A 41935-nucleotide genomic window follows, 5' to 3' on the forward strand; every position below is an offset into this window, starting at 1 on the left:
GGCCAGCAGGAACACGGGCGCGTCGAGGGCGGCCAGCGCCGCGCGCGTCGCCTCCGGGTCGAAGGCGCCCTCGGCTCCGTGGACGGCGGCGGCCGTGTCGTTCCGGCGGCCCTCCTGGGCGGCATGGTGCGCCTGTGCCGCCGCGTCCCACCGGCCGTAGAGGAAGGGGGTGACGGCCTGCCAGGCGGCGTCGGTGGCCTCGCCGGCCACGATCGCCTCCAGCGCCGCGAAAGCCGGTCCGAACCAGGGCTCGTCCGCGCGCAGCCGCGCCGTCTCCATGCGGGCCCGGCCGGTGATCTCGACGGCGACGGCCCTGGTGCTAGGCGTGATCAGGGCCAGCCTGCTGACGCGTTCGGGATGCCGGGCGGCGTACAGGACCGCGAGGTTGGCGCCGGCGCAGTGGGCGAGCAGGTCGAGCCGGTCGAGCCCCAGGTGCTCGCGCAGCGCCTCGACGTCGGCCACGAGCCGGTCGCAGCGGTAGGAGGCGCTGTCCTGCGGAGTCGCCGACCGGCCGGTGCCCCGGGGGTCCGGCAGGACCAGCCGCCGGTGCGCCCCCAGGCCGCCGAGGTCGCCGAGGTAGTCGGCGTCCTGCATCGGACCGCCCGGCAGGCAGACCACCGGGCTGCCCGCGCCGAGCGCGCGGTAGGCGAGGACGGTGCCGTCGGGCGCGGAGTAGACGTTCATGGTGAGGATCGTGTCAGCTCAGTCGCGCAGGAACGAGCCGAACTCCTCCAGGTCGATCAGCCCGTCGCCGTCCTGGTCCAGCCTGGCCACCCCGGCCTGGGCGCGCTCCAGCGTGATCGGCTGGCCGAGGGCCTCCATCAGCCGGACCAGTTCCTCGGCCGAGATGCGGCCGTCCTTGTCGGCGTCGATGAGGTCGAAGGTGATGGCGTGGTCGCTCATGATCGCCCTTCCGTGGGGGTCCGTGTCGGTCAGACCATAGTGGGGTTCTGTCACAGCGTGATGATGAATGCCCCGAGCACCGGAGATATATCACGACAAGCGCCGGGGGCATGCGGGCGCGTCCGCGGGGTAGCGGGCTGCGATGCGACTGACCTATACGTCGGATCTGTGGTGGAAGAACGCGGTCATCTACTGCCTGGACGTGGAGACGTTCAAGGACGGCAACGGCGACGGAGTCGGCGACTTCCGCGGCCTGACGCAGGAGATCGACTACCTGGCCGGGCTCGGCGTGACGTGCCTGTGGCTGATGCCGTTCTTCCCGACCCCGGGCAAGGACGACGGCTACGACGTCACCGACTTCTACAGCGTGGACCCGCGGCTGGGGACGCTCGGTGACTTCGTGGAGTTCATGCGCACCGCGCACGACCGCGGGCTGCGCGTCATCGCCGACCTCGTCGTCAACCACACCTCCGACCAGCACCCGTGGTTCCAGGAGGCGCGCTCCAGCAAGGAGTCGCCGCTGCGCGACTGGTACGTCTGGTCGGACGTGCCGGAGCCGGACGACAGGAGCCAGATCGTCTTCCCCGACAAGGAGGACAGCGTCTGGGAGCTCGACGAGAAGACGGGCCAGTACTACCTGCACAGCTTCTACCGTCACCAGCCGGACCTGAACGTGGCCAACCCGGCCGTGCGCGACGAGATCGCCCGGGTGCTCGGCTTCTGGATGGAGCTGGGGCTGTCGGGGTTCCGGGTGGACGCGGTGCCGTACCTCATCGAGAACGTCGATCCGAAGCTGGCCGACCCGCATGACTTCCTGGCCGACCTGCGGGCGTTCATGACGCGGCGCAAGGGCGACTCGGTGCTGCTCGGTGAGGTCAACGTGCCGTACGAGGAGCTGGTGACCTACTTCGGCGAGGGGCTCGGCGACCAGGTCACCATGTGCTTCGACTTCATCGGCATGCAGCGCGCCTGGTTGTCGCTGGCCCGGGGCGAGGCCGAGCCGCTCGCCTCGGCGCTCAGGGAACGGCCGCGGCCGCCCAAGGACTGCCAGTGGGCCACGTTCCTGCGCAACCACGACGAGCTGACCCTGGACAAGCTCACCGAGGAGGAGCGCCAGGAGGTCTTCCAGGCGTTCGGCCCGGAGAAGGACATGCAGGTGTTCGGCCGGGGACTGCGCCGGCGGCTGCCGCCGATGCTGGGCGGCGACCTGCGGCGGATCAAGATGGCCTACAGCCTGCTGTTCTCGCTGCCGGGCACGCCGGTCCTGTTCTACGGCGAGGAGATCGGCCTGGGCGAGGACCTGGAGGCCGAGGGCCGGATGGCCGTCCGGGTGCCGATGCAGTGGTCACCCGACGGCGGGTTCGGCCGGGGCGAGCCCGAACGGGCCATGCCGGACGGCCCGTTCGGCCCGCGACGGGTGAACGTGGCCGACCAGAAGCGCGACAACGCCTCGCTGCTGCGCTGGATCCAGTTGCTGATCGAACGCTACCGGGAGTGCCCCGAGCTGGCGTGGGGCTCCTGCACGGTGCTGGACGCCGGGCACCCGGCCGTGCTGGCGCACCGCTGCGACGTCGACGGCGCCACCGTGGTGATCGTGCACAACCTGTCGGACACCGCCCAGGAGGCCGGTCTGACGCTGGACGGCCTCGACGGCTGCCTGCTGACCGACCTGCTGGCGGACGGGACGACGGAGGTGCCGGACGGCGGGAGGGTGTCGCTGCCGCTGGGGCCGCACGGCTGCCGCTGGCTGCGCGCCTCCGCGCCGGAGGTGCCGCCGGAGGACGCCTCGGCCAAGTGGGAGCACTCCCGCTGACGCGTCAGCCGTCCAGCTCCTCGAACAGAGTGAGCTGCAGCCCGGCCGGTCCCTCCAGGCGGGAGTTGAGCGAGTTCCACGGGGTGCGCGTCGGCTCGGCCACCACCGTCGCCCCGGCCCCGGCCAGCCGGGCCGTCGTCTCCGTGGAGTCGTCCACCTCGAACGCCACCCGGATGTGGCCGGCCACCCTGCGGCCCACCTCCACGTCGTCGATGAAGGCGGCGTGGGGCGGGTCGGTGATCTCCAGGGTGGCCCTGCCCGCCTCCAGGATCGTCACCCGGCCGCCCTCGGAGGCGAACGCGGCCCGCTGGGGCAGGCCCAGCGTGTCGCGGTAGAAGGCCAGCGCCTGCTCGTAGTCCTCGGCCGTCACGACCAGCCGTAGTTCGCGTACCGTCATGCCGGTCACAGCACCCGCGCGGGCTCCGCGCATTCCCCGGGCCCGTCGCTCACAGGTAGGACGGACCGGTCACGCGGTGCCGGAACGTCCACCACACCCATGCCTGGGAGGCGACCAGCAGCGGGATCAGCGCGAGGACCACCGGCGTCAGGAACGCCGCCGTGGGCCCGGCCGTCAGCGGCAACCGCGCGCCGGCCAGCACGCCGACCACCACGAACGCGCCGGCGGTGAGGACGTAGGTGCGGGCCTCGCCGGCGCCGCCGGACAGCACGGCCGCCCGGCGGCGCAGCTCGCCGCGCAACCGCAGCGTGGCGAAGGCCAGCCCGTGCACGGCGAACAGCGCCGCCGCCAGCAGCGCGGGCAGCGCGGCGACGGGCCCGTGGAGGCCGAGCAGCACCTCGCCCAGCAGCGCGCCCCAGCTCAGCGCCAGCCCCCAGCTCCCGGCGACGACCGCGCCGTCCCAGCACAGCCGCCAGCGCGCGCCCGGCAGGCGCCCGCGCAGCCACAGCCCCATGTCGCGCACCACCCACGCCACCAGCAGGGCGACGAACACTCCGTAGTTGTGGTGCAGCAGCTCGGCCTCCAGCTCGGGGAACATCCCGGCGAGCACGCCGGCGGTGGCGACCAGCCACACCTCGTTGCCGAGGAAGAACGGCGCGATGGCGGCGATCACCTCGCGTCGCTCGCCGCCGGAGCGGCCCAGGTACGGCAGCAGCATGCCGACCCCGATGTCGGCCCCGGCCAGCACGAGGTAGCCGAGCGCGAAGAAGGCCAGGACGAAGATCTCCATGACGGGCTCCTCAGAAGGTCAGGGCGGGAGAGGGGGCCTCGATCGGGCGGTCGCCGAGCGCCGCCGCGTCGGGCCCGCGGCGGGCGGTCCTGGCCAGCAGCCAGTAGTTGATGACGATGAGCACGGCGAACACCGTCACGAACGCGGCCAGCGAGAACCGCACCTGCCCGTCGGTGACGGGCGACATCGCCTCGGCCGTCGTCAGCAGGCCGTACACGGCCCAGGGCTGACGGCCCATCTCGCGGAAGATCCAGCCCGCGATCATCGCCACGAACGGCAGCGGGATCATCGCGGTCAGCAGCCAGTGCCACAGCCGGAACCCGTGCACCACCGGCCGGGCCAGCATGAGCAGGAAACTCGCCCCGCAGAAGAACAGCAGCACGGCGAAGACCAGCATCATCGTCATGCCGCCGGCCTGCACCCACGCGACGGGCGGCAGGTAGTCGCCGGGCCCGTGCGTGGCGGCCAGCTCGGCCTGCGCCGCGGCCAGCCCGGCGGTGTCGCGCGTCCACGCGGCCGCCTTGGCGGGCTGCAGCGTCTGGAAGCCGAGGCCGCCGAACGTCGCCGTGAACAGCGTCGCGGGCAGCGCCACCGCGATCCCGATGCGCAGCGACTTGCGGAAGAAGTCCTGCTCGGTGGTGCGCCCGCGCAGGTGGTAGGCGCTCACGCCGGCCATGAAGACCCCGCCCACGATCATCGCGCCGCCGAGCACGTGGAAGAAGGCGACCTGGGCGGCCGGGTTGGCCACCAGCGCGCCGAAGTCGGTCATCCGCAGCCGGTCGCCGTCCACGACGTACCCGACGGGGTTCTGCAGGAAGCCGTTCGAGATCATGATCCAGAACGCCGAGGCGTAGGCCGTCAGCGTGACCACCCAGATCAGCGCCAGGTGCGCCCAGCGGTTGAGCTTGTTCCAGCCGAAGATCCACAGGCCGAGGAAGGTGGACTCGACGAAGAAGGCGACCAGCGTCTCCAGCGCCAGCGCGGCGCCGAACAGGTTGCCCGCGTACTCCGTCAGCCCGCTCCACGACAGCCCGAGCTGGAACTCCATCACCAGGCCGGTGACGATGCCCATGGCGTAGTTGATGATGTAGAGCTGGCCCCAGAACCTCGTCATCCGCTCGTGCACGGGATTGCCGGTGACCGTCGCCCAGGTCTGGATGACGGCCACCAGCGTCACGAGGCCGAGGGTCAGCGCGACGAACAGGAAGTGCGCCCCGGCGGTGAGCGCGAACTGCAGCCGGGCGAGGTCCACGGTTTCCATGCCACCGAGCATGGGGTGGCGGCCCGCTCCGCCGCGTCAGCCGGAGGTGGGCATCCGGATACGACTCCGGTGTCATCCGGCCGCCGGGCGTACATCCCCGGGTGTATCAGGAACCGAGCCAGCCGGGGGTGATCATGCCGGCCTCGTAGGCGAACACCACGAGCTGGGCCCGGTCGCGGGCGCCCAGCTTGGTCATGATGCGGCTGACGTGCGTCTTGGCCGTGGCGGGGCTGAGGACCAGCCGTTCGGCGATCTCGTCGTTGGACAGGCCGCCCCCGACGAGCGTCATGACCTCCCGCTCGCGCTCGGTCAGCGCGTGGAGCCGGGGGCTCGGGTCGGGTCGCTTGACCCGGCCGGCGAACTCCGCGATCAACCGGCGGGTGATCGACGGCGCGATGAGCGCGTCACCCCTGGCCACGACCCGGACGGCGTGGATCAGCTCGGCGGGCTCGGTGTCCTTGACGAGGAAGCCGCCCGCGCCGGAGCGCAACGCGCCGTAGACGTAGTCGTCGAGGTCGAACGTGGTCAGAATGATCACTCTGACCTGGTCGAGGCGGGGGTCTGCGACGATCCGACGGGTCGCCTCCAGGCCGTCCAGCTCGGGCATCCGGATGTCCATGAGCACCACGTCGGGGCGCAGCTCGCGGGCCCTGGCCACGGCCTGCTCGCCGTTGGCGGCCTCGGCCACCACCTCGATGTCGTCCTCGTCGCTCAGGATGGACCGGAATCCGGCGCGGACGAGGGTCTGGTCGTCGGCGAGCAGTACGCGGATCATCGGGCTCCGATCACTGGGGGCGTGCGGGGGCGGGCAGGGGGAGCTCGGCCACGACGCGGAAGCCGTTCCCGGGGCGGGGGCCCGCCTCCAGCGTGCCGCCGAGCGCGGCGGCACGCTCGCGCATGCCGCGCACCCCGTAGCCGCTCCCTTCGGTGTACGTCGCTCCGGGGCCGTCATCCTCCACCCGGATCACGATATGTCCGGAGTCGCTGGTGATGCTCAGGGTGGCCTCGGCGGTGCCCGAGTGCCGCGAGACGTTCGTCAGCGCCTCGCGGATGATCCGGGCCGCCGCCAGGTCCACCTCGGTGGGCAGCGCGTCGAGCGGCCCGGACACCTCGGTCGTCACCCGCAGGCCCGTCGCCGCCACCAGCTCGCCCAGCCGGGCCAGGCTGTCGCTGGGCGCGGTCGGCGCGTCCTCGTCCACCTGCCGCAGCACGCCGAGCGTGGTGCGCAGCTCGCGCAGCGTCTCCTTGCTGGTGTCCTTGATCGTGCGCAGGGCCGCCTCGGCCTTCTCCGGCCGCTTGTGCAGGCCGTGCAGCGCGGCGGCGGCCTGCACGTTGATCATCGAGATGTTGTGCCCGATCACGTCGTGCAGCTCCCGCGCGATGCGCAGCCGCTCCTCGCCGGCCCGCCGCCTGGCCTCCTCCTCCTTGGTGTGCTCGGCGTCGTGCGCGCGGCGTTCGGCCTCCTGGAGGTAGGCGCGGCGGTTGCGGGTGACGCCGCCGAAGGCGATGCAGGCCACGATCCAGCCGGTGATGGCCAGGAACATGCTGTCGTCCACGTGCCGGATCCCGCCGGTCTCGCCGACGGCCATGGCCAGCACCGAGACACCGCCGGTCGCGATGGCGGCGACGAGGTGACCCCGGTCGGCCGCGGTGTAGAGGGCGAGGAACGACAGGACGATCAGTGGGCCGTCGTAGCCGGCGAACCGGTAGTAGACGTCGACCGCCGCCACCACGAGGATCAGCGCCGCCAGGGGGAAGCGCTCACGCAACAGCGTGCCTGCCGCCGCCACCAGCGGCAGGACGACGTCGAGAACGTTCGGGGCGCGGCCGGGGGTGAGCAGCGCGGCGACGACCGTGCCGGCCAGCACCATGACCACCGCCGCGAACGAGACGATCGTGGTGGTCGGCAACCCGCGCATGCGCCCATTGTGCCCGGCCGCGGGTGCGCCCGGCCCACTCGTGGGTAGGGGCCGGGAATGAGCACAGACGATGAGCTGCGACAGGTCGAAGAGGATCTGGCCAGGTTGCGGGCCCAGAACAAGGAGGTGCGCGAGCAGATCGGCGATATCGGCGCCACCGACCAGATCGAGGTCGGCGCGATGATCGCGATGGCCGACGAGCAGCAACAGTTGATCGCCGACCTGGAACTGCGCCGTGACGAGTTGCGGCGGCGGCTCACCCAGAGCTGAGTCCGCCGGCGGTCAGGCGCGCAGCGCCGCGCCCACCTCGTGCAGGTGCCGCAGCGCCTGGCCGTACGACTCGACCAGACCCGTCTGCAGGTAGCTGACGCCGATCTCCTCGCAGTAGCGCTGGACGATCGGCTGCGCCCGTCGCAGGTTGGGCGCCGGCATGTTCGGGAACAGGTGGTGCTCGATCTGGTAGTTGAGCTGGCCCAGCAACACGTCGGTGACCAGCCCGCCGCGCACGTTGCGCGACGTCAGCACCTGCTTGCGGAGGAAGTCGAGCTTGTCCTCCTTGGTCAGGACCGGCATGCCCTTGTGGTTGGGCGCGAACGTGGAGCCCAGGTAGACGCCGAACAGGCCCTGGTGCACCAGCAGGAACACCAGCGCCTTGTCCCAGGACAGCACGGTGAAGACCGCGCCGAGATAGAGCGCGGCGTGCGCCACCAGCAGCGCCCCCTCCACGGGCCGGCGCTTCGTCGTCGGGTCGGCCAGCGCCTTGAAGCTGGCGATGTGCAGGTGCCAGCCCTCCAGCGTGAGCAGCGGGAAGAACAGGACCGCCTGCCACCTGGCGACGAACCGCGGCAGGCCGCTGCTCCGCCTCGCCTGGTCGGTGGACCAGACGATCACCGCGGGGGACACGTCGGGGTCGTGGTCCTCGTGGTTGGGGTTGGCGTGGTGGCGGTTGTGCTTGGTGTTCCACCAGCCCCAGCCGAGGCCGATGCAGAGATTGCCGATCAGCAGCCCGACCACGTCGCTGGGCCGGCGGGTGCGGAAGACCTGCCGGTGTCCCAGGTCGTGGCCCAGGAACCCGAGCTGAGTGAAGATCACGGCGAGTGGCACGGCCACCAGGATCTGCAGCCACGAGTCTCCGACCCACCAGAAGAGCGCCCAGCAGCCGGCGAAGGCCGCGAGGACCAGGCTCAGCCGTACCGCGTAGTAGACGGGGCGCCGGTCGAGCAGACCGGCGTCATGGATCTTCCTGGCCAGCCGGGCGAAGTCGCTGCCTCGGGCCTCCAGCGTTACGGGCTCTGCCACTGGTCTCCTTCACGTTGCGATGTCTACGCTGTCGGTCCAACCCTGGCGCATTCTCCGCGCCCGCGGTAGCTCGCCACGGCAACCAGCCCGGCGGGCTCGCTACGCTGGCACGTGTGATCGACGACGACGAGCCGCCGGCCGCCACGGTGTTCCAGGTCGTGGCCGAGGTGTGGGGCGTGACGGGCCAGGCCGAGCGGCTGAGCGGAGGCGAGGAGTCGGCCGCCTACCGGCTGGGTGACCACGTGGTCAGGATCGGCCCGGCGGGCCACGACCCGGCGGAGGCGCGGTGGTGCCACGCCGTCGCGCTCTTCGCCGCCCGCCTGCTGCCGGAGGCCGTCGCCCCGCTGCCCGCCCCGCTACCTGACCCGCTGTCCGCCCCCCTGGCTGACCGGCTGGCTGACCCGCTGCCCGTCCCCGCCGGCACGACGCTCGTCCAGGTGGCCGGCCACCCGGTGTCCGTCTGGCCGTACGCGGCGGGCGCCCCCCTCGACGCCGAACCGTCCGCCGCCGAGCTGGTGGGCGGCGCGCGGCTGCTCGCCCGCCTGCACCGCGCCCTGGCGGACCTGCGCCCGCCGCCCCGCCCACGGCCCGCCTTCCAGGAGACCGGCCTGTACGGCGAGCCGCCCGCCGACGCCCCCGAACTGGCCGATCCGGAGCTGGACCGCTGGCTGGCGGCCTTCCACGCCGCCCACCCGGCGCGTCACCCGCTGCACGGCGACTACCACACCGGCAACGTGCTGTTCCGGCACGGCGCCCCCGTCGCGGTGCTCGACTGGGACGAGGCGTTCACCGGCGCCCCCGAGGTGGAGCTGGCGGCCGCCGCGGCTGAATGGGGCGAGTACGAGCCCGGCCCGGCCAAGGAGTTCGTGGCGGCCTACCACGAGGCCGGCGGGACGGCCGGCGAGCTGGACGACGAGACGCTGGCCCAGCTAGTCCGGCACAAGATCCGCCGCGAGTGCGCGTACTTCCACAAGGCCGCCGGCAGGGGCGACGCGCACGACGAGGACGACCTCGCCTACCACCACGCCCGGCTCGCCCTGTTCCGCGACCTGCGCCCCTGAGCCCGCGCGGCGGATCGGGGACACACCGGCACGGGGTCCGCGGTGATCGGGCGAACCGTTCCTAGGGTGCGGCCATGGGCTTCTTCGTGGTCACCTTCCTGGGGCTGGTGGCCGGTGCGCTGGTGCATCCGCTCGTCGATCGCGCGCCGACGCGGCGCACCCGCCGCCGCGTCGTCGAGCTGGCGCTGCTGTGGTTCGTGGCGGGGGGCGGGGTGCTGGGCATCATCGGCGGGCTGTCGCACATCGGCCCGTACGCGCCGGAGGTGGCCGACAGCATCGGGTTCGCGCACAGCCCGTTCCAGTGGGAGGTGGGCTGGGCGGACATCGCCGTCGGCCTCATCGGCCTCCTCAGCATCTGGAACCGAGGCTCGTTCATGACCGCCGCCGTCATCGCGATGGCCGTCCTTTACTGGGGTGACGCGGTCGGCCACGTCATGCAGTGGGTCGCGCACGGCAACACGGCCCCGAACAACGTCTGGACCATCCCCACCGACATCCTGCAGCCGCTGGTCGCGGTCGTCCTGCTGGTCGCGTACCGGCGGTCGCCCGGCTAGGCGGGATCTCCTTCGCGGGGAGCGGCGGAGTCGTCGTCTCGGGTGGCCGGTGCGAGCTCCGCCCGTGGAAGGCGGACAGGCCGCCGCGTCCTCGTCGACCAGCCGCCGCTCCCGGGCGATCACCTGGGGGCCCGGGAGCGGCCGGGTCAGGCGCCCCGGAGCCGGTCGAAGAGCCGCAGCGCCGCCTGCCGGACATCGTCGGGCGCCAGCCCGTCGAGCGTCTGCCGGGCCTGGGCGGTGTCGCGGGTGGTGGCCAGCGTGATGGCCACGGACGCCGCCGCCGCGCGGTCCAGCGATCCGGCGGGTGCGGCGTCCGCCAGCTCCTGGGCGCTCGCGGCGAGGTCGAGGTTGTCGGTCAACGGGCCTCCTCGGATGGTGACGGCACGGCCCATTGCATCACCTGGAGTCGTGCCCGATCCACCCATCGTGCCATTCGTGCCGCGAACCGCCCGCAGTCAGGCGGCTCTCAGCGGGTCGTGGCCCACCGAGAGCTGCAGCCGGCGCGACTCGTCGTCGGCCTTGTCGCCGAGCGTCTCGACCAGGTCCACGACCTGGCGCATGGTCTCCAGGTCCTGCCTGGTCAGGTCTCCCTTGCGCTTGCTCAGCACGTGCAGCACGCCCCGGCCCAGCTCGTCCACGCCCAGGTCGGCCTCGGGCGGGAAGCCCTCCTCGCCGGAGGCGTCGGCCAGCAGGTAGGCACGCAGCTCCTCGGAGGTCATGTTCACCACCCGGTGGAACTCCTCCCAGAGCATGTCGGCGTCGTATTCCTCAAGTCCCGTGGTCATGAGGGCCCGCCTACCCGCCGCTTCGCGCCTTACGCACCGGGAACGGTCAGTCCGGACTCGTAGGCGGCGATCACCGCCTGCACCCGGTCGCGCAGCCCCAGCTTCGCCAGCAGGTTGCTGACGTGCGTCTTCACCGTGTGCTCGCTGACCACCATCGCCTCGGCGATCTCCGCGTTGGACAGCCCTCGGGCGATGAGCTGCAACGTCTCGCGTTCCCTGGCGGTGAGCACCTCCAGCACTCCGGCGGCGGCCTGCCGGGGCCGGGCCGCGGGGCCCGCCGCGAACCGCGAGATGAGCCTGCGGGTCACCGTCGGCGCGAGCAGGGCCTCGCCCGCCGCCACGACGCGGACGGCGCTCACCAGCTCGTCGCGGCGCACGTCCTTGAGCAGGAACCCGCTGGCGCCCGCGCGCAGCGCGTCGTAGACGTAGTCGTCGTGGTCGAACGTGGTCAGCATGAGCACCCGGCAGCCGGTCTCCGCTGACACGATCCTGGCCGCCTCGATGCCGTCCATCCGCGGCATGCGGATGTCCAGCAACAGCACGTCGGGGTCGTGCTCGCGCACGGCCGCCACCGCCGCGACCCCGTCGTCCGCCTCGGCGACCACGTCGATGTCGGGCTGGGCGTCCAGGATCATCGCGAACCCGCCCCGCACCAGCTCCTGGTCGTCCGCCACCACGATGCGCACGCTCACGGCCACACCCTTCCCATCAGAGCCTCCCGAGGGGACCGGCGACTTTAGCCGCCGGGGGAATCGGGAGCGGGAGGGCCGTCAAGGCCCGAGCGTGCCGTGACCTGTCGGGTCTGCGCATCACGGGTCTCCTTCCGGTTTTGGTCGGTGCCTGCCGGTACCGTGGTCGCGTCGTTACCGAGCGTGGGAGGTGGGTGTGCGCAGGTCGTTCAAGTTCCTGCTGCGCCCCACCAGCAGGCAGGCCGCCGCGCTCGCCGCTTGCCTGGAGGATCACCGAATCCTGTACAACGCCGCGTTGGAGCATCGGCGCACCGCCTACGCCAGGGCCGGGGTGAGCGTCGGCTACGGCGATCAGTCGGCGGAACTGAAGCACATCCGCGCCGAAGATCCAGATGGTCAGGGCCGGTGGTCGTTCTCCTCCCAGCAGGCCACGCTGCGCCGCATGGACAAGGCGTTCCGGGCGTTCTTCGACCGCGTCAAAGCCGGGCGCACGCCCGGGTTCCCGCGTTTCAAGGGGCGGGGCTGGTTCGACACGGTGGAATGGCCCAGGGACGGCGACGGCTGCCGGTGGGACTCCCAACCCGAGCATCCGGCCGCCACGTTCGTGCGCCTGCAGGGCGTCGGCCACGTCCGGGTGCACCGGCACCGGGCCGTGAAGGGCCGGGTGAAGACGATCGCCGTCAAGCGCGAGGGCTCCCGCTGGTACGTGGTGCTGTCGTGTGACGAGGTGCCCGCGCAGCCCCTGCCCGCCACGGGTGCGGTCGCGGGGATCGACCTGGGTGTCGCCTCGCTGGTCACGACCAGCGACGGCCACCACATCGACAACCAGCGGCACCTGGCCGCCTGCGCCGGCCGTCTCGCATCGGCCCAGCGAGAACTGGCCCGCAAGAAACGCGGGTCCAAGCGCCGCCGTAAGGCCGTGGCCCGGGTGGCGGCGCTGCACGCCAAGGTCCGCCGCCAGCGGGTGGACGGCGCGCACAAGGCCGCGCTCGCCCTGGTCGGCGGCTACGACGTGATCGTGCACGAGGACCTGCGGATCGCGAACATGACCCGCTCGGCGTCCGGCACGATCGACGCCCCCGGCCGTAACGTCGCGCAGAAAGCCGGGCTCAACCGTTCGATTCTCGACGCGGGTTGGGGGGTGTTCCTGACGATCCTCGCGCACAAGGCTGAAAGCGCCGGTCGAGAGCTGATCGCAGTCGATCCCCGCAACACCTCCCGCACCTGCTCGCGCTGCGGGCACTGCGCGAAGGACAACCGTCTCACCCAGGCCGCGTTCGCCTGCACGGCGTGCGGGCACACCGCGCACGCCGACGTGAACGCGGCGATCAACATCCTGAGGGCAGGGCTTGCCCTTCGCCAGGCCGCCCAAGCGGCTTAGCGAGAAGCCGCTCCCTTCAGGGAGCGGAGGAGTCACGCTGTCCTCCCTGTTCACGGCCCCGCCACCGGCAGCCGCACCGACACCAGGAACCCCGGCCCGTCCGGCCGGGGCCCGGCCGTCGCGGTGCCGCCGCAGGCCGCGGCGCGCTCGCGGATGCCGATGAGGCCGTTCCCGCCGGAGGGCAGCCCGTGCCCGGAGCCCCGGCCGTCGTCGGTGATGTCGATCAGGAGGTGGTGGTCCTCCCAGGCGAGGCGGATGTCCGCGTGCCGGGCCCCGGCGTGCTTGACGGTGTTGGTGAGCGCCTCCTGCGTGATGCGGTACGCGGCGACGGCACAGTCCGGGGCGAGCGTCCTGGGCGCGCCGGAGGCGCTGAACCCCACGGCGAGCCCGGCGTTCGACACCTGGCCCGCCAGCGCGGGCAGGTCGTCCACGGTCGGCTGCGGCGTCCGGGGCGCCTCGTCCTCCTTCAGCAGGCCGAGCATCCGCCGGAGCTGTCCCATCGCGTCGCGCCCGGTGGCGGCGATCGCGTCGAAGGCGGCCTCGGCGCGGGCCGGGTCGCTCCTGACCACCACGGGCCCGGCCTCGGCCTGCACGACCATGAGGCTGACCGCGTGGGCGAGGATGTCGTGCATGTCGCGGGCGATCCTGGCTCGCTCCCGCTCAGCCGCGCGTTCGGCCTCCATCCGCCGCTCCCTCTCCAGTCGTTCGGCGCGTTCCTCCAGCGCGGCGGCGTGGGCGCGGGAGATGGCCGCGGCCCGTCCGATGGCGTACGCGGCGACGAACAGCACGACCCCGCGCAGGGCGGTCTCCGAGGAGCCGACCGTCGCGAGGCCGCCCGCGATCGTGAAGGCCAGCATGGTCAGCCGTAGCCGGCGGTCCGAGCGGGAGGCGACCGTGTAGATCGCGACGAGCGCGCCGTACCAGATGGGCTGGCGCGCGACGTGGTCGGCGAGGTCGTAGAGCGCGCCCGCGCAGAGGGTGGCGACGAGGACGACGGCCGGTGCGCGGCGTCGCCACGCCAGCGGCACCGAGGCGGCGACGACGACCAGGTAGCCCCACCAGTCCCAGGGGACTCCGGTGCGCTCGTCCGCCGCCAGCAGCGGCCACATCTGGACGAGGACGATGACGGCGGCGAGCGCCCCGTCCACCAGCGGGGTGGGGAGCGCTCGCAAGCGGCGGAGGACTACGTCGACCAGTGTCGGATGGGGCATGGCGTCCCATCTTTCCGTGAACCGGGCGGCAGCCGGACGCCCGGGCTCACGCATGGGCGGGGATGTGCCTGGGCGCGGGCGAGGAACGGCGGGCCAGCGGCAGGAACGAGACCAGCAGCAGCAGCGCGCCCACGGGGATGAAGTCGCGGTCGATGATCGGCAGCGCGAGGTCGAGCAGCACGAGAAAGGGTGTCCACGCCTTGACCAGGCGGCGCGCGGCGAGGTGGGTGACGAGCATGAGCTGGGCGGCGTAGAAGAGGAACGGGCCGACGTCGTAGACGGCGAGCTGAACGCCCGGCACGGCCTGCACCTGGTCGAACAGCACGCCCATCCCGGCGTGGTCGGCGGCCATGAAGCCCACGACGATGTCGATCACGAACTGGGTGCCCGCGCAGGCGAGGCCCGCGATGCCGATCACGAGGCCGGCGGTGGGCAAGGGGGTGCCACCCAGCATCCGCCTCATCTCCCGAAATATCGGGATGAAGAGCACCAGGGCGGCCAGGAAGGCGAGGTGGCCGGTGGTCCAGGCTAGGCCGGGCCCCCGTTCCCCGTCGAAACCGTCGACGATCCTGAGCAGGCCGTAGGCCAGGATCAGCAGCGGGGCGGCGACGAAGGCGGTGCGGACGTTCATGCGCGATGGCTCCTCGGACGGGGCTGATGTCGTGCCGCAATCCTGGCGTTCGCCCAGGTCCGAGGGGATCGCCGAGCCGGGCGATCTCTCCGCTCCCTCTCAGGAGGGAGTCTCTCGCCCGGCGGGGTGACGTGCAATCCCGGCCGATAGGCGGACGGCCTCGGCGAGGTTACTCCGGAGTTCACTTCATCGGTCGTTCGTCGCACCTGGTCAGAGCCTTGTCGGGCCCGACTCGGCATTCGCGGTAAATGCCGGCCCGGGGTCGGTCGGAGTGGCTCGTCATCCGTCAATCAGGCAGGCATCCCCGCTGGTCGAGCCCGGTGTTGAAGGTTAAACCAACGTATGAGTAAGAACACGTACACGAATATTTGCTGGGCATTTACCGCGAGTGCGCAACCAGGGCCTTTGTCGGCGTGTCCGGTCAAGTCTCATTTAATCACTGGGATTAGTAGTGATTTGTGCGAGTGTGGGTGCTAACGTCCCGTTTTGAAATGAAAGTCCCGATCACGGGGGGAGAGAGCGATGACTCTCAACGGCTTCAAGACAGGTTGGGGCGGCTGCGGCTGCCGGCGTCGCCGTTGCGGCGGATGTGGATGGGGAGGTGGCTGCGGACGCCGCTGGTGGGGCGGCGGCTGGGGCGGCTGGGGCGGCCGCCGGGGTTGGTGGTGGTAGAAGCCCCCAGTGAGAGCCGGCGGGCCACCCGCCGGCTCTCGCTCTCCGCCAGGGGCCGGCCGGACCGGGCAGCGCTCGCGCCGGCCGTCTCCGTTCGCCGGACCTTCGGGGAGTTCTGGCCGGACACGCGGGGGCTGCGCTGGCTGTTCGTGGTCGGCGCGACGTTCGCGATCGTGGCAGCCCTGTGCGAGGTCGCCGCGATCGCCCTGTTCGGGCGCATCACCGACGAGGTGCTCGCGACGCGTGACCTGGGGGCCTTCTGGCAACCCGCGCTGACCTGGCTGGGCCTCGCGGCGCTGGCCGGAGCAAGCGCCTTCGGCGGCGCGTACGTCACCGCCCTCGCGGCCGAACGGTTCCTGCTGAAACTGCGCGACCGGATCTACGCCCACGTCCAGACGCTGTCGCCGGACTACTTCGAGAACCGGAAGCTGGGCGACCTGATGGCCCGGCTCACCGACGACATCGAGTCGATCGAGCAACTGGTGGGATCGGGACTGGTCAAGGTGCTCACCACCGTGGCCAGCGTCGTCTTCTTCGCCGGAGCCGCCTTCTTCGTCCGGTGGGACCTCGCGCTGATCACGATGGCGCTGATCCCCTGCTTCCTCGTGGTGTCGAAGGTGTTCGCCGGCCGGTTCAGGACCGCCGCCGCCAGCGAGCGGCTCAGCAACGGCGCGATGAACAGCGTCATCGAGGAGAGCCTCGCCAACCAGTCGCTGGTGCAGGCCTACAACCGCCAGACCACCGAGTCCAGGCGGCTGCACGACGAGGGGCGCGGCTGGCTGCGCGCCAACATGTCGCAGGCCCGCCTGTCCGGTCTGTACGGCCCGATCGTGCAGGTCATCGAGACCGTCTGCATGATCGTCATTCTGGGCTTCGGCGCCTGGGAGATCGCCGCCGGCCGGCTCACGCTGGGCGGTCTGCTGGCCTTCGCCGCGTACCTGGCGCTGCTCTACCCGGCCGTGCAGAGCCTGGGCGAGATCGCGCTGTCGGTGTCGGAGGCCGCGGCCGGCTCCGACCGGGTCATGGAGGTGCTGCGGGCACAGCCGTCCGTCACCGACCGCCGCACCGCCATCACCCTCGTCTCACGCAGCCGCGGGCACGTCGAGTTCGAGGACGTCGGCTTCACCTATCCGGGCCGCAGGAGGCCGACGCTCCAGCACGTGTCCTTCTCCGCCGCGCCGGGCGAGCTCATCGTCTGCACCGGACCGAGCGGGGCCGGCAAGTCGACCATGGCCAAGCTGCTGCTGAGGTTCTACGACCCGGACACGGGGCGCATCCTGCTCGACGGCGTGGACATCCGCGACCTCACCCGGGCCTCGCTCCGCGACAACATCACCATCCTGCACCAGGAGAGCATGCTGTTCTCCGGCACGGTGCGGGAGAACATCGCCTACGGCCGCCCGGGGGCCTCGCTCGACCAGGTGATCCGCGCAGCGGAGCTGGCGGGCGTGCACGACTTCGTCAGCACGCTGCCCCGAGGGTACGAGACGCCGGTCGGGCAGCGCGGCAGGCTCCTGTCCGGCGGGCAGCGGCAGCGCATCGCCATCGCCCGCGCGCTGGTACGCGACGCGCCGGTGCTCGTGCTCGACGAGCCGATGACCGGGCTGGACGAGGTGACGGCCGCGCGCGTCATGGAGCCGCTGCGGCGGCTCATGGCCGGGCGGACCACGATCCTCATCACCCACGACCTGCGGCACGTGCCGCAGGGGGCCCGCTCCGTCGAACTGGAGCCGGTCACGCGTCCGGACCGCATCAGGCTCACCCGGATGGGCGCCCGCGTCCGCCACCACCGTCCGCAGGACGGCCGTGCCAGGAGCGGCGTCCTCACCGAGTGACCGCACCCTGAAAACCGTTGGCGACCGCGAGCGGCGGATTGTTACGCTCGCGGTCGTCCCGTCGTCTACGCCGTGGGTGGCCCCGCGCCCCCTGGAGAGTGGTGGTTTATGACCCTGCCCGCGCCCGGCGCGCCTCGCCTCACCGTGGGCCCGTCCCACCGCCGTCGTCCCTGACGGCCGGACCGCCCACCGTGTCACGCCTGCCCGGTCACGTCTGACCGCGCGAGGCCCGCTCGGGCTTCCTTGCTGCTCACGAGTACGTCTTCCGGCAAGGAGTAACCCAGGGTGTCCACCGACGACAAGACCCGTACCATCACCGATACCTTTCCGTGCGTCCGCTGCGGGCTGACCGTCACCGCGGTCGCCCCCGACGGAAGCCGGCGCAACCACTGCCCGAGCTGCCTGCACTCCCTGCACGTCCTCGACCGGGTCGAGGGCGGGCCGTCGGACTGCCGGTCCCGGATGAACCCGATCTCCATCGCGGTGCTGCGCAGCGGCGGCTGGATGGTCATCCACCGGTGCGCCCGCTGCGGCGAGCTCACCTCCAACCCGATCGCGGGCGACGACAACCAGCTCATCCTCATGCGGATGGCGGTGCGCCCGCTGGCCCAGCCGCCGTTCCCGCTGGAAGCGTTCGGAGACCTGTGATGCCGCGCCGCAAACCGGCCCCGAGCCGGCCGCAACGGCGCAAGGACCCGCGGCGGGATGAGCCCCGCGAGGCGTTCCGGTGCGTCGGCTGCCGGCTCGACGTGCCGGTCGCCGCGCCGGGCACGGCGCACCGCAACCACTGCCCGCACTGCCTGACCAGCCTGCACGTCGACGACCGGGTGCCCGGCGACCGGCGGGCGGGCTGCCGCGGGCGCATGGCGGCGTTCAGCGTCACCGTGCGCGGCGACGGCGAGTGGCTGATCATCCACCACTGCGAGGCGTGCGGCGTGCTGAGCGCCAACCGCATCGCGGGCGACGACAACGCGCTCGCCCTGCTGCGCATCGCCATCCGGCCGCTGTCCGACGGCCGGATGCCCGTCAGCGCCCTGCTGGCGCTGTAGGAGCGGCGGGAGGACAAGGGCGTACGCTGAAGAAGTCAGCAGGTCGCGAGGGTGCGGGCACCCTCGCGACCCACCTGGGTGCGCCCGACGGGACGGCCATGACAGTCGCCGAGGAGAGCCTGCGCGTCCCCGTGACCGACGTGGTCCTGGACGCCGACGTCGCCGTGCCCGACCGGCCGAGGGGCGTGGTGCTGTTCGCCCACGGCAGCGGCAGCGGGCGCCACAGCCCGCGCAACCGCTACGTCGCCGCCCACCTCCAGGCGGCCGGCCTGGCGACCGTGCTGGCCGACCTGCTCACGCCGGCCGAGGAGCGGCGCGACACGGTGACCCGCGAGCTGAGGTTCGACATCGGCCTGCTGGCCGACCGGGTGACCGAGCTGATCGACTGGGCGGTGGCCGCCGACTGGAGCCCGGCGGGCACGCCCGCCCGGGAAGCAGCGGACGGCACGCCCGCCCGGGAAGCAGCGGACGGCACGCCCGCCCGGGAAGCAGCGGACGGTGCGCCCGCCATCGGGCTGTTCGGCGCGAGCACCGGCGCGGCGGCCGCGCTGGTGGCCGCCGCGCGCCGCCCAGGCGTGATACGGGCGGTCGTGTCCCGTGGCGGCCGCCCCGACCTGGCCTGCGACGTGCTGCCCCGGGTGAGCCAGCCCACGCTGCTCGTCGTCGGCGGCAACGACACGGTGGTCATCGAGCTGAACCGGCAGGCGGTGCGACTGCTGGCCGGCGAGGCGCGCGTGGAGATCGTGCCGGGCGCGTCCCACCTGTTCGAGGAGAAGGGCGCCCTGGAGGAGGTCGCCCGCCTGGCGTGCGACTGGTTCCTCACCCGACTGTGACGAGCCGTCCTCGCCTGGCTGCGACTTGTTTTCGCCCGGCTGTGACGAGCTGTCCTCATCCGGCTGTGACGAGCCGGTCCAGTGGCGCGGTCGGCAGGGCGATCCAGCCCTCGGTGGCGGCCACGCCGGCCTGCTCCTCCGCCGGCGCGGTGACGAGGCCGAGGGCCGCGGCGCGGGCCACGAGCGCGCAGACGACGGCGTCGGCGGTGTCGTCCGAAGCGCGGACCACCCGCTCGTCCCCGCCCGGGTCCAGCCACGGCGCCGCCTCCAGCAGCCGGTCCACGAGCCGGCCGAGCGCCGCCAGGTTGGCGGCGCGCTTGTACCCCCGGTGCGGCAGCCCCCACCCCTTCAGGGCGGCCGCCGGGTAGACCTCCACCACGGCCCCGCCGCCCCGCCGGTCCACCGCCCGGCCGTGCCGCGCCAGTGCGGCGAGCAGCCCGGCGCACCGCATGGTGGCGTGCCCGATGCGGTCGGCCGACACGCTCAGCGGGGTCAGCCCGGTCTGCTCGTGCACCACCTGGTCCGTGACGCGGAGCGCCAGGTCCCGCCGCCAGGCCCGGCCCGCCAGCCCTTCGGGCACCCGGACGTGCCCGGCCCGGTGCGCACTGACGAAGTCGACGAACCGGTCGGGCCAGCCGAGCGGGCAGTCGAGCCCCGTCTTGGCGGCGCCCAGCACGGCTTGGACCACCAGGTCGTCGTCCGCCCCGACCGCCACGCGGGTGAGCCGGGCGTGGCCCACCCCCCACTCGACCCAGGCCACCGCGGTGCGGGCCGCCTCCGCAGCCAGATCGACGCCGACCGTCAGCATCCCTTCACGATACGCGGAAGATCCCCGCGGCCCCGGTCCGCGAGTTGACCCTTCGCCTGGACGTGCTGAACCGCCACGTCTGTGTCACCTACCGCAAACCTCTTGTCTGATCGTTCAACAATACTTAAGTTGAACGTATGGACATGTCGCAGGCGCCGGAGGGAACGCGGCGCGAGGGCGACCCGAAGCGGGCGGTACGCCGCTACGGGGACACCGCGCTGCTGGTCGAGCTCGACACGCCGACGGACGTCGTCGCCCTGTACGAGGCACTGACCGCCACACCCGTGCCGGGCGTCACCGACGTCCTCCCGGCGGCGCGCACCCTGCTGGTCCGCTGCGACTCGCCCGCCCGGCTGGGCGCCGTCGAGGCGGCGATCCGCGCCGCCCGCCCCACCGCCGGACGGCCCGCCGCCGCCGGGGCGCTGACCATCCCGGTCGTGTACGACGGCGCCGACCTGGCCGCCGTGGCCCGGCTGACCGGCCTGACCGAGCGGGAGGTGGTGACCGCCCACACCGGGACGCCGTGGACGGTGGCGTTCTGCGGATTCGCCCCGGGGTTCGGCTACCTCGTCGGCGGCGACCCTCGCCTCGCGGTGCCACGCCGCCCGGAACCACGCGTCCGCGTGCCGGCCGGGTCGGTGGCGCTGGCGGCCGAGTTCAGCGCCGTTTACCCGAGGGAGTCGCCCGGCGGCTGGCGGCTCATCGGCCGCACCACGCTCGCGGTGTGGGACCTGCGGGCCGACCCGCCCGCCCTGCTGCGCCCCGGCACCCGCGTCCGGTTCACGGAGGTCCGGTGATGGGTGACCCGCGCCTGCTGGAGGTGCTGGCCTCCGGCCCCATGACCACGGTGCAGGACCTCGGCCGGCCCGGCCACGGCCACCTCGGCGTCGGCCGGTCCGGCGCGGCCGACCGAGGCTCCCTGCGGCTCGCCAACCGGCTGCTGGCCAACCCCGAGGGCGCCGCCGCCCTGGAGATCACGCTGGGCGGGCTGCGGGTGACCGCCCACGGCGACCTCCTCGTGGCGCTCACCGGCGCCCCCTGCCCGGCCACCGTCACCGGCCGCGACGGCGGCAAACGGCAGCTCGGCCACAACGCCGTCGAACCGCTGCCCGACGGCGCCACCCTCCGGCTCGGCGTGCCCGGCCGCGGCCTGCGCACCTACCTGGCCGTACGCGGCGGACTCGACCTCCCGCCCGTGCTCGGCTCGCTGGCCACCGACACGCTCGCCGGTCTCGGCCCGCCACGGCCCGTCCAGGGCACCCTGCTGCCGGTCGGGCCGCCACCGGCGACGTTCCCGGCGCTCGACCTCGCACCCGTCGCCGACCCTGCCTGCGGTGACGTGCTCCTCCACGTGCTCGCCGGGCCGCGCGACGACTGGTTCACGCCCGGAGCGCTCGCCCGGTTGTGCGCCGAGCCGTACCTGGTGACCACCGACAGCAACCGGGTCGGGATGCGGCTGCGCGGGCCGGCCCTGGAGCGCGCCAGGAGCGGAGAACTTCCCAGCGAGGGCGTGGTACCCGGCGCCCTGCAGGTGCCGCCGTCCGGGCAGCCCACGCTGTTCCTCGCCGACCACCCCCTCACCGGCGGCTACCCGGTGATCGCGGTCGTCTGCTCCCGCGACGTCGACCGGGCCGCCCAGGCCCGGCCCGGCCAGCGCGTACGTTTCCGGCTCATCTGAACGTCTTCGCCTCATCCCATCGGTGGAAGGACCGCGACATGACACCACCCCCCGACCCCGCACGGCTCACCCCGCGCGAGGCCCGCGCACTGTTCCGCGCCGGGCTCGTCACGCCCACGTCCGGCTGGTCGGCCGGCTGGACGCAGGCCAACCTCATCGCGCTGCCGAAGGACCGCGCGTACGACTTCCTGCTGTTCGCGCAGCGCAACGCCCAGGCCTGCCCGGTGCTGGACGTCACCGAGCCCGGCGACGTTGCCGCGTCGATCTTCGACGGCGACCTGCGCACCGACCTGCCCGCCTACCTCGTGTACGAGCACGGCGAGCCGGTCGCGGAGACGGCCGACGTCACCTCCGCCTGGCGCGACGACCTGGTCTGCTTCCTCCTCGGCTGCAGCTTCACCTTCGAGGCGGCGCTGATCGAGGCCGGCGTGCCGGTACGCCACATCGAGGCCGGCACCAACGTGCCCATGTACCGCACCGACCGGGCCTGCCGCCCCGCCGGCGAACTGTCGGGCCCCCTGGTGGTGACGATGCGGCCCGTCCCCGCCCCCCTCGTCCCGGCCGCGGTGCGCGTCACCTCCCGCTACCCGGCCGTGCACGGAGCCCCCGTCCACGTGGGAGACCCGTCCCAGCTCGGCATCGCCGACCTGGACAGGCCCGACTTCGGCGACCCCGTCGAGGTGCGGCCGGGGGAGCTGCCGGTCTTCTGGTGCTGCGGGGTGACGTCCCAGGCGGCGGTCATGCGCTCGCGGCCACCGTTCGCCATCAGCCACGCCCCCGGCTCCATGGCGATCACCGACGTCCGCGACAGCACGTACGCGGTGCCCTGACACCGGCGAACCACTTCGGCGCCGGCAGGAACGCGCTTCAGCCGCACCCACCGGCCGCTACCCTTCCGGGGGTGCGCCCCCATCACGCCTCGACCCGGCTGATCGTGCTACGAGGCAACTCCGGGTCCGGCAAGACCACCGTCGCGCACGCGGCGAGGGCCGCCCACGGCCGCAGGGGCCTGGCCATCGTCAGCCAGGACGTGGTGCGCCGGGACATCCTGCGGGAGCGCGACCTGCCCGGCGGCACGAACATCGGCCTCATCGACACCATCACCCGCTACACCCTCGGCCACGGCCACCACGTCATCCTGGAGGGCATCCTCGCCGCGAGCAGGTACGGCCCCATGCTGCGGGCGCTGCGCGACGACCACGCCGGCAGATGCCACTTCTTCTATCTCGACGTGCCGTTCGAGGAAACCCTGCGCCGGCATGCCACCAGGCCGCAGAGCAGTGGCTTCGGGCCGGCGGAGATGCGGCAGTGGTACCAGGCGGGTGACCTGCTGCCGGGCGGCTTCGAGGCCGTGGTCGGCGAGAGTTCGTCACTTGCCGAGACGGTGCGCCAAGTCCTGTCCGTGGCGGGGCTTGCGGACTGACCTGCGGCGATCCCGCTGCGGAAATCCCCGTTGCGCGCCGTACGGCCGGTCACGCATCCTCGTAACCCCGAAGCCGAGCCGAGCCGAGGAGGGCCACCCGCACGTCCGGCTCTCCCGGGCGACCCCCGGCTGCCGCGCGACCGGAGGCGATACGCTTCGTGCGACGCAGCCGAGACCCACCCCGGAGCCGAGTATGAGGACCTGGTTCGAGCCGGACGAGGAGGGGGAGTTCGAGGCGGTCAGGGCATTGCTGGTCCGCCGCTGCCTCACCTGGGCCGACGAGCGCCGCCTGCCGGCCGACGGCGTGATCCTGGAGGCGGCGCTGGAGTCGCGCCACCGCAGCCGCGACGGGCGGCTGTGCCACTGGGAGACCCGGCAGGTGCGACGCTTCCTGCTGGAGTGGATCCCCCACCACCTGGTCGCCTCCCGCGAGGTGCTGGACCGTGCCCCCGGCAGCTTGACGACGTTGTTCCGCTACCTGGCCGAGACCGGGCTGCGTGATCCGCGGGGCGCCACGCCCGCCGAGCTGGAGGCGGCCGTGGCCGCGACCGCGGCCGAGTACGCGGCCGCGCTCGACGATCCCGGCCGGCAGAGCGTCGGGACGTTCTGGGCGCGGACGGCGCTCGACCACGGGGTGGATCTCACTGACGGCAGGGCCGTGGCGAGGTTCCGCCGCGACATCGACGCGGGACGGGTCGCCTACGACGCCGACCTGCTCGACACCCTGGTGATGGCCCGCTTCTTCGAGTCCGGGCCCGACGAGGAACGGGCGTTCCCGCAGCCGCCCATGACCCTGCCGCCGGCCGCGGAGCTCACCGCCGCGGCGGCGCGCAGCGAGGTCGTACGGCAGTTGGCGGCCCTGGCCGACTGGACGGGCACCGGCGGGCGAACGCTCACCGGCGCCGGTAACCTCCGCCTGGCCGACGCCCGCGAGCTCGCCGCCCTGCTCGACACCGGCGAGCAGGACCTGCGCGCCCGCAGCGCGGCGGAGCTGCCGAAGGTCGGGCTGCTGCTCGCCTGGGCGAGGGCGGCGCGCCTCGTCCGGGTGAGCAAGGGCCGCCTGCTCCAGGTGGCGAAGGCGGCACCGCTCCTGCGCGAACCGGAGCGGCTGTGGTCGCGCGCGTTCGAGGCCTTCTTCGACCTGGGCGCCGTGATCGGCACGCCCCGCTCGCCGCTGGCCCGCCTGTTCGACGAGGTCGTCGACGACGTGCTGTGCTCCGTGTACGGCATGCCGGCGCCCATGCCCGTGGCCCGCCTGACGGAGCCGGTCCTGCTGGCCTGCGAGGACTACCTCGGCTTCGATGACGAGGCGCGGCGCGACCAGACGCTCCGGGGCCTGGCCTCGACGTTCGAGGCCCTGGCGGCGCTGGGCGTCGTCGAGCTGAGCCACGGCGTGGCCGACGAGCTCTACTCCAGCGACCTCGACGCCGACGAGCACGAGCTGCCGCCCGACGCCCGGGCCCGCCTGCGCGCTCGGCTGGCCGAGCCGGGCCCCCTCGTCGCGTTGACCCCGCTGGGCGTCCGCGCCGTGCGCGACCGGATGCTCGCCGCGGGGCGGGACGCCCCGCTGCTCGGTGAGCTGGCCGGGGCGGCGCCGGCCGAGCTGCTGGGCGTGCTCGCCCAGCACTACCCTGAGGAGCCGGCCGAGGAGGAGCTGCGCCGCTGGCTGGCCGCCAACGGCGGGAGCGTGGAGCCGCTGCTGGACGCCGTGCGCGCCTGCCCGTTCCGCTCCCGCGCCGCCGCCATGCTCGACACCCTGGTGCAGTCGCGCGCCGACGGCCGCGAGCTGCTGGCCCGCCTGCGGGACGATCGCGCGCTGGGGCCCATCGCCCTGACGGCCCTCGTGGATGCCGGTGAGTTGCGCCCGGACGAGCTCACCGCGCGGGAGCAGCTCTCGCTGATGACCGAAGGACTGCTCAACCTCCTTGAGGTGGGCGGTCCGCACCAGGTCGTGGCCCAGCTCACGGAGGTGGCGGGCAGGGAGGCGTCCGCCATCATCGAGGCGGTGGCGAACTCTGACCATCCGGCCGACGTGGCCGTGGCCGAACTCCGCAGCCTGGTGTCCGTGCCGGCCCGCCCCCGGCGGCACCGGCTGCGCATGTCGGACGGCCACGCGCCGGGCAGCCGGGGCCGGCCCGGCGGCCGCGGGCGGCGACGGCGGTGACGCGCCGCTGCCCCGCACTCCGCATATAGTAAGTCAGGTGACTGACTCGAAGGGTTCCCGGACGAAGACGGCCGGCTCCAAGCGCCGGCGGCTGATGGCCGCCACCGCCCAGGTCGTCCACCAGCAGGGCGTCGAGCGCACCACCATCGCCGACATCGCCCGCGCCGCCGACGTGCCGGTGGGCAACGTGTACTACTACTTCAAGACCAAGGACGAGCTCGTCGCCGCCGCGCTCGACGAGCACGCCCGCCACCTGCGGACGCTCACCGACGACCTCGACCGCCTCGCCGACCCGCGCGAACGGCTCAAAGGCCTCGTCCGGGCCTGGGTCAGCCGGCGCGACGTCGCCGCCCGCTACGGCTGCTCCACCGGAACGCTGGCCGTCGAACTGGACAAACGCCCCGAAGGCGGCCTCGACGTGGAGGCAGGCAAGGTCATCCGGCTGCTGCTCGACTGGGCCGAACGGCAGTTCGCCGCACTCGGCCTGCCGGACCCGGGCGGGCTCGCCCTCACCCTGGTGGGCGCGTACCAGGGCATGTCCCTGCTCGCCAACGCCCTGCGCGACCCCGGCGTCATGACCAGCCAGGGCGACCGCCTCCTCGCCTGGCTCGACTCCCTCGGGGAAGCCGCGAGCGGCGTCAGCCGCCCTGGGTGAAGACGGTCCGCTGCTTCGAACACCCGCCGGTGGGCCGCTTCGAACTGCCGCGGCACACCTGCACCCTGATCTGCAGCACGCTCCCGTAGTCCCTGCGGAACGTCCCCACACCCGGCGTGCAGTTGTAGAAGCCGTACGTCTTCCAGCGACCGTTGCCGGCGTCCTGGGCCCGCAGCACGGCCCAGGCGCACCCCTTGCCGCGGGTGTCCTCCAGGTTGCCGTACACCACATGACCGAACTGGCTGACCGCGACCTTCCCCCAGGCGGCGGCCATGCCGTCGGCGGAGTGCACGGTCCGCCACTTCCAGACGGCCGGGGTGGCCGCGGCGGGCGTGGCCACGGTCAGTGGCAGGACGACGACGGCGAACAGGGCGAGCAGACGCATGAGGTACTCCGGAACGAACCGCGAATCGGACACCCCTAGAGATAGACCCCACCACTTGCGACCCGCTTGGAACCCGCTGCCCCGTTCCGCCCCCTAACCGGCGGTACGGAACCGTTCGTAGCGCTCCTCAAGCAACTCCCGGTCCGGCCGGTCGGCCCGCCGGCCGGGCACCACGATCCGCAGGGCGTGCATCTCCTGCAGCCCGTGCTTGAGCATCGGCCCGTCGACCTCCTCCAGGATGTCGGCCCGCACCTCGATGACGTGGTCGGGCCGGACGCCGAGGATGTCCTGGTCGTACGCCGCATGGTGAATCTTGCACAGCGCCAGACCGTTGGAGATGGCCGGGACGCCGCGCGTCTCGCGCTCGGGGATGATGTGGGCGGCGTCCAGGAGCACCTGATGCCGCAGGCGACACACGGCGCAACTGCTCCCGTACGCCTGGATCACCCGCTGGCGGAAGACCGGCTGGTGGAGGCGCTGCCGAGTGATCCGCTCCGAGTACCGGCGTTCGATGGGACTCATGGGGCCCTCGGTGAGCAGGTGCCGCTGCGCTTCGTCGAGCGCCACGGCGATCTGGGACCGCTCCGCCTCGACGGTGACGATCCAGACCGGGAAGAACGGCAGGAACAGGCCCTGCTTGATGCCGAAGAACCAGATGAGGGGCACCTTACGCTCGAACGCGACCCGCAGTCCCTCATTGGTGTAGTGCCGGGGATTGTCCTGGAACTTGTACCGCAGGAAACCGTCGTCTCCCACGGCGTCCTCGTAGGGCGCGCGCGCTCCGTCGGAGGTGTACGTCGTCAGGATGGACAGGGCGGCGGCCATGCCCTGCGGCTTCCTGATGCCCAACTGGTTGTCGATCAGCGGGAAGGCCCGCCCCTCGAACCGGAACCCGAGCAACTCGTCACGCCGGACAACGGGATCGTCCGGCGTGCACCGCTGTCGCAGCCACGCCATGGCCGCCGCCCGTACGCGGTCGTCCAGGTCGTCGCCGAGCGGCATGATCACACCATGTGTTCTATACGTTCGCCGGCCACTCCGCCACCCCGCCGGCACGCGACCGTCCGGATCCGGTCGGGATCGGACGGCTGTCGCATGCGATCACCTCGCTCACCGTTCGTCCTGACATGACCGCACGATCTCCCTACACTGGCCGACCGTGGACTGGATCGAGCGGGTCGCCGAGATCCGGCGCTGGACCAGAGGCGGCGAGCGGGCACCGCACAAGCCGCTCCTCCTGCTGTACGTCCTGGGCCGTTTCCAGCGACACGGCAACCGGCCCATCCCGTTCAGCGCCGCCGAGGCCGAGCTCAGGAAACTGCTCAAGGAGTACGGGCCGCCCCGCGACACCAGCCCCGGCTACCCGTTCCACCACCTGACGAGCGACGGCCTGTGGCTGGTCGACACCCGCCATGGCCCGGGCAGCCCCGGTCCGGAGCTCGGCCGGCTGCGTGACAGCCAGGCCACCGGCCGCCTCCACCCCGACGGCCGGTCGCAGGCCTCCCGCGACATGGTGCTCGCCCTGACGGGCCGCGAGGCGCGGGAGCCCCAGCCAGGTCTGGAGCCGGTCGCCCCGGGCCACATCGCCTGGCACGGCCGCCAGGTCTTCCGCACACCGCCCCGCAACTGACCTCACCGCCTCTGGCCCGCACCAGGACGCGCCAGTCGTCGATGAGCGCGCCTTCGGGAAGGGAGCATTAGGCGCTGTACTTCGAAGAGATCCCCGATTCCGAGGCCGCAGTATCGATGGGTCGACAATCCCATCGATCCCCACCGATCATCGAATCGATCGGTGACCAGCCTCCGGCACAGGCCTCGGCCTCTGCCGGAGGCCCAGGTGTACGGACGAGAGGTTATGAGCGACAACGCGGACATCGAGAACGTCTTTCCCGACCCGGTGGGCCTCGTGTGGATGAAGGGCATCGCGGCCGACGAGGCCCTGCGCGCCATCGGCGCCGACCCCGCCGGCGAGGTGGTGAACGCCGATTGGAGCCAGGTCCAGGCGACGCCCTGGAACTCCGATGACGAGAGCGGCGAGAACAAGACGCCCGGGCGGACGGCGCTGTTCGCGGTGGAGGGCGAGGGGACGGTTCTGATCGAGCCGATGTCCTGTGTGGGCGCCGACACGGCGCTGCTACGGTCTCTGACCGCCTCAGGCGGAGAGGCGCTGGGTCTGAGCTGGACCGTCAACCTCCACGTCACGGTCACCTTCGCCGCTCGCGGGGTGATCCTGGCCAGGTTCGACCCGATGGAGCTGTTCGCCGCCACCGGAGACGACCCGGACGCCGTCGCCGGTTGGCTGGACTCCCTGCCAGTGACCGCTGCCGAATGGCACAGCGACGGCAAGGCTGCCGCCTTCACACTGGGGGAGCGCCTGTCCGGCATCCGCATCGACCGCGCGTGGCTGGCGCGCCGCCATCGGCTCGTACTCCCGTCCGCTTCCACGTCACGCCCCGCGCTCTTCCTCGACAAGCAGATGCGTCAACTCGCCGCCGCCGATCCGCGGATCGCCGCGCTGGCCGCCGACCCAGGACCGGACAAGCTGCCGGAGATCATCCGCATGGCCGTGGACCTGGCACTGCGCACCACCGGCCTCGACGGAGAGACCGTGGACGAGGCCCTCGCCCTACTGGCCACCGGCGAGCGAGGCGCCGCCGCCGCTGCGGCGCGCGAACGGCTCAGGACCCTGCACACGACACTGCGTCAGGAAGCCCAGGCCGCGTACGAGCGGTCCGCAGCGACGGGCTTCGCCGTACCAGGCCACGACACGGAGGTCGGCCGGCTCATGCTGCGGCAGGAAGCGGTCGAGACACTACGGCACGCGCTCGACCCCGATCCGGAGCAGGCCGCTTCCCACGCACTGGACCGAGCGGCAGCCACCCACCTGAGCCAGGAGAACGGCGACTTCCTCCGCCACCGCACCCTCACCGCGATCCAGCACTACATCGTCCACGGCGAGAACTGGCTGTAACCGGACAACCCATGACGACGGGAAACCGGCTGAAGTCGTCGGCCCAGCGTAGAAGGGGACCAGCGTAGCCGGACGTCGCCGGCGGCTCATCGAGGTGCTGGCGAGCGCATCCCAGCACCGCCCAGACACGTAGGCGTCCGGGTGCTCGCCCACGTTGCCCCAGACCCGCCACACGCGGACCAGCGCGGTCTGGAGCAGGTCCTCCGCCTGCGCCCAATTCACGGCAGAGCAGGTACGCGGTTCGTAACAGTCGTGGCGACCGCGCCTCGACATGTGCCACGAAATCCGACTTGTCCCGCATCAGCCGCGCCCTTCCCGTCGTACCGGCTCCCGTTATGACCCGCTGGAACCCGCCAACGGTTGCCCACCAACGTCAGGCCTCGACCGGCGCGGAGGGCCGGATCCGGTCAGGTCATGTCCAGGGCCACCTCCAGGCGCAGGTAGGCGTCGATCCAGGTCTGCTCGACCGCCTCGCCCGAGTCCTGGAAGCGCGCCGCCGCGAACGCCGTGACGGCCTGGGCGATGCGGTGGAGCCCGAGCGTGGTCAGCCGTCGCGCGGCGGTGTCGAGGCGGGCGTCGTAGGTCGGCGGCAGGTGGGACAGGCCGTGGTGGGCCGCCTCTGCGAGCAGCCCGCGGGTGTCGATCAGTACGGAGGTCAGCGGGCCGTGCTGGTCGACCTCGGCGACCGCGAGCGGGCCGCTGCCTCCGGCGGGTTGCAGGTCGGGTACGACGACACGGCCCCCGGCGGCCAGGCCGATGGGGTCGATGACGACACCGCCCGCGGTACGCCCGGCCACTCCGCTGACGAAACGCAGCTCGCCTTCCTCCCCGGCGAGTACGGAGGCCAGCGAGTCGAGGCGGCCGGGGGCGGCACCGGTGTGGGTGGCGGTGACGGTGGCGGTGTTGCCTGCCTGGTCGGCGATGAGGGCGTCGAGGCGCTGGTCGCCGGCGGCGTAGGTCATGGCCACCACGTGGGAGACGGCGACGACGCGTACCAGCTCCGCTTCGACGCGCGGGCGGATGGGCCGGAGCGTGAGCGCGTCGAGTTCGCGGCCGAGCGCGGCGAGGTCGGTCACCAGCAGGGACGGCGAGAGCTCACCCCAGTCGCCACGCGACGGGCTGACCGTCGTCTTGGAGATCCGCCCGGTGGCCAACCGCACGGTACGGCTGGCGCTGCGGACGGCGGATTCCGTGACGAGGTTGCCTGTGGCCAGGACGGCCAGTGTCGAGCCGGCGATGCGTCGCCAGGCCGGCGCGGCGCCGTCGTCGCCGTCCCATTCGCGGCGGAGTACCAGGACCATCGCGCTGTCGCTGTGGGCCAGGTAGATCTCGGCGATCCGCCGGTCGCCGAGGCTGCGGATCCGGCAGCCCAGGCTCTCCAGCCGGGCCCGGCGCAACGGGGTCTCGGCGGCCTCGGTGGTGCCGAGCACGCTGCTGCGGAGGGTGGCGCCGGGGCGGGTCACGGCCCGGTGCCGGGCGTGGAGCTCGGCGAGGTGGCTCGCGAGCAGCTCGGGACGGTAGTGGGCGCTGCGGTCGCGGTAGGCGGCCAGCTGCTCGGCGAGGTCGCCGACGGCCAGCAGCGGCCAGCGCGATCCGGCGGCGTCCAGATGGCGCTGTACGTCGGCGATGGTGGCCTCGAACCCCTGGCCGAGGTGCGCCGCACCTTCGCGCAGGACCGTGCCGGCCAGCCCGAGGGCCCGCTCCAGTCCGGATCCGGCACCGGTTCCGGCTTCGCCGCCGACGTCGACCCGTACCTCCCGCATCCCGGGATGCAGCTCGTCGGCCACCCGGAACGCCCACACGGCGAGGGCGATGACGTCGTCGCGGCTGCCCGCGACGACGTCGGTGTGGACGAAACCGAGGTCGCCGGGGATCAGGAAACGCACGGTCGCGGTGGCGAGCTCGACCTGCGGCGCGGGATCGGTGGCGGTGGCGCGGCGCACGCGGGCGGTGTATCCGGTCTTCTCGGTACGGCGAGCGGCGGTCATCAGGCGGGCGCCGATCCTGGCGGTCAGCTCGTCGTCGCTCACCTGCCCCGGCGACCAGGCGGGGGGTTCCGGGTCACGGCCCTCAGCCTGCGCCTGGTCGCCGGTCCCGGCAGGCGGCCCGTCGGCGATCTCAGCGGCAGGTCCGGCGTGCTGGTGCTGGTAGGCGAGCACCACCCCGACGACATGCCGGCAGACCCCGGTGGCGCCGCACGTGCAGCGGGCCGCGTCGAGCCCGCCGGATGGCAGGCTCGCGGTCGGTCCGCCTGCGAAGTGGCCGTGCACGGTCCCGTCGGCGTCGGCACGCAGGTCCGGCGCGGCTTCCTTGCCCGCCCGCTTGACCAGGCCGCGGTTGGTGAGCGCGGCGAGGGCGTCCGTGGTGAGCCCGAGCAGATCCGTTCTCATCGGCCCACGTGCTCCGCGACGAAGGACGCCAGCTCGCCGGGGGTCATCGCGCCCACGTACGCCCCGGCGTCGGCCAGGCGTTGCGCGAGTTGCCGGTCGTAGGCGGGGTTGGCCTGCTCATCCAGGGCGGCGAGGCCGAGGACCTTGCTGCCCTGCTCGACCAGGTCACGCACGATGCGTACCAGCCGGTGGGGATCGCCGCCCTCGTAGAAGTCGGAGATCAGCACGACGATGGCCCGCCGCGGCCGGTCCACGAGTCCGGCGCCGTACGCCGCCGCGCGGGCGATGTCGGTGCCGCCGCCGAGCTGGACCTTCATGAGCAGTTCCACGGGGTCGTCCACGTCGAGGGTCAGGTCCACCACGTCGGTGTCGAACGCGACCAGGTGGGTGCGTACGCCGGGCAGGCCCCACAGGCAGGCCGCGGTGACCGCCGAGTGGATCACCGAGTCGGTCATCGAGCCGGACTGGTCGACGAGCAGGATCACCTGCCACTGTTCGAGGTGGCGGCGGGTGCGGGAGAAGAACAGCGGGGTCTCGATCACGATCCTGCCGGTGTCGGGCTGGTAGCGGCCGAGGTTGGCGCGCAGGGTCCTGACCATGTCGAAGTTGCGAGCCAGCCGCATCCGGCCCGGTCGCCGTGCTCTGGTGCCCGAGAAGGCGCTGCGCACCTCGGTGGCGAGCTTCTCCATGAGCTGCCGTACGACCTGCTCCACGATGCGCCTGGCCAGCCGCAACACCTGCGGGTTCATCAGGTGTTTGGTGTGCAGGACGGCCTTGAGCAGCGCGGGGTTGGGCTCGATGCGCGCGAGCACGTCGGGGTCGGTGACGAGGTCGTGGATCTCGTAGCGTTCGACGGCGTCGCGTTGCAGGCGTTCGACGGTCTCCTTGGGGAACAGGCGGGTGATGTCATCGAGCCAGTCGAAGGTGGTCAGGGCAGACGGGCCGCTCCCGGCCTGCCGCCGCACGCCGCGCCTGCGCAGGTCCTCGTCGCGGCCGTACAGCCAGTCCATGGCGGCGTCGCGGCCGGCGGCCTCCTCGCCGAGTCGCCCGCCACCGAGGCAGGCGCCGCCGGCCTCGCCCAGCAGCAGGCGCCACCGTACGAGGGTGGGGTCGGTCATGGCGTGATCAGTCCCTCCCGGCGCAGTGCCGCGTCGACTCGTTCGTCCAGTGCCATACCTGCGGCCACCAGTTCCGGCGCCGCCTCCAGCCGCATCAGGTCCCACGCGGACGCACCCGCGCCGGAGCGCAGTTCGACCAGCCGGGTGGCCATGAGGCGCCGCTCGCGGGGCGGGAAGTAGCCGAACGCCTGGCGCAGCGCCGGCAGGGCCACCAGGAAGTCATGGTCGCTCATCGCCGCGACCAGCTCGTCGAGCAGCTCCAGCATGCCGCCGGTGTGCAGGACCTCCTCCCGGGCGAGCGCGAACAGCCCGGCCAGCCAGTCGCCGGCCGACGCGGGGACGAACGCGCCGCGTACCGCCCGTGCGGGGTCCGCGGCGGCGCCGCGCAGTGACCAGCCCAGCCCGAGTGACGCTCCGCGCAGGTCGGGCGGCGCGTCCTGGCAGGCGGCGATGCGGTCGGCGACGCCCAGCGCCGCGTCCACGTCCAGGCCGAGCGGCGGGCCGGCGTGCCTGAGCGCGTCGCGTACGGCGGCCATGGCGTCGATACGCTGCGGATCGGCGGGTACGGGCCCGCCGAGCACGCCTTCGGCCAGCCACAACGCCCGGAAGGTGGCGGCCCGCACCACGGTGCCCAAGGTGGTGCTGCCTCTGGTGTCGAACAGGTCGTCGTGACGCCACATCGCCAGGGTGACGGTGAGGGTGCGGCCCAGCGAGCCGAGGTCGGCCGCCGCGACGATCGCCCGCGCGAGGTCGTCGAGCACCTGCCCCGCCAGCTCGCCGATGCCGCACAGCGCGGCGTCGAACAGCACGTCGGCCAGCTGGTCCAGGTCGGCGTCCCTGATCCGCTCGGCGAGTACGGAGGCCGCCGCCTCCTGCGGGTCCACGCCGTACCCGCCTGCCTCGATCAGGGCGGGCAGGCGGTCGTCGGTCTCGGCCAGGGTCCACTGTTCGACCAGCTCGGTGCCGCCCCCGGGGCGGGGCCCCGAGGTGCGGACCACGCCCGGGACGCCCAGGACGCGCAGCCTGTGCAGGAAGCGGCTGCGCTCGCGGTCGGCTTGCCCGCCGAGGTGGAGCCGTTCGTCGCCGGTCCCGCCCAGCTCGGCGAGCACCGCGTGGACCAGCGGCGGCAGCGGGGTCGAGCGGTGCAGGCGGCCTGCCCGGTCACCGCCGAGCGCCGCGATCATCTCCACGACGACCGGATGGTGGCCCGCCTGGAGGGGGCCGCGGGACGCCCAGGGCAACGGGGTCTCGATCGCCTCGCCGACCAGCGCCGTGGCCAGGCCGTCGAGCACGTCGACCCGGGCCGGATGCGAGTGGCCGCGCATCAGCGCGATCCCGTCGGCGGTGGCGCGCGCGGCGATCAGGTCGGCGGTGGACACCGGCTGACGCCGGGCGCGCAGCCTGGCCGTCACCGCCTCGGTGAGCCTGCGGGCGGCTCCGTCCGGGCCGTACTTCCACAGGTCCTGGTAGTAGCCGGGCGACGGCATGCCCGACTGGTAACCGTCGAAGGCGTCCAGTCGGCGGAACGAGTACGGCACCAGGTAGCTGCCGACCGCCGCCCCCTCGGGCGGCTGCGGCACCTCCGGCCAGCTCCGCTCGCCCTGCTCGGCCAGCCGGATCAACGCGGGACGGTGGAAGCCGCCCGTGACCACGACCACCGGCCGCTCGCCCGCGTCGCCGGCGGCCGCCCGGACCCACTGCGCCATGTACGCCTCGCGGGCCGTGTCGTCAGGACCGGCCTCGGTGTCGCCGCGTACGAGGTCGAAATAGGTGGCCAGCCGTTCGGCCAGCCCGTCGGCCGGCTCGATCTCGAACAGGTGGTCCCACAACGCGTCCACGTTGTCCACGGCGAAGGCGCGGCAGAGCCGTCCGGTCACCTCGTCGTAGCGGGCCTCGGCGTCGGCGTAACGGTTGCTGAGGTCCGCCAGCGCGGGATGCCAGGCGGGCAGGTCGATGAAGCGCAGCTCGGCGCCGGCCTCGCGGCCCGCGGTCAGCGCCGCCCACTCCGGGGAGTAGTCGCACAGCGGTGTCCATGAACCGTGGCGCCGCTCATGGTCGCGGTAGCTGGTGTAGACGGCGATCGGCAGCTCGTGGCCGAGCAGGAGCTCGTCCATCCTGTGGTTCATCTCCGCCGGGCCTTCGACCAGCACGTACGCGGGGCGTACGGAATGGATGGTGTCGGCGACCAGCCGGGCACAGGCGGGACTGTGGTGCCGCACGCCGAGGAAGACGACCGTCATCGTTCAGCCCGGCAGCAGGTGGCGGGCCTCGTACAGGGCCTTCCACTGGTCGCCGTGCCGCCTGCGCTCCAGGTATCTGCGGAGCTTGGCCAGGTCCTCCGGGTTGTCCTTGGCGGCCGTACCGGCGAGGCAGGAGACCAGGTCGGCGGCGGTGCCCGGCTCCCCGCGCAGGAACCAGCCGCGCAGCCCGACGGCATGGGCGACCGAGACGGCCTCCGCGGTGCTCATCACCCCCGACAGCCGGTCCGTGGCGTCGCCGCGCGCTGTCTGCCCCTGGCGCAGCTCGCGGAAGGCGGTGACCAGGACCTCCAGCACGTCGCGGCGCGGCGGAGCGGTGACGCCTGAGCGTTTGAGCAGCGCCCCCGCCTCCGCCTCCACCAACGCCAGCTCGGTCTCGAAGTCGGCGATCGGGAAGACGGTCTCGAAGTTGAAGCGGCGCTTGAGCGCGGCGCTCATCTCGTTGACGCCGCGGTCGCGGGTGTTGGCGGTGGCGATGACGGTGAACCCCTCCTGGGCGAACACCATCGACGCGGGACCGCTCAGCTCCGGTACGGCGAGCACCCGGTCCGACAGCGGCGACAGCAGGCAGTCCTGCACCTCCAGCGGGCACCGGGTGATCTCCTCGAAGCGCACCACCTTGCCCTCGGCCATGCCGCGCAGCAGCGGCGCGGCCACCAGCGACCGGGGGGAGGGGCCCTCGGCGACCAGCAGTGCGTAGTTCCAGGAGTATTTGATCTGGTCTTCGGTGGTGGCCGCGCCGCCCTGGATGGTGAGCGTCGAGGTGCCGCTCACGGCCGCGGCGAGCAGCTCGGACAGCAGCGACTTCGCCGTGCCGGGCTCGCCCACCAGCATCAGCCCGCGGTTGGTCGCGAGCGTCACCAGGGACCGGTCGATCAGCGAGGGATCGCCCACGAACTTGCGGCTGATGCCCAGCGCCTCCTCCCCGAGGACGAAACGGCGGGCAGCCCGCAGGCTGAGCGCCCAGCCGGGCGGCCGGTCGTCGGTGTCGTGCTCCCGCAGCCTGGCCAGCTCGCCGGCGTAGCGGATCTCGGCGGGGGGCCGCTGGGCGTGTTCGTTCATCGGGTGATGTCCCTCAGGTCTCGAAGGATCTCGGAGGTGGTGATCGGATCGAGGCCGTCGAGCCCCAGCTCCACCAGGGTCTGCTCGTCGGCGAAGTCGAGGTAGCCGATCGAGATGCCCGGATAGAGGCCGATCGTGATGGTCCTGCCGCCGGGTACGTCCCGCTCGATCCAGCCCTGCCAGCCGGCGTCCTGAGGCGCGCCGCGCCGCCAGCCGCGCCGCTCCAGGCCGATCACCGCGCGGGTGGGGATCCTGGCGGCTTCGATCTCGGCCACCAGCGCCGGATCCAGCGCGTACGTCTCCCTGCCCAGCTGCGGGAACGGCTGCAGGATCTCGTAGTCGGCGAACACCTCGGACCAGGCGGCCAGGTCCTCTCCCAGCTCCAGCGGGTGCACCACGCCGACGAGGGCGGCTTCGGGCAACGTCAGCGTGGCGTCCTCGACGTCGGCGAAGCTGCGGTCCTCGGCCACCCGCAGGGTGCCCGTGAACTCGCCCGACGGGTCGTACCACCCCCATACGAGCCGCCGTACGATGTGCCAGAGCAGCGGGTGGCCGACGAGTAGCCGGCCGAAGTCGCCGGCGCTCCAGCGACGCCGGTTCACCATGGCCTGCTCCAGGCGGTGGATGGCGTCCCCTGCCACGGAGCGCACGTCCTTCTTCAGCCCGGCGAAGCGCCGGTAGGCGGCGGCCGCGAGCTCCGGATCGTCGTTGGCGCCCGGCTTGGGCAGGTTCTTCAGCCGCTTGTCCGAGGCGTCGGCCACGTACGGCTTGAGCTGCTCGTCGAAGCCCACCACGAACTGCCGGCGGCCGTAGTCGAGGGTCAGGCTGCCGTCGGCGGACAGGCCGAAGTCGGGCACCAGCCGGTCGGCCAGCTCCTGCGGCTTCAGGCCGAGCTCGGCGGCGACCTCGTCCATCTTCAGCTTGGCCCGGTTCTTCAGCCCGGTGAACTTGACCTTCTCGGCGATGCCGTGCAGGTGCATCAGCGCGACCTCGGAGCCGATGGAGGCCAGCAGGTCCAGACCGGTGACCGCGCGCGCGTGCCCGCCCTCGCCCGGCCAGGTTCTGATCAGCGGGGTCAGCCGCCGTACGGTCTCGTCGTCGCCGAGCAGCGCCTGCGCGTCCATCACCCAGCTCTCCTTGGACGGGTAGCCGGCCGCCTGCCAGCGCTGGAACAGCGCCCAGGCGAAGTCGGCGAGGCTGCGGCCGTCGCAGGTCTCCTTGACCACGGCGAGCCCGGCGTACGGGTCGCCGGGCTTGGAGATCGCCAGCATCGTCATCACGTGGCGGACCGCCTCGGGCGGCAGCGCGCCCGCGCCGCCGCGCAGGTGGATCGGGGTCATGATCGCGACCTCCGTCCACTCGGGCAGCACGGGCATCCTGGCGGGCAGCGCGTCGAGCGGGTCGGCCACGAGCAGGTCGGCGATCGCGGCCTCGGCGGCGGGCCCGTACCCTGCGGCGGCCTCGGCCAGAGTGTCGCGGTGGCCGCCCGCGACCAGCGCCGCCAGCGCCTGCTCGGCCCGCAGCCTGGCTGCACCGGGCCTGCCGAGAGCCGCCGGGATCAGTGCCCTGGCGGCCGCTCCGGGATGGCGGTGCAGCCACGCCAGCGCGGTGGCGCGTACGGACTTCAGCCGGGCCAGCCAATCGGCCATCAGCACGGCGACCTCCGGCGCCGCGAACGGCAGCAGCGACGCCGCGACCGAGCTGGGAGCGCGCCGGGCGCTGTCGAGCACCATGGGCAGCGCCGCCGGCCCGAACCTGGCCACCACCCTCGGCATCCAGTCGCCCGCCCCATACACGTCGCCAGGGCGCCACTCCTCGATCAGCGGCGCGGCCAGTTTCTCGGGCCCGGCGACGAACAGGGCGATCTCATCGGACCAGGAGCCGCCCTGGCCCTTGGCGATCTGCCGGGCGATGTCCTCCCAGCTCCGGCGCCAGGACCGGTCCCATGAACCTTCACCCGCCCGGGGGGAACGCCAGTTGTCCTGCTCGCCCGGCGCCCACACGAGGGCCGGTTCGTCGGCGCACGCCAGGCCGTTCACCACGACCACCTTGCGTACCTTGCGCGGGCGGGTCCAGGGCGGACTGACCAGCACCTCGGGCAGGGCCTCCGGCGGAGCGGCGGCGACAGTCTCAGCGGTCACGATCTTGTTGATTTGCTCGGCGGCGGCACCGTCGCCGAGGCTCGCGAGCACCTCGTCCACCAGATCGGGATGGGCCGCCGCATGGGCGCGCAGCAGCAGGTCCACGACCTTGCCGCCGGACTCGGCCAGCATCCGCATCGCGCGGCGGGGGAAGCGGGAGGCCGCGCGCAGGAAGGCCGGCTGGGTGTACTTCTGCTCGATGCGGTCGAGGAGCGCCCGCATCGCCGTGTCGTACGGCAGGTCGGCGAGCACGCCCAGCAGCCGCTTCCGGCTGTCCGCGCCGTAGGCGTGGTCCACCCAGACGGCCAGCAGCGGCACGGCCGCCTCGCTCATGCCGTCGACGACCGTGGCGGGCAGGGCGAGGGAGTCCCCTATGTAGTAACCGCGCACCTGGTCCGTGATCAGCTCGGCGTGCTCCGGCGTGCTGATGGCGGCGATCAGGCGGTAGGCGAGAGCCGGGAGGTTCCGGCTCACCTCGGCGCAGTCGGCCGTGACCCAGCCGGTCTCGGTGGGCGCCAGGTAGGAGGCCGCCACGCGGTGGTGGAGCCCGCCTTCGCGGCTCACCGCCAGCGCCGCGACGACCTCGGCGTACTCGGCGTCGGACGCGGCGGCCAGCACGGCGCGGACCCGGGCGTCGATCTGCCGAGTGGAGGCCCAGCCGTGCCACCGGTCGGAGTCCTCGCCGTCGGCCAGCTGCCGAATCATCAAGGTGTCCCCGTCGTGGACATAGTCCAGCGAGGCCAGCTCGGTCACGGCCACCGCCGCGAACACCGGGCCGCGTTCGGCCAGCCAGGTCTCGGCGAACAGGGACAGCATCTCGCGCTCGGCCCATGACAGGGACGCGGCCACCGCCTTGGCGACCACCGCTGCGCCCAGCGGTGTGCTGCCGGGCTCTCCCGCCAGGTACGCCGCGCCCGCAGACGCGAGCCCCGGATCCGGGCACTTCGCCACCATGTCGGCGAGCACCTTTCGGCGTTTGCCCAGCTCGGCGGCCAGCTTCTCGGGCGCGCTCGCGTCCGGCCGCTGCACGGAGACCTTCGCTCCGCTCCGCCGGGGGTGGAGAGCGCGCAACCAGGCGGACGGCAACGTCAGCCGATCCTCGTCCGCAACGCTGCCGGCGGCCACCAGGGAAGCCGCCTGCGGCGAGGAGACTCCCTGCGACGAGGAGGCCGTTTCGTCCTCCGTGTAGCCCTTGCGTAACTTCTCCGCCGCCAGCTTTTCCGCGGCCGCCGTGGCGGCGGCGGCTGAACCGAACGACTTCACCTGCGTCTGACCGGCCGCGCCCAGCCGTCCATACCGGATGTACAGCTCCGCGCCGTCCTGGCGAACTGCCCAGAACTTGGCCGAACCCCCGCCGACGAACGTCAGCGTGCGCTCCACGCTCATGCCGATACCTCCACCCTGCATCCCGTCAGCCTCTTGATCGACAGCGGCGAGTATGGCGAGAACGACCGACAAAGTCGCGCGAAAGGCCAGCCGGGGAGCAGGGCTCCGGCATCGTGGAGATCTGTCCGGCTCTCTGATCACGTGAAGCCGAGGACGGCGAGGCCGCCGGTGGCATCCCGGGACAGCTGACGGATCGCCTGGGCGAGGTTGCCGGCTCCGGCCAGGCGCAACGCACCGATCGCGAGGTTGCGCAGGCTGGCCATGGCACGAGGAGCGTGGCCGGTGCGGACCCGGGAGTGGTCTTCGGCGAAGGCGACGTCGCGGACGTGGCGGAGCCCGTTCTCGACGGACCAGCGGCCGCGGATCCAGGTGGCCAGGTCGGCGGGAGTGGCCTGCCGGACGGGCAGGCTGATGATCGCGTACACGGTGACCGTGGTCCACTTGCCCGTCGTGAGGTGCTGGACCCGACGCCTGATCTGCATCACCTGGACAGCGCGTGGGAACAGCAGGCCGGCGGTGACGGTGACGACCTTGAGGGTCCCCCGCTCCTGCCGGCCATGGTCACGATCGCGTTCACCACATCGGCATCGGACGAACCCACGCCCGAACCCACATCGACGAGCTGCACATCCGCATCGCCAACGCCGTCACCGGAGAACTCCTGCGCGAGCTGATCCTCGACCCCGCCCACGACTACCAACGCCAGGCAAACCCCAACAAGACGAAACCCCCGAACCCGTAGGTTCGAGGGCTTCCGATGTCCTGAGACATCACATGAGTGCCCCCGGCAGGATTCGAACCTGCGGCACCCGCTTTAGGAGAGTGGTGGCTGTTCGGGTGGCGCATCTGTTCTGACCTGCATAAACGTTTCGCGTTTTCCGTAGCAGCAGCAAGATCATCCCGCGCATGTCCCGAACACGGATCGCAGAGCCGCTTCGTCCCCGAGGGCCAGAAGCCGCGGGGCAGGCCAGACATGACCTGTTGAGCCTGCATGTTGTCTGCATCTGAGGACGAACATCAAATTCAATATGGAGGGTGCGGTGCCCTTGGGCCTTGGACGCGGCGCTGGCGGCCACTTGCTTCATTAGGCCAGATGCCGTGGATGATTGGACGGTAACAGGCGCGAGCCGTACCGTGCGGCGATCTCCACGGTATGACGCGCCTGGCTACCATGGAGGCGATCCCTCTTGGAGATCAGTCTGCGGGCCTGGCGGGGCTGTCATTCAGGGCTTCCGCCCTCCCCGCCAGGCCCTTCAGCGTCTACCCCACGACGCGTCTGGGGCACCTCGACAACTGACGGGGAATCGAGGGACGTAGGCATCTCGTCCGTCAAATGCGGCAGCGGCCATCCTCCTGCCAACAGGTCTTTTAGGGCGTTGTAGACGGCATCCGAAGCTTCTCTATTGAAAGCGTCCGGGCGAATGCGAAAATGGTGATAGAGGCCATCCCAGTGATATCCCTCCGAAACCATTCCATCTGCATCTCTTCCTTTTCCGGGCCGCATCTCAAGAAGTCCAAATCGTTCTAGCATTCTATGTGTGGTACTATATGAATCCCGTCCAAGGCCAAAGTTCTTGAGTCTCACGTGTTCGGATACTTCAAGCCAGGCATTGCCCGACCTGGAGTCGCTCTTCAGCGAGAATAGCATTAGCATGAATTGGAGTTCGACATCCTCCAGCACGTGCATCCACCCGTTGGCGAATAGCTCAAATGGACCCGTAATGACGTTAGATTCATTGTGCCTTGGTATTCGATAGGGGATCGGATCGCCTCCCCCCGGACGGGCACCCCCTTCGTCTAATAGTTCAAACCCTTCGAAGCGACCGCGCTTGTTGGCTGCTCCCGGAGCGTATATAAGGCCGATATCTGGCTCGGCCAGCCTCGATAGCGCATTCAACAACCGGCGCTTTTTTTCTTTCCTTTAGAAGTCTTGCTCGCGGCTCTTCGGTTGGGATAGCAATCAGATCCACCCATCCATCGCTCGCTCCTTCTGACTTAATCGGCCGAATATTCTTGGGGTACTCACCTCCTCGATGGCGCATCTGCGCTTCACATAGCGCAATGAGATATAGCCGTAGGGCAACTCCACGTGGTGAGATTGTCCTCGCTATTGGTGGACGCTGGTTGGTATGCGGCAGAGCCCTTGGCCATCCCGGCTGCCAGGGCTTAGCGTCGGGTCGCAGAGGCATATCCCCGTGACGAAGGAAGCGTTGTCTAAGCCGCACCCCCTGGAGTGAACTCTCGGTGCGGGTGAGACTACTCACAGCGTTTGCGATCATGTTCGTGCGGCGCATCAACTCAAGACGCTCCACGCGCTTAGAGCGTGTTTGAGAAGATCGTTCATGTACGGCGTGGCGGCGTGACGAGAAGCGTCGGCGCCGTCAGGGTGGCCGGATGCCCTCTCGCCGCTATC

General features: G+C 72.2%; 39 protein-coding genes (1 of these 39 running past the window's edge). 17 read left to right on the forward strand and 22 right to left on the reverse strand.

The window, feature by feature from the left end; genetic code table 11:
• Together ACGF0J_RS32245 and ACGF0J_RS32250 are read right to left on the reverse strand one after the other, a co-directional pair.
• Positions 1-684: the 5' portion of an alpha/beta fold hydrolase gene (locus ACGF0J_RS32245; RefSeq protein ID WP_393151951.1), read on the reverse strand. Its footprint begins 156 nt before the window's first position; the window shows 684 of its 840 coding nt (coding positions 1-684); its start codon is at positions 682-684; its stop codon lies beyond the left edge, outside the window.
• A gap of 18 nt (positions 685-702) precedes the next feature.
• Positions 703-903, reverse strand: a complete 201-nt coding sequence (locus ACGF0J_RS32250; protein WP_101789232.1) for an EF-hand domain-containing protein — start codon at positions 901-903, stop codon at positions 703-705.
• A gap of 142 nt (positions 904-1045) precedes the next feature.
• Between ACGF0J_RS32250 and ACGF0J_RS32255 the strand changes: the two genes are divergently transcribed.
• Positions 1046-2716 carry an alpha-amylase family protein gene (locus tag ACGF0J_RS32255; RefSeq protein ID WP_393151953.1) on the forward strand — a complete coding sequence of 557 codons (1671 nt, stop codon included), beginning with the start codon at positions 1046-1048 and terminating at the stop codon, positions 2714-2716.
• A 4-nt stretch (positions 2717-2720) separates the two neighbouring features.
• On the opposite strand, the gene ACGF0J_RS32260 is transcribed toward ACGF0J_RS32255, so the two are convergent.
• The 5 genes from ACGF0J_RS32260 to ACGF0J_RS32280 all read right to left on the reverse strand — a co-directional run bounded on the left by ACGF0J_RS32260 (position 2721) and on the right by ACGF0J_RS32280 (position 7083).
• Positions 2721-3113, reverse strand: coding sequence for a VOC family protein (locus tag ACGF0J_RS32260; protein ID WP_393151955.1), 393 nt, complete (start codon positions 3111-3113; stop codon positions 2721-2723).
• A 49-nt stretch (positions 3114-3162) separates the two neighbouring features.
• The gene (locus tag ACGF0J_RS32265) at positions 3163-3903 is read right to left on the reverse strand and encodes a cytochrome d ubiquinol oxidase subunit II (protein WP_393151957.1); all 741 of its coding nucleotides are present in this window, start codon (positions 3901-3903) and stop codon (positions 3163-3165) included.
• A gap of 10 nt (positions 3904-3913) precedes the next feature.
• The gene (locus ACGF0J_RS32270; RefSeq protein WP_393151959.1) at positions 3914-5164 is read right to left on the reverse strand and encodes a cytochrome ubiquinol oxidase subunit I; all 1251 of its coding nucleotides are present in this window, start codon (positions 5162-5164) and stop codon (positions 3914-3916) included.
• Positions 5165-5270: 106 nt separating this feature from the next.
• Positions 5271-5939, reverse strand: a complete 669-nt coding sequence (locus tag ACGF0J_RS32275) for a response regulator (RefSeq protein WP_393151961.1) — start codon at positions 5937-5939, stop codon at positions 5271-5273.
• Positions 5940-5949: 10 nt separating this feature from the next.
• A complete protein-coding gene (locus tag ACGF0J_RS32280; protein ID WP_393151963.1) occupies positions 5950-7083 on the reverse strand; it encodes a sensor histidine kinase in 1134 nt (377 codons plus the stop codon).
• Positions 7084-7140: 57 nt separating this feature from the next.
• Here ACGF0J_RS32280 and ACGF0J_RS32285 point away from each other — a divergent pair, with 57 nt between their 5' ends.
• The gene (locus tag ACGF0J_RS32285) at positions 7141-7353 is read left to right on the forward strand and encodes a hypothetical protein (protein WP_393151965.1); all 213 of its coding nucleotides are present in this window, start codon (positions 7141-7143) and stop codon (positions 7351-7353) included.
• A 12-nt stretch (positions 7354-7365) separates the two neighbouring features.
• On the opposite strand, the gene ACGF0J_RS32290 is transcribed toward ACGF0J_RS32285, so the two are convergent.
• Positions 7366-8382, reverse strand: coding sequence for a fatty acid desaturase family protein (locus ACGF0J_RS32290; protein WP_393151967.1), 1017 nt, complete (start codon positions 8380-8382; stop codon positions 7366-7368).
• 113 nt (positions 8383-8495) lie between these two features.
• Here ACGF0J_RS32290 and ACGF0J_RS32295 point away from each other — a divergent pair, with 113 nt between their 5' ends.
• Together ACGF0J_RS32295 and ACGF0J_RS32300 are read left to right on the forward strand one after the other, a co-directional pair.
• A complete protein-coding gene (locus ACGF0J_RS32295; RefSeq protein WP_393151969.1) occupies positions 8496-9443 on the forward strand; it encodes a phosphotransferase enzyme family protein in 948 nt (315 codons plus the stop codon).
• 74 nt (positions 9444-9517) lie between these two features.
• Positions 9518-9997, forward strand: coding sequence for a DUF6790 family protein (locus tag ACGF0J_RS32300; RefSeq protein WP_393151971.1), 480 nt, complete (start codon positions 9518-9520; stop codon positions 9995-9997).
• Positions 9998-10143: 146 nt separating this feature from the next.
• Here the strand turns inward: ACGF0J_RS32300 and ACGF0J_RS32305 are convergent, their stop codons facing one another.
• From ACGF0J_RS32305 to ACGF0J_RS32315, 3 genes are all read right to left on the reverse strand, one after another.
• Complete coding sequence (locus tag ACGF0J_RS32305) at positions 10144-10356, reverse strand: hypothetical protein (RefSeq protein ID WP_393151973.1); 213 nt, start codon at positions 10354-10356, stop codon at positions 10144-10146.
• A 96-nt stretch (positions 10357-10452) separates the two neighbouring features.
• On the reverse strand, positions 10453-10782 hold the full coding sequence (locus tag ACGF0J_RS32310) for a DUF3140 domain-containing protein (RefSeq protein WP_393151975.1): 330 nt from the start codon (positions 10780-10782) through the stop codon (positions 10453-10455).
• Between the two features lie 29 nt (positions 10783-10811).
• Positions 10812-11474: a response regulator gene (locus tag ACGF0J_RS32315; RefSeq protein WP_393151977.1), complete on the reverse strand. Its 663-nt coding sequence runs from the start codon at positions 11472-11474 to the stop codon at positions 10812-10814.
• A gap of 193 nt (positions 11475-11667) precedes the next feature.
• Between ACGF0J_RS32315 and ACGF0J_RS32320 the strand changes: the two genes are divergently transcribed.
• The gene (locus ACGF0J_RS32320) at positions 11668-12852 is read left to right on the forward strand and encodes an RNA-guided endonuclease InsQ/TnpB family protein (RefSeq protein ID WP_393151979.1); all 1185 of its coding nucleotides are present in this window, start codon (positions 11668-11670) and stop codon (positions 12850-12852) included.
• Positions 12853-12902: 50 nt separating this feature from the next.
• Here the strand turns inward: ACGF0J_RS32320 and ACGF0J_RS32325 are convergent, their stop codons facing one another.
• On the reverse strand, positions 12903-14024 hold the full coding sequence (locus ACGF0J_RS32325; protein ID WP_393151981.1) for a sensor histidine kinase: 1122 nt from the start codon (positions 14022-14024) through the stop codon (positions 12903-12905).
• A gap of 85 nt (positions 14025-14109) precedes the next feature.
• Positions 14110-14694 carry a hypothetical protein gene (locus tag ACGF0J_RS32330; protein WP_393151983.1) on the reverse strand — a complete coding sequence of 195 codons (585 nt, stop codon included), beginning with the start codon at positions 14692-14694 and terminating at the stop codon, positions 14110-14112.
• Positions 14695-15287: 593 nt separating this feature from the next.
• On the opposite strand from ACGF0J_RS32330, the gene ACGF0J_RS32335 reads away from it, so the two are divergent.
• The 4 genes from ACGF0J_RS32335 to ACGF0J_RS32350 all read left to right on the forward strand — a co-directional run bounded on the left by ACGF0J_RS32335 (position 15288) and on the right by ACGF0J_RS32350 (position 19083).
• Positions 15288-17201 (forward strand): ABC transporter ATP-binding protein, encoded by a 1914-nt coding sequence (locus ACGF0J_RS32335; RefSeq protein WP_393151985.1) that lies wholly within the window; start codon positions 15288-15290, stop codon positions 17199-17201.
• Positions 17202-17486: 285 nt separating this feature from the next.
• Positions 17487-17849, forward strand: coding sequence for an RNHCP domain-containing protein (locus tag ACGF0J_RS32340; protein ID WP_393151987.1), 363 nt, complete (start codon positions 17487-17489; stop codon positions 17847-17849).
• Positions 17849-18250 carry an RNHCP domain-containing protein gene (locus ACGF0J_RS32345; protein ID WP_393151989.1) on the forward strand — a complete coding sequence of 134 codons (402 nt, stop codon included), beginning with the start codon at positions 17849-17851 and terminating at the stop codon, positions 18248-18250. Before ACGF0J_RS32340 ends, ACGF0J_RS32345 begins: the two co-directional genes overlap by 1 nt.
• Positions 18251-18348: 98 nt before the next feature.
• On the forward strand, positions 18349-19083 hold the full coding sequence (locus tag ACGF0J_RS32350) for a dienelactone hydrolase family protein (protein WP_393151991.1): 735 nt from the start codon (positions 18349-18351) through the stop codon (positions 19081-19083).
• A 55-nt stretch (positions 19084-19138) separates the two neighbouring features.
• Here ACGF0J_RS32350 and ACGF0J_RS32355 read toward each other — a convergent pair whose 3' ends face one another.
• Positions 19139-19891, reverse strand: coding sequence for a DUF429 domain-containing protein (locus ACGF0J_RS32355; protein ID WP_393151993.1), 753 nt, complete (start codon positions 19889-19891; stop codon positions 19139-19141).
• Between the two features lie 137 nt (positions 19892-20028).
• On the opposite strand from ACGF0J_RS32355, the gene ACGF0J_RS32360 reads away from it, so the two are divergent.
• The 6 genes from ACGF0J_RS32360 (at position 20029) to ACGF0J_RS32385 (ending at position 25811) form a co-directional block, all read left to right on the forward strand.
• Positions 20029-20688 carry an allophanate hydrolase subunit 1 gene (locus ACGF0J_RS32360; RefSeq protein ID WP_393151995.1) on the forward strand — a complete coding sequence of 220 codons (660 nt, stop codon included), beginning with the start codon at positions 20029-20031 and terminating at the stop codon, positions 20686-20688.
• A complete protein-coding gene (locus ACGF0J_RS32365; protein WP_393151997.1) occupies positions 20688-21569 on the forward strand; it encodes a biotin-dependent carboxyltransferase family protein in 882 nt (293 codons plus the stop codon). Before ACGF0J_RS32360 ends, ACGF0J_RS32365 begins: the two co-directional genes overlap by 1 nt.
• Positions 21570-21607: 38 nt before the next feature.
• Positions 21608-22399, forward strand: coding sequence for a putative hydro-lyase (locus ACGF0J_RS32370; RefSeq protein ID WP_393151999.1), 792 nt, complete (start codon positions 21608-21610; stop codon positions 22397-22399).
• A 71-nt stretch (positions 22400-22470) separates the two neighbouring features.
• Positions 22471-22992 carry an AAA family ATPase gene (locus ACGF0J_RS32375; RefSeq protein WP_393152001.1) on the forward strand — a complete coding sequence of 174 codons (522 nt, stop codon included), beginning with the start codon at positions 22471-22473 and terminating at the stop codon, positions 22990-22992.
• 193 nt (positions 22993-23185) lie between these two features.
• Positions 23186-25156 carry a hypothetical protein gene (locus ACGF0J_RS32380; RefSeq protein ID WP_393152003.1) on the forward strand — a complete coding sequence of 657 codons (1971 nt, stop codon included), beginning with the start codon at positions 23186-23188 and terminating at the stop codon, positions 25154-25156.
• A gap of 37 nt (positions 25157-25193) precedes the next feature.
• Positions 25194-25811, forward strand: coding sequence for a TetR/AcrR family transcriptional regulator (locus ACGF0J_RS32385; protein ID WP_393152005.1), 618 nt, complete (start codon positions 25194-25196; stop codon positions 25809-25811).
• Here the strand turns inward: ACGF0J_RS32385 and ACGF0J_RS32390 are convergent.
• Both ACGF0J_RS32390 and ACGF0J_RS32395 read right to left on the reverse strand, forming a co-directional pair.
• Positions 25795-26196, reverse strand: a complete 402-nt coding sequence (locus ACGF0J_RS32390) for a hypothetical protein (RefSeq protein ID WP_393152007.1) — start codon at positions 26194-26196, stop codon at positions 25795-25797. The genes ACGF0J_RS32385 and ACGF0J_RS32390 overlap by 17 nt on opposite strands.
• A 93-nt stretch (positions 26197-26289) precedes the next feature.
• Positions 26290-27198 (reverse strand): HNH endonuclease, encoded by a 909-nt coding sequence (locus ACGF0J_RS32395; RefSeq protein ID WP_393152009.1) that lies wholly within the window; start codon positions 27196-27198, stop codon positions 26290-26292.
• A gap of 157 nt (positions 27199-27355) precedes the next feature.
• Here ACGF0J_RS32395 and ACGF0J_RS32400 point away from each other — a divergent pair, with 157 nt between their 5' ends.
• Positions 27356-27826, forward strand: a complete 471-nt coding sequence (locus tag ACGF0J_RS32400; RefSeq protein ID WP_393152011.1) for a hypothetical protein — start codon at positions 27356-27358, stop codon at positions 27824-27826.
• Between the two features lie 225 nt (positions 27827-28051).
• A complete protein-coding gene (locus tag ACGF0J_RS32405; protein ID WP_393152013.1) occupies positions 28052-29167 on the forward strand; it encodes a DUF6461 domain-containing protein in 1116 nt (371 codons plus the stop codon).
• A 407-nt stretch (positions 29168-29574) separates the two neighbouring features.
• Here ACGF0J_RS32405 and ACGF0J_RS32410 read toward each other — a convergent pair whose 3' ends face one another.
• The 6 genes from ACGF0J_RS32410 to ACGF0J_RS32435 all read right to left on the reverse strand — a co-directional run bounded on the left by ACGF0J_RS32410 (position 29575) and on the right by ACGF0J_RS32435 (position 40004).
• Positions 29575-31557, reverse strand: coding sequence for a hypothetical protein (locus tag ACGF0J_RS32410; protein ID WP_393152015.1), 1983 nt, complete (start codon positions 31555-31557; stop codon positions 29575-29577).
• A complete protein-coding gene (locus ACGF0J_RS32415) occupies positions 31554-32675 on the reverse strand; it encodes a VWA domain-containing protein (RefSeq protein WP_393152018.1) in 1122 nt (373 codons plus the stop codon). Before ACGF0J_RS32415 ends, ACGF0J_RS32410 begins: the two co-directional genes overlap by 4 nt.
• On the reverse strand, positions 32672-34915 hold the full coding sequence (locus ACGF0J_RS32420; RefSeq protein WP_393152020.1) for a DUF5682 family protein: 2244 nt from the start codon (positions 34913-34915) through the stop codon (positions 32672-32674). The genes ACGF0J_RS32415 and ACGF0J_RS32420 overlap by 4 nt, the downstream gene beginning before the upstream one ends.
• Positions 34916-34918: 3 nt before the next feature.
• On the reverse strand, positions 34919-35995 hold the full coding sequence (locus tag ACGF0J_RS32425) for an AAA family ATPase (RefSeq protein ID WP_393152022.1): 1077 nt from the start codon (positions 35993-35995) through the stop codon (positions 34919-34921).
• A complete protein-coding gene (locus tag ACGF0J_RS32430) occupies positions 35992-39522 on the reverse strand; it encodes a WGR and DUF4132 domain-containing protein (protein ID WP_393152024.1) in 3531 nt (1176 codons plus the stop codon). The genes ACGF0J_RS32425 and ACGF0J_RS32430 overlap by 4 nt, the downstream gene beginning before the upstream one ends.
• Before the next feature lie 137 nt (positions 39523-39659).
• Positions 39660-40004 (reverse strand): transposase, encoded by a 345-nt coding sequence (locus ACGF0J_RS32435; RefSeq protein WP_393152026.1) that lies wholly within the window; start codon positions 40002-40004, stop codon positions 39660-39662.
• Positions 40005-41935: the final 1931 nt, after the last annotated feature.

Source organism: Nonomuraea sp. NPDC047897, assembly GCF_043204415.1.
GTDB lineage: Bacteria > Actinomycetota > Actinomycetes > Streptosporangiales > Streptosporangiaceae > Nonomuraea.

Coding starts and splice junctions, on each gene's coding strand:
- ACGF0J_RS32250 (WP_101789232.1), bottom strand. CDS start 903: ATGAGCGACCACGCCATCACCTTCGACCTCATCGACGCCGACAAGGAC.
- ACGF0J_RS32255 (WP_393151953.1), top strand. CDS start 1,046: ATGCGACTGACCTATACGTCGGATCTGTGGTGGAAGAACGCGGTCATC.
- ACGF0J_RS32260 (WP_393151955.1), bottom strand. CDS start 3,113: ATGACGGTACGCGAACTACGGCTGGTCGTGACGGCCGAGGACTACGAG.
- ACGF0J_RS32265 (WP_393151957.1), bottom strand. CDS start 3,903: ATGGAGATCTTCGTCCTGGCCTTCTTCGCGCTCGGCTACCTCGTGCTG.
- ACGF0J_RS32270 (WP_393151959.1), bottom strand. CDS start 5,164: ATGGAAACCGTGGACCTCGCCCGGCTGCAGTTCGCGCTCACCGCCGGG.
- ACGF0J_RS32275 (WP_393151961.1), bottom strand. CDS start 5,939: ATGATCCGCGTACTGCTCGCCGACGACCAGACCCTCGTCCGCGCCGGA.
- ACGF0J_RS32280 (WP_393151963.1), bottom strand. CDS start 7,083: ATGCGCGGGTTGCCGACCACCACGATCGTCTCGTTCGCGGCGGTGGTC.
- ACGF0J_RS32285 (WP_393151965.1), top strand. CDS start 7,141: ATGAGCACAGACGATGAGCTGCGACAGGTCGAAGAGGATCTGGCCAGG.
- ACGF0J_RS32300 (WP_393151971.1), top strand. CDS start 9,518: ATGGGCTTCTTCGTGGTCACCTTCCTGGGGCTGGTGGCCGGTGCGCTG.
- ACGF0J_RS32310 (WP_393151975.1), bottom strand. CDS start 10,782: ATGACCACGGGACTTGAGGAATACGACGCCGACATGCTCTGGGAGGAG.
- ACGF0J_RS32330 (WP_393151983.1), bottom strand. CDS start 14,694: ATGAACGTCCGCACCGCCTTCGTCGCCGCCCCGCTGCTGATCCTGGCC.
- ACGF0J_RS32335 (WP_393151985.1), top strand. CDS start 15,288: ATGGGGAGGTGGCTGCGGACGCCGCTGGTGGGGCGGCGGCTGGGGCGG.
- ACGF0J_RS32345 (WP_393151989.1), top strand. CDS start 17,849: ATGCCGCGCCGCAAACCGGCCCCGAGCCGGCCGCAACGGCGCAAGGAC.
- ACGF0J_RS32350 (WP_393151991.1), top strand. CDS start 18,349: ATGACAGTCGCCGAGGAGAGCCTGCGCGTCCCCGTGACCGACGTGGTC.
- ACGF0J_RS32355 (WP_393151993.1), bottom strand. CDS start 19,891: ATGCTGACGGTCGGCGTCGATCTGGCTGCGGAGGCGGCCCGCACCGCG.
- ACGF0J_RS32360 (WP_393151995.1), top strand. CDS start 20,029: ATGGACATGTCGCAGGCGCCGGAGGGAACGCGGCGCGAGGGCGACCCG.
- ACGF0J_RS32365 (WP_393151997.1), top strand. CDS start 20,688: ATGGGTGACCCGCGCCTGCTGGAGGTGCTGGCCTCCGGCCCCATGACC.
- ACGF0J_RS32370 (WP_393151999.1), top strand. CDS start 21,608: ATGACACCACCCCCCGACCCCGCACGGCTCACCCCGCGCGAGGCCCGC.
- ACGF0J_RS32380 (WP_393152003.1), top strand. CDS start 23,186: ATGAGGACCTGGTTCGAGCCGGACGAGGAGGGGGAGTTCGAGGCGGTC.
- ACGF0J_RS32390 (WP_393152007.1), bottom strand. CDS start 26,196: ATGCGTCTGCTCGCCCTGTTCGCCGTCGTCGTCCTGCCACTGACCGTG.
- ACGF0J_RS32395 (WP_393152009.1), bottom strand. CDS start 27,198: ATGCCGCTCGGCGACGACCTGGACGACCGCGTACGGGCGGCGGCCATG.
- ACGF0J_RS32405 (WP_393152013.1), top strand. CDS start 28,052: ATGAGCGACAACGCGGACATCGAGAACGTCTTTCCCGACCCGGTGGGC.
- ACGF0J_RS32410 (WP_393152015.1), bottom strand. CDS start 31,557: ATGAGAACGGATCTGCTCGGGCTCACCACGGACGCCCTCGCCGCGCTC.
- ACGF0J_RS32415 (WP_393152018.1), bottom strand. CDS start 32,675: ATGACCGACCCCACCCTCGTACGGTGGCGCCTGCTGCTGGGCGAGGCC.
- ACGF0J_RS32420 (WP_393152020.1), bottom strand. CDS start 34,915: ATGACGGTCGTCTTCCTCGGCGTGCGGCACCACAGTCCCGCCTGTGCC.
- ACGF0J_RS32425 (WP_393152022.1), bottom strand. CDS start 35,995: ATGAACGAACACGCCCAGCGGCCCCCCGCCGAGATCCGCTACGCCGGC.
- ACGF0J_RS32430 (WP_393152024.1), bottom strand. CDS start 39,522: ATGAGCGTGGAGCGCACGCTGACGTTCGTCGGCGGGGGTTCGGCCAAG.
- ACGF0J_RS32435 (WP_393152026.1), bottom strand. CDS start 40,004: ATGCAGATCAGGCGTCGGGTCCAGCACCTCACGACGGGCAAGTGGACC.